This is a genomic window from Methylosinus sp. H3A, assembly GCF_015709455.1.
GTDB lineage: Bacteria > Pseudomonadota > Alphaproteobacteria > Rhizobiales > Beijerinckiaceae > Methylosinus.
The window spans coordinates 1-53,951 of record NZ_JADNQW010000005.1 but is presented as its reverse complement, the minus strand read 5'-3'; the positions used below and the strand labels follow the sequence as shown (position 1 = coordinate 53,951).

Below are 53,951 nucleotides of genomic sequence, written 5' to 3'. Positions count from 1 at the left end.
GATCCCGACCGGCAGATCGACGTCGCCAAATCCCCTCAGGCGCAGTTGCCCCAGCAAATGGTAAGTCACGCTGAGGTCCTTCTCGGAGTCCTCGGGATAGGCGAAACCTTTCCATTCGATGTTCGACAGCGCGGCGATCTCCTTGTCCCGCTTGCCCTGCGCGAAGGCGAAGAGCAACGTTTCGAGTGGGCTGCTCGCAGCGAGCGCCTCAATTGAGGCGCCGGTCGCCAACGCGATAAGGGCGAAAAAAATAGCGAACCGGGTGGAGATTTTATAAGTCATGCAAGTGTCGACCATCTCGTCGCGGCTCCTTCAACATCGCCAATGGAGAAAACACCAGACAATTCGCGTCGGCGCGACAGCGCAAGGTCATGAGGCAGGCGAGAATGAATCGTTTCATCCTTGCTCCAGTCACGGACGGCCGCTCGAGACTCTGATAGTGGTTCACTTCTTGGCCGGCTCGCTCACGCATTTTTCAATCGGGAAAAGCACGAAGCGCTTACCTCTCAGTGCGGCGGCTTTCTTCGGTTCGAGACCGTGTTCGCCGTAAGGATCGACCTCGAATGACGTCAAGGCATACTGTCCGGTATTCTCCTGGTAGCGCCATGACCCATTCTCGCCGGAGTCCTGATCGGCACCCCAAAGGTCGTAGCTCGTGATTTCCAAATTATTTGGATTGATTTTCCCGTTCGGAAGTCTGGTCGCGACTTCGTATCCCGTCGCTCTGGGCTTTTCCGCCAACTCGGAACTAATGTCGTCCCCCCAACGAAGCTCGTATACGGGCTTTGCGAATTGCATCAGCCGGTAGCCGTGGTAAGTCCGCCACTGAAGAAATACGCGGGTCCGGGCGGCGGAATATTCGCAATGGAGATCGTAGATGACAGTGGCGGTCTTTCCGCTGCGCCGCGCCACGAGCATTCGGTCATCCTTGATGAGGTTCACGTTATCGGTATCGTCACATCCGGCGTCGGTATGTGAAATTAGGAATCTGCGCGCCTCTTTCATCGTTGGAACATCCGGAGGCAATTCTGCGCCGCGCGCGGAGGTTTGCGCGAAAAGCGCCAGGACGAAGAGACGGGCGGCGACGCCCGCAGAGATTTTTAGGAAAGTAGCCATCCGGACAACGGCCTTCTGCAAAAGCGGAGCGCGGCGAACGCGATGAGATGAGGCATATGAGAATGCACGTATTCATTTTCGCTCTACTCAGGACTGGCGCTCGCGTGGTGATGACGCTCTCTCTAAACACTTCCCCTTGCCGGGGGAATGCTGGCGGCGCCTATGCTTCCTCCCGCTGCAAGGGAAGGGCCGGGGTGGGCCAGCCTTTCAAATTTGATGACGCGCGCCACTCGTCCCTCGAAAGCGCTCCCATCGTGATTCATTTTCCACGTTTGCTGACGCAGTTGCTCAACCACTTTCGCGCCGTAGAGCCGCTGTGCCACTTGCCGTGGATAACTTCCTGCCCGTGCAGTTCCACAGAATAATCCTGCATTTCCTCGATCGAGCTGAGCAGCGCCTGCGTGGAGGGGACGGCGAATATGACCATTCCGATCTTTGTGGACCAGGGCAAACTCGCATGAGACGCGTGAACCCTCTGGGTTTCCCCGGACTGGGTAAGACTGACCGTTTCGGTACGGATGTCCGCGGTCGGTGGGATCGCCCCGCCGAAATAGGCGAGGAGCGTGCCTTTGGCTTCGCCCGCCCAATCCATGATCAAGACACCGCCATTCAATTGGAGGAATGATGCGGTGCAGATCTGGCGGGGATCTTTCGGCTGCGAGCGTGAGAATTTCCATACGCCTTGCTTCAATTCGCGCAAGACAGGGTTGTTCTTCAACAGACGCTCTTCGTTTTCCTGCGCGACTTGTTTTTCCCATTGGAGAAGGGCGCGGAACTCATCGGCATTGAAGGGGGGCGGGCCAGAATCCCCACCTCTGCTCGGTCCCACGTTGCTATCGTCTACGTCGTAGGCATGGAGGCAACCCGTCCAGCCGGCATTTTCTTGTCCGGGCACCATAGCGCCGCCTGGGATAAATCCGGGTGGGCAGACGCCTTCGGCAGACGCACGATCAGCGCCAGGGAATGCAAACGCGAAGAGGGAAAATAGGAGGCCGGGCGAAAATCGTAAATGCCTTGTCATTTTCGTGCCTAGTCCCTTAGCATCGCGCCATGAGGCGCCGTCCGAAGGCGCCTCGTTGTCGAAGATCGGCAAAACTCCGGTCCGCATCCGCCATTGTGGAGATTGGACTGCCGCGCCAAGCTACGGGAAATGACCAAGCCGACCAAGGAATACGATGTACCGGTGCTTGCGAGCGGCGTCATTCCTGCAGTTCTCTTCCGCGTGTCCGACCCATCATGAGCCAGCGCCAGCGTACGGGTTCGCCGGGCTCTGGCCGAGGGTCATGGCCGCCTTCCTTTCAGCGGTCGCGGCGGCGCAGGGTCGATAGGATCTCGCGGATCGCGGTGACGACTGCCTCCGGCTTCTCGAGCGGAATGGCGTGACCGCTGTCGACCCACACTTGGCGGGCGCCGGGATTGAGGCGGAGAATGTCGATCCGCTTCGCGTTGCTGTCACGAGCGAGTTCGGAGCTCTCGCTCATGGGCTTGGCAGCGCTGAGGATCGTGACTGGCTTTCCGGTGAACGGCGGCAAGGCGACGAGCGCCGCGCCGGTCGCCGGCAGGGAGGCCAGCTCTTCCTGCGCGACTCCGGGAGACGCCACGTCGATGGCGAGCTTGACCAAAACCGGCCATTTCTCGCGCGCGCCGGCGCCGCTCAACTGCTCCGGATGCGTCGAATCGACCAGCACGAGGCCGGCCACTTCGTTGGGATGACGGCGTGCATAGAGTTGGACGTAAAGACCGCCGATGGAATGGCCGACCAGCACATAGGGCGGTGCGATTCCTCTGGCCCGAAGCGTTGCGCGGAGTTCCTCGACGACGGTGACGCCGTCGCGCGGCGTCGTCGCCGGCGCACTCGCGCCGATGCCGGGACGATTGTAGGCGAAGACGGTGGTTTCCGTCGCGATGTCCGGCAGAACCTTCGACCACCACTCCAATCGACCGCCGAGCCCGTTTTCGAACACAACGGCCGGCATGCCCTTTCCTGTGACGACGTGCTCGACCTTTCTCTCGGCGAGGACCGACGTGGGGACGCCGTCCATCGAGGCGCAGCTGCCGAATGCGATTGCGAGGAGAAGTGTCGCGACGATACGGCCGGAGCGTCGAATGCGTGGTGTGTCTCGCACCGCTTTCTCTCGCTTGCGCTTATCCTCGACCGTCATCCTCAAACGTCCCGCGACATCGACGCCAAAACGTGACGATACGCGGGGATCATCGACTGCGGATCCGACGCCCGACGTGCTTTGATTTCGTTCTCGATCAGGGCATTGAAAAATGCCACGAAGTCGTGCTTTCCCGTATCGGAGGAAACGCTTCCATCGAAATCCCCGCCGGCGAACTGAATTTGAAACAGATCATCGAGCGTGATTTCGCCTTGCTCGAACTTGCTCTTACCCCACGCCACATATTCAGCCTTGGCTATGTTAGCAAAGTCCGGCTGGCCGACCCTCCATGCCCGTGATGCATTAACCTTGGCAGGCGTTACTTGCGCTTCTGCAAAGTACGACTCAAAGGAGCCAGCGCTCTGTGGTTTTTCGGCAACCCTCGGCGCGGCCGACTCCGGCGGGTGTGCGCGAAATGCCGGCGTGGAAATTTTCATCGCTCGTTCCTTATCGGGAAAGGCTTGGGAGACGTTGGTTTTTTGAACGCCCAGCTTCGGCCTGCCTCAGTAACACTTGCTTCGACGCTCGTGCCTAGATGCTCCGGAGCACCAGTACACTATGGCTCTCGTGCTAGATCAGAGCGGCCGACGAGGCGCTCGAAATCGCCGCACGCGCGGAACGATTCGACTCCACGATAGCGCTCGGTGACGCGCTGCAGACGGATCACAGGGCGCGACGTTCGATATGGCGGCGGGCCGATCTCGAAAAGCTCGCGCTGAGCGTTTTTGTCATCGCGCCGCGCGGCTTCCGCCACGTCGTACGCATATTCGCGCCTATGTTGTTCGGCGGGCGAGACGACCGGCGCGACGCAGACGACGCCGGCGACTTTCTCCGGGTGAGCCTCGGCGAACAGCATTCCCAGGGCTGCTCCCCAGGAATGGCCGACGAGGAGAATGCGATCATGGCGGTGTCGCGATTGCAAATGATCGACGATGCGGTCGAGGTCCGCGACATGGCGCGCGATGTCGAGCGAAGCCGCAGGCGTCGCTGGATCGAATGACCTGCCGGCGCCGCGCTGGTCATAATAAGCGACGAGGAGGCGGCGTTCGAGGCCGCCGTCGAAATAGCGGAGCAGGGGGCGTTCGGCACCTCCTGGGCCGCCGTGCAGCCAGATCATGAGAGGGGCGTTCGCGTGATCGCCACGCGCCTCGAGATAGAGGCGCGCGCCGTCATCCATCTCGACATTTTCAGAAACTGCAATTCCGTCCGTCGCGCCGCCCGCACGCGTGTCGTCCGACATCGGGCAGGACGCGCAAAGAGACGCCGCGAATGCGAGCGCGGCCGTCGCCTCGCGCGCCACGCGGGTTGGCGCGCTCGCGGCGCCATGAGGTCTCGCGAGCCGACGGCGGAGAGCCGACGTCCGGATTGCCATGCTCATCGCTCTGCTCATTCCTTTTCCAGGAGCGCGGCGACGCAACGCTTTATGGAAGGACGATCGACGAGCTTCAGACCATTCGCGGTGGCGGCCGAGAGCTCTCCCTCGAACTCGGCTTCGCCGACGTGACCGGCGGGTTCGGCGAGCAGAAGATCGGCGCCCTTCTTCATGGCCCTCGCCGTTTCGGCGAAGAAACGTTCGGCCGAAGGCGTCTCATGCACGACGGCGAAAGCGAAAGTGAAATCGACCGAGCTATCCAGGTCGTTCAGAGCCATCGAATCTGTCGGACAGACACGAGCGTCTATACGATCGAGCAGACCTGCTCTTTGCGCTCGGCGCCTCAATCCGTCGATCATCTTCGGTTGCGCGTCCACCGCGATGACATGGCCGGCGGGGCCGACCATGCGCGCGGCCTCGAGCGTGAAAAAACCCATTCCCGGACCGGGCTCGAGCACGGTCATTCCGGCGCGCACATAGGGCGCCAGGATGAGAGCGGGATCTTGAAGCAGCCTGCGAAGGGGGCTCGCGAGCAAATAGCCCACCCACCAGGGGCACACGGAATGTTCAGCCATCGGTCTTGCTCCAATGTCGTGAGCTTTGCGCGCCATCCGTCGGATCGGCGCGGGCCGGCTCGTCGAGCAGCGCCCGCAAATAGGCGACATGGGCCGAAAACGCGCGGCGCCCGACGCTCGTCGCGCGCACGCGGGTCTGCGGCTTCTTGCCGATGAATTTCTTTTCGACGGCCACATATCCTGCTTGCCCGAGCGTTTCGAGATGCGCGCCGAGATTCCCGTCTGTCGCGCCGACGATCGCGCGCAAACGGGTGAATTCGATCCACTCGCCCGGCCCGAGGACGTTGAGCGACGCCATGATCCGAAGGCGCATCGACTGGTGAATTATTTCGTTGGGCTTCATCGCTCGCCGACGCCGTGTCGATACAGCCAGAAGCCGCCGAGCACGAAGGCGACGACATATGTCGCGCATGCGTGCAGCCATGCTCCCGCGAACAGGAAAGCTGCGAAGCTCATCGCTGTTCCGACGAGTCCGAGAACGGCGAAAAGCGGTTCTTGCCAAAGGCCGGCGATGACATAGCCCAACATCATCAGCGTCGCCCAAAAGACCGCGAGGCGATCATGGCCGGCCGGTGCCAGAAGATATGACCATGCGACGCCATAGGCGCCCAGAACGAGAAAACCGACGATGGTCCGCCAGCCCGCGCGTCAAACGTCCCGATGCGGCGTCGATAGAGCGTGATTGCGGCGGTCCCGAGAAGACCGGCCGCGTCGACGCCGTACCAGATTGCCTCAGTTTGGTCCGGATGCGCCGGGGAGATTCCCGCTCCTACGGCGACCAACACGCCCCAGAGGATCAAGAACGCGCCAGCACGACGATACGCCAACGCCGCTCTGGTCCGCCGCTCGACAATGGCGATCTGGGCGAGCGAACCAGCGGCTCCGTCACGTGTGTCGCCCATGAGAGGCTCCGTGTTTGTAGAGGACTCTGTAGCACAGAGTAAATAACTTGCACAACACGGTCGAAGCGCCGAGGCGGCACTTTGATCGCTTATCGATCGAGCGCCGTCTTCATCGCGGCCATGCCCTCGTCATCAACGGTTCGATAATCGCCGCGGCGTCATCTGGTTGGAAATTCGCCGTCTATACGACCCTCGCGCGGTCGCCTCGATGGTCGCGACGTGACGAAGCGCTCCAGTTTGCCCAGAGTTTGCAGTCCCAGTTCCACAGCGCCGAAGGCCTTTGCCTCCCGAAACTCGGCAGCCGTGCTCAATACCATGCCCAGCGTAACCCTCGTCGCCCCGTCCTGATCCTCGAACGAGACCCAGGCGTCGGCATGCTTCGGCCCGTTCTCGCCCCATAGCAGCATATAACCAATCCTCTCCTCGGGCCGGACCTCGCCATAGAGATGGTGGTTCGGGAAGACCGTGCCGTCAGGCCCGATCATGTCGAACACCCATTCGCCGCCCGTTCGCAGGTCGATCCTCGTCGTTCGGCAGGAGAACCCGTCCGGCCCCCACCATTGCGGCAGCGTCTCAGGGTTCATCCACGCGCTCCAGACAATGGTTCGCGGCGCCTGTATCACTCGCTGCAGCACCATGGTCCGCTCGGCCACGCCCGTGAGATTGTCCAGTCCAGCGCCGAAACCCTGTCGGTAGCCCGCCTCCATATCCCCGGCCAGCGATGAAAGCTGCACCGTCACGATCAGCCGGCTGCGCTCGCCCGCGTCTGAGATGTCCGCCGTCACCAGCGCTACCGATTGCGTCACGCCCCCGGACGAGACCACCTCGTAGTTCACGCTGCATACCGCCGGCTGCAACTCCAGCCAGCCGTTCTCGCAGCGGATGTCCGGCTCGCCCTCGACCTTGCACAGCGAGACCTCGCGTCCGCCCACCCTGGTGTCGGCCTCCAAGAACTCCACCGTGACCGAGGGCGTGGGGGCGGCCCAGATCGCCCGCGCGGCCGGCGCCGTCCAAACCTGCCACAGCGCCGAGGAGGGCGCGGCCACGTCGCGCTCGAAGGTCAGTGTCGCAAAACGGCGCCTCCTGTCATCGGGTCCCACAGGTGTCGGGGTGCTCGGATCCGAGTTCAATGTCATTTCGCGCGCTCCTTCATCACGTTCGTCACAAATGCGTCCAAGCGGTCGAGCCGAGCTTCCCAGATCGTTCGCTGTTCATCGAGCCATGTCCGCGCCGGATCCAGGGCCTCGGGCACGATGGCGCAGGTGCGTATCCGCCCGTCCTTGGACGTGGTGATCAACCCTGCCTCCTCCAGCACGGAAATGTGCCGCATCACCGTGGGCAGACGCAGGCCCGTGGGGCCTGCCAAGTCCGTCACCCGCGCGGGCCTTTCGGCGAGTCGAGTCAGGATCGATCGACGGGTCGGATCGGCCAGAGCGTGGAAGAGCAGCGAGAGATCTGGATCATGCTTAGCCATGCAACTAACTATCATGCGGTTTATCGGCGACGCAAGAGACACTTCGCCATATCGCTAAGTGTTTGCTCCCCGGCTCGTCGCGCCCTTGGAACAATCTGCTTCTGTTGCGCTCGCGCTCCGGAGTGGGGGTGAGTTGGTCATTGAAGCACAAAAATAGGGTTGCGCTTGACAGCAATACGTCCGTACGTATTATACGGTCATGGCAAAAGCATCCCACCGCGACCGCATTCTGGACGCCGGCCTCAAGGTCATGTTCCGTAAAGGCTATAACGGCTCCGGCGTGCGCGACATCGTCGCCGAGGCCTCGGCGCCCCAAGGCTCGTTCACCAATCATTTCCGGTCGAAGGAAGCTTTCGCTCTCGAGGTGCTCGATCGATATTTCGACCACGTCAAACGACTCGTCGGGCAAGCGCTCGACGACACGCGCCTGTCTCCACGCGAGCGTCTGAAGCGCTATCTCGACATCATTTCCGACCGGCTCGCCGCCGACGGTTTTTCTCGCGGCTGCCTTATCGGAGACTTCAGCCTCGAAGCCGCTCCGCAGAGCGATCTCTTGCGAGAGCGGCTCGGCCTCATCTTCGCCGAATGGCGCGCGCCATTCGCCGCCTGCATCGCCGAGGCTCAGAAGGCGGGCGAGATCGGCGCCGCCTTCGATCCCGACGACCTCGCCGAATTTCTGCTCGCGTCCTGGGAGGGCGCGATCCTGCGCATGAAGGTGGAGCGCGGCCCCGAGCCGCTCGAACGATTCAAGCGCATCGCCTTCGCAACGGTTTTCAAGGAGCCATGACTATGAACAACGACGTTACGCTTCCGCGGCTTTCCGTGCTCGATTCGACGATCGCATATCGTGAAGCGGGCTCCGCCGAGGCGCCGGTCACGCTATTTCTGCACGGCAATCCGACCTCGTCGTACATTTGGCGCAACATCATTCCGCATGTCGCGCCTGTCGCTCGCTGTATCGCCCCTGATCTGATCGGCTTCGGTCAGTCTGGGAAGCCGGACATCGCCTATCGATTCGCGGATCACGTTCGCTATCTCGACACGTTTCTCGAAGCGGCAGGCCTGACATCGGCTTATCTAGTTGCGCAGGATTGGGGAACCGCGCTCGCTTTTCATCTGGCGGCGCGCAGACCCGATTTTGTTCGCGGCCTCGCCTTCATGGAATTCATCCGCCCCATGCCGACGTGGGACGACTTCCATCAACTTCCCGCGGCGCGCGAAATTTTCTGCACGTTCAGAACACCCGGCGAAGGCGAGACGCTGATTCTCGAAGATAATGTCTTTATCGAGCGAGTGCTCCCCGGCTCCGTCGTCAGGAAGCTGAGCGATGAGGAAATGGCCGCATACCGCGCGCCTTTCCCGACACCGCAATCGCGACGACCGATCTGGCGATTTCCTAACGAGTTGCCGATCGCAGGCCGCCCCGCCGACGTCGTCGCCGCCTTGGAGCAGGCGCATGCGGCTTTGGCGTCGTCCCATTATCCCAAGCTGCTCTTCGTGGGCGATCCAGGCGCGCTCGTCTCTCCCGCCTTCGCAGACTGCTTCGCTCGGACCTTGCATGATTGCCGCGTCGTCCGCCTCGGCGCCGGCACCCACTATCTGCAGGAAGATCATCCCGAAGCGATCGGGCGAACGCTCGCAGGCTGGATTGCGGCGACAAGCCGTGAAGGCCGTGACGCGGCGTGAACGGCGAGAGGATGATGTCGCAGCGAACCAGCAACCCCATCCATCATCACTTCATCTGGAAGATCAATCAATGATATCGACGAGCCACTCCATCGATTCCGCTACGCTCGAATGGATTCCGCTGCGAGACGGACTATTTTTTCGCCCTTTGCAATTTACCGAGGATGGCTATTCCCTTCAATTGCGTCTCGAGCCGGGGGCGACGATCACCCGGCACAGACACACTGGTGAAGTGCATGCCTACAACCTTTTCGGCAAGCGAGAGCTCATCGAGACGGGTGAGATCGTGGGGCCAGGGACCTATGTCTTCGAGCCTGCCGGCAACGTCGACAGCTGGCGATGCGTCGGGGACGAGCCTTGCATCGTCCAAATCTCTTTGAAAGGCCGGGTCGAGTATCTAGATGCCGATGGCGTCGTCACTGGCATCGACGATGCATTCAGCACGCGCGACGCCTATCAAAAATGGTGCGACGTTCGAGGCGTCATCCCCAACCTCGCGCTCATTCCCGATCACGACTCGACGAGCGCATTTCAGGCGAGGCGCCGAGAAGGGCGGCAATAGCCGCCCAGCCTCCACTCCTCCTGCGCTGCAGGCTTCCTGTTCGACAGGGACTTACATCGCGCATCGACGGCCTCGACGGGCCGTCGTGTGGGACTACCCCAGTCAGAATCGAGCGGCGACCCCATGGATACAGCGATCAGTTCGAACCCACGCACGTTTCTGGAAGGCCTCGCCTCGAAAGGGCCTGCCGCCGAATATGCCGATCAGCTCATGCTGTACGGGCAGTTCGTGGGCGATTGGCTCGCGGAGGCGACCGAGTTCGCAGCCGACGGAACAGTCACACATTCACACTGGGATATTCGTTTCGACTGGGTGCTCGAGGGACGTGCGATCCAGGATCTATGGATCACGCCGCCGCGGGAAGGCAAAGAAGTGAGTTGGTCGCAAGTCGGGATCGATATTCGACGACCATCCGCGTCTACGACCCTGAGATCGACGCCTGGCACATCATCTGGATCAATCCGCCCAATGGAAACATCACCCGCCAGCTCGCGCGACGAGCGGTCGATGAAATCATTCAACTGTCCGGCGTCGACGCCGCTGGGTCGATGACTCGATGGGTCTATCGGGACATGACGAGGGACAGCTTTCGCTGGTGCAATGAACGATCCGCCGATCATGGAAAGACTTGGCGATTGGTGCAGGAAATGCGGGCAAAGCGTCAATCTTCCAGGAGCGGCTCGCGCGTTTTTCCGCGCTGAGATTCATCAGTCGACCGGCGCACAATCCAGCGAAAGGCCGCGACGAGCGCGCCACCACGCCACCACATCGACCCCTGTGCGGCACCTCTCCACAGCATTGCGACAATGAGAGGAGCGCGGCGCGAATGAAGGATTCGATATGATTCAACTCTATTATGCGGCGACGCCGAACGGTCTCAAGGTTCGCATTTTCCTTGAGGAGGCGGGCCTTCCCTACCACATCGTCCCGGTAAATCTCTCTATAGGAGACCAATCCCGGCCTGAGTTCGTCGCGATCGCGCCGAACGGGCGAATCCCCGCCATTGTCGATCATTCGCCCGCCATGCGCGACCAGCCGCTATCGATATTCGAGTCGGGCGCGATCCTCCTCTATCTCGCCGATAAAGCCGGGATGTTCATGCCCGAGGAGCCGAGCCGGCGTCTGGAGGTGCTTCAGTGGCTGTTCTGCCAAATGGCAGGATTGGGACCCATGGCTGGCCAGATCGGCCACTTCAATGTCTATGCGACCGAAACGCTCCCCTATGCGATCGAGCGTTACAGAGTCGAAACCGCGGGGCTCTATGGCGTGCTGGACAAGCGCCTTGCAGACCGGCCCTTCATTGTCGAGGATTATTCAATCGCCGACATGGCTTGCTTTCCATGGATCGTCCCGCACATGGCGCACGGCCAGAACCTTCGGGAGTTCCCCAACCTGCATCGATGGTTCGAAGAGATCCGTGTCCGTCCTGCGGTCATAAGAACGTACGGCGACAGCAAGGATGTCTACACCGGCCGGACATTGCAATCGGCAGATTGCGCCACGCTCGGTTCGCAGTCGGAGGGCTAGATTCATGGCGTCCGCTGACGGCGAACCGATATTCGTTTCGACTTTTCGCGATGACAATCAGCTTGCCGGCCTCTACTCGGCGGCGAAGCTCGGAGAGCGGCCCGCGCACGCAATAGTGGAAGCTTTCCGGAACAGTCGGTACCGGGTCTTTGCGCTCGAGGGCGAAAGACTCGTCGGCGCCGGTCGCGCGTTCGGCGATGAAGTCGACTGCGCCGTGATCTGCGATTTGGCCGTTCATCCGGAATTCCAGGGGAGGGGCTATGGCGGCTTCATTCTCGAGGCGCTGAAGCGAGAGGTGCGACATCACAAGCGGGTCATTCTCTACGCTCGGCGCGGCAAGGAGGGTTTCTATTCGAAGCGCGGTTTCAGCCCGATGAAGACGGCCATGCTGTGGTCGTTCGCAGTGTCGGTCGAGCGCAATCGGGAAGACGGGATCATTGAATGATCGCGCTGCAGCGTCCCCAATAACGCAACGCCACGAACCATGTCGTCCAGTATTCGAGATGAAAGCCGAAACCATGAACGACGTCACGATCACCTATTGCAAGCCATGTGGCTATGAAAAGCGGGCAAAGGAGGCTGCCGATGCGCTAAAGGGCAATCTGTCGGTCGCCGCGCGCCTCGTAGCGGGGAAGGGCGGCGTATTCGAAGTGCGTGTCAATGCGGAAATCGTCGCCAGGCGCGTCAAGGGCCATTTTCCGGATATCGATGAAATTGTCGAGTCGGTCTCCAAGGCGGTGAAATAGCAAGGCCGCTGCGACTCGACGCCATCGTGCGCCTCGCGAGGGGCGAAGGCGCCGGAATGGCCACTGGGGCGGCGGCTGCAACAATTCGAAATCGACACGCAACGTTTGCGTTATGGACCTCGAGCACCCTCCAGAGCTCCAGAACGCCATCATGCGAGGACCGCTCGGGAACACGCTCGACTCCTTTCGCTGGATGATCCGGCAAACGAGCAAATATCTCTTTTGGTGTGGGATCACGACATGGTTCAGTCGACGACGATCGCCGTGGTGGAGGACGATCCGGAGATTCGCTCCCTCGTGAAGGGCTTGCTTGATCGCAAAGGCTTCGACGCCGCCGCCTGCGGCGACGGGCGCGACCTCGACCGTTTGATGGCGCGGCGCCGGATCGATCTCGTCGTCCTCGATCTCAGATGCTCCTACGGCCGTGAAATGCCGGTTCGAAAATGACTGAAAGCGGCCTACCGCTGGTGCAAAGCTTCCGCGGACTTCGAACAGAAACGCGATCATATTACGGATTGTTAACCATGTCTCCCAATAGTGGCGCTCACGCTACTGGGGGTTTTGATTATGAAACGAATTCTTGCTTCGACGGCGCTCGTCCTTTTGTCCGAAAGCGCCGCGATGGCGGGCTCACCTGTCCGCTACAATGAACCCCCGGCTCCTTCTCAGCTTCCCACCTATCCCGTTGGCGAACAGTTGCGCGAGCGCGGGCGCAATGACGACGTGACCGGCTCTATCGGCGCGCGATCGTATCGCGGCCGAACCTACGCGCCAATCGTCAGCAAAGACGGCTACGTGCCATCGCGCCCCGTCGCCCCTCCGCCGAGCTGGACAGGATTTTATGTCGGTGCGACGCTCGGAACCGGGTGGGCGAAATTCCGGTTCTCTGATAAGTGGTCGAACTTCGATGGCGTCGGCATGTTCGGCGCGAGCGTCGGCGCGACGGCCGGCTTCGATTATCAGTTCTCGCCGTCGATCGTGGCGGGTATCGCCGTCGACGGAAATGTGAACTCCACTGCGGCGAAGGCGAACTCCTCTGGCGAAACGACGTTCAGAGAGGCGGCCTCTTGGGCGTTGCGCGGGAGGCTCGGAACTCTCACGTCAGACGACACGCTCGTTTACGTGACTGCCGGCGTCTCGGAAGTGTTCACCAGTTTGAGCCTCCCGAACAATGCGCCGGGCGGAGGCGGTGCGCGATACGTCGGCGGCGTGTTCGGAGCGGGCGTCGAGACCCGACTGACGAGCAATCTCTATGGCCGTGTCGAATATCTTCACGGCGTCTACGGCAAGCGAAGCTTCCACGGAGGCCTCTATGACGCTCGGCCAGACACTGGAGTCGCCCGCGTCGGTCTTATCTTCAGACCGTCCGAGTCGGACGGCCGAGACACGCCATTCGCCCCTACTGGCGCGAGGACGCCACTGTTGCGCGAGAGCTGGACGGGCGCGCATATCGGCGCTCATGGTGGCGTCGCGTGGGGTAGCACGAAGCTTTCCGATTCGAATGGTTCGGCCGATGGCGTCGGCGGCGCGGGCGGCAGCGGGGGCGTGCTGCTCGGCTATGACTATCAGTATGGCCGGTCGGTTTTCGGCGTCGAAATCGACGGCAGCGTCGGCGGCGCGAAATCGACCGCGAGCGGCGCGCTTCCTCTGTTCTCGACCAGCGCGCAAATCACTTACGATTGGGATTATTCCATCCGAGCGCGTGCTGGCCACCTATTTGGCGACACGCTCTTGTTCGGAACGGCAGGATGGACGCAAACCTATGGGCGCCTCACGACAGCCGGCCTTTTCGGTATAAGCGCGTCGCACGCCTTCACCGGCGTTCAGCTCGGCGGCGGCATGGAAACGATGCTGACCGAGCATGTCGGCGCTCGTCTCGAATATCTGCATAGCTTCTATGACAAATACGCCGCCGTGCTCGGATCGGCGATCGATGCGCGACCGACAACGGGAAAGGCGCGCGCGGCCGTGCTCTACAAATTCTGACGAAGCGCGACACAACAGCCGGCGTTGCATGTCGCTTCGGCTGCTCGCCACGACAGCCTCCAGAATGGCTTCGCCAGCAAAATAGGCAATGATTGCACTGCAATCAAGTTTGGCGTTGCCGGATGGATCGCGCGACGTGAATTTCGCCGGACGCGCCACGTGGGCTTTTTCCGGCCTCGCCAGCAAGGGGAATGAAGCAGAAGCTCCGGCCGCCCAACGATCCTTGATAGGGAGCGTTGCGGCTTTGGCGGAATAGTCGAAATTGCACGGATGTGTTCGGCGCCGCCAGCGTCAAAGAGGTATCGTCGGCGGCGTTGAGGTCGTCCCAATCGATTCTGCCGGATGTGTGGGCGAGGCTGCCCGTCACGACGACGCGCGAGCCGAGCGTCGCGACGAGCTTGGGCAGAAGCAGCGAAGTGAAGGCGAAGCAGCCGAGATGGTTGACGCCGAACTGAAGCTCGAAGATCTGTTTCGTCCGCATGAGCGGGGGAACCATCACGCCGGCATTGTTGACCAGCGTAACCGTCCGGCGAGACCCGCGGATCAGGCTGGAGGCGGTTTCTTTGCGGCGGGTTTTCGGGACCAGCTTTTGGCGAGGGCGGCGACTTCCGCTTCGAGTGGTTCGGGATCGAAGGCTTTTGGATCGAACTCTTCTCCGAGCCACTCTCGGATTTGAGCATGTCGCTCGTGCTTTTTGTCGCCGATCGCCTCCAGTATTTCGGCATAGCCCCAGGGGCCGCCGACGTCTTCGGGCGGACAGCGCCCGCTCGCCTCGATCAACCTCGGGTAAAGGGCGGCGGGTTCTGCATCGACGAGGCGTTCGATCTTGATCGTGTGCTCCCAGCCGTCGCCGAAGTCGTAGAGATAGCGGAGCGTCTTGACGCCCGCGTCCTCGAGAATGTCGATGAGCTTCGCCTTGCGTGCGTCGAGCGGTCCGTCGGGCCAGTTTGGATCGGGCAAGCCCCATCCGGCGCCGCCGGCTCGGATCTCGTAGAGATGACTGTTGGTCCAGCCGAGCGCGGCTTGCAAGACAAGATGCAAGCGATCGAGCTTTATGCCGAGCGGAACCTCGATGCGCCGCAGGACTTTTGGGTCCACGTCATCGAGGGTGATTTTGAGACGGGCGATGGCGGTCATGCCGCCAGTTTACGGCTTTCCCGCGCTTGCGCCCACCGCCAAGGCAGCAGCGCGGCGAGATCGGTGATCTTGTGATCGTTGATGCGCGCCAGCACGTCGGCGAGCCAGTCCTGCGGGTCGACGCCGTTGAGCTTTGCGGTCGCGATGAGCGTATATATTGCCGCCGCCCGCTCGCCGCCGCGATCGGACCCCGCGAAGAGCCAGGATTTTCTGCCCAGCGCGACGCCGCGCAGGCTGCGCTCGGCGCAATTGTTGGTCAGGCAGACGCGCCCATCGTCGAGGAAGCGCGCGAAGGCGTCCCAGCGCTCGAGCATGTAGTCCATCGCCTTGGCGACATCGGCATGACGCGACAGCCGCGCCCGCTCGGCCCGCATCCAGGCTTCGAGATCGCAGACCAGAGGCGCAACGCGCTCGCGGCGCACGGCCAAGCGCTCGTGGGCGGCAAACCCGTTGATCTCGCGCTCGATGTCGAAGATCGCGTCGATGCGCTTGACCGCTTCCAAGGCGAGCGGCGCGATCGCCGTCTGCTTGCCAAGCGCCTTGTTCCGCGCATGAGCGGCGATGTCCGCGAGCACGAAGAACTTGCGCCTGCTATGGCTCCAGCATGCCGCCTCGACGATTGATCTCGGCGACCTGCCCGGCGCGTAAAGCCGATTAAACCCGGCATAGGCGTCGGCTTGCAGGATGCCGGCAAAGCGCGCCAAGTGGCGCTCGGGATGCTCAACGGTGTGATCGCGCGAATAGAAGAACATCGCCGCCGGCGGATCGGCGCCGCCGAACGGATGATCGTCGCGCACATAGGCCACAGCCGCCCGGTGCGCGTCTTGCCCTTGGCCAGCACCGGCACGGTCGTGTCGTCGCCATGCACTCTGGCGCCGGCGAAGACGTGGTCGCGGATGAGGTCGCAGAGCGGACGCAGCGCCTTGATGACGCGCGCAAGCGCGTGAGCCTCGACATCCGCGCCGACCACGATCTTCTCGTCAGAGAGAAGCATGATCTCCATGCGTCCCTGCGCCTCCGGCGGCGCCGGAAGCGCTGGCTGTTCGGACGGAACGATCGTGACGGGCAAGATCGCCGGCTCAGAAGGCGCCGACGCAAACTGCCGCCGCCAAGCGGCGATAGTGTCCATTATCGATAATGGACACTATCACGGATGGCCAAAGGGCCACAGCGCAAGACTACTCCGCACGAAATCCTCAGCGCCAGGCGGCCGCCGGCGGAGGGTTACGCGAAAGCATCCGCCTCGGCCAATACTTTCGACGCGCTCGCCGATAAGTGCTCGACAAGAAGCGGCGGGTAAATCTCGACGCCTGCATCCAATGCGGGCTCTACGTGCGCGGATGCCTGGAAATCCAGGTCAATGACGTGATCGGCGTCACTTATCGCAATCGTCATTCGAAGATAGTCTTCGATTTCGACGATCCGATGGGCGGTCGACCTGCGTCGCGCAGATGCCGGCGGCGCTGATTGACGAAGGCGCGGTGACATACTCCGGTGGGCGCGCCGGATCAACCGTGCAATGAGATCATTTTTGCGGCCGGCTTTCCGACGGCGAGCGGGCGCGGCAAGATCGTGCCGGCGAGCATCTCGCCGCCGGATGTGTTGCTCGTTGATCGAGCGGGTGCGCCACGGAGTAGCCGCACCCGGGCGTGCTGAAGGGGTGCTTCGAATGGCTTTCGTTACATTCGTCGGCCACTGCGTGGCACGACGAGATGATGGGCTTACAGCGAAGGCGCGAGCAAAGCCTCTCTACTCGATGAGTTTGTAGATGCGTCTGCAGCGACTGCAAGATCGATGTTTAGGCGCGAGCCAAAAAGCGAAGCAATCCTCTCGGCAATGATCGCCCAATCGAATTGCTCTTTTGCTATTGCGCGCGCCCTCGAGCGGATCGCCTCGCTTCGATCGTCTTCCCAAATGCGAGAGCGCAAGAAGGCGACCAACTCGCTTTCGCTCTGCGTCGATATGTGCCATCCATTCGCAGAGACGCCGCGCGCGCCGAATTCATTGGCTACGATGAGACATCCGGCCGCCATATAGTCGAAGAGCTTCAAATTGGTGCCGCCGCCCGAAAACAATAATTGTAGAGCGAAGTCTGCCGAGCTCAGTAGCGCGATCTTGAGATCTTCTTCGACAAAATCGAACCATAGCTCGTCGAAAGCGACCTCAGGCCAGCCGGTGCGGTCCGCCTGCGCGATCGAACCAATCAGCGCGACAGCGCCGTCGAACCCCGCTCGCGCCAATAATTCACGCGATTTGAAGTAGGATTCGACATTCGGCCCATAGCCGCTACCCAAGAAAACCGCCAATGTCTTATCGCCAATCTGCAACTTGCTGCGAAGCTCGGCGCGACGGGCCCTGTTCCAGGCCGGATACTTCGAACAATCGACCCCATTGGGCGCGACAGTGACGAGACTGGGCTGCACATCGTACAACTGGATCAGACGCTCGGCGTCTGCCGCGCTTACCGCCGTGATGAAGTTGGCCTCGCGACAGGCCATTCTCTCTCCGTGAAACACAGTGTCCATGAAGGAAGCGATCTGCGCCGTGCCCAAGCCGCCTCGGAAATGCTGTTCCTTTATATCGTATTCGACATTGTATGATTCGTAGATTTTGATCGCGTTCTGCTTGGCGAATCCAAAACCCAGCAACGCGAGATAGGGGTGAGAGGCGATGACGACATCCGCCGCCCCTACGACCTGTCGCGCCTCGCACGCGAACTCGTCCGAGAATTGATATTCCCGAATGCATAGAACGTCGTGAGCAAGACGTCTCGTCTTCTCCAGAATGTGCCAGTAGTGGTGGAGGTCTCCCGTCGAGGCGGGGAAGACGATCACGTCGAAGCGGTCGGCGAGCTTATAGCGTCTGATGTGATCGCTTTGCCGAAAATCATAGGCGAGCAGCGTTACGTCGTGTTCCTTGGCGATGTTCTTGTAGACCGAGAGATAGCGCGTTTGTCCACCGTCCCGAACCGGCGTAATGTCGAATGTGGAAAGGACTACGATTTTCATCGGCGCGCTCCCTTCAAAACGTCGAGGAGCGTTCCGGCGACGCGATCCCAGTCGAAGCGCGAGGCGGCGTCATTCGCCTTCATGGCGAGGCGAGAACGCAGCTCCGAATTGGTCGTGAGCTCCAGAAGCCCATTTGCGATCGAGCTCACCGACAAAGGATCCACGAGAATGGCGGCGTCCTGTGCAATGTCCTGCATGCTGGTTTCCTGAGAGGTCAAGACCGGGACGCCGCACGCCAGCGCCTCCAGCACCGGCATGCCAAATCCTTCATAGATGCTGGGATAGGCGACGAACATCGCCCCCGAGTAGAGCGCCGATAGATCTTCGTTGTCGACGCCGCTCAGCACTTTCACATGTTCCGAAAGCCCGCGGCTCGTGATCAACCCCATCAATTCGTTATATCCCCAACCGTGAGAACCGACGATCACCAGCGCCGGTGGGTTTTGGACGCTGAGCCGAAATTCGTCGTAAGCCATCACGAGGCGAACGTGATTCTTGCGTGGCTCGAGCGTTCCCACGTTGAGAATGTAATCTCTCGGCAGAGCGAATTTCGCGAGCGCTGCGTCGACCGCGGAAGGTGGGCGCCGCGTGATCGCGCCGGGCCCGATCCAGGTGGTCGTCAGACGCTCTGCGTCGATGCCGACATTGTCGATGATGTCATTGCGGGTCGTATCGGAAATACAGAAAATGTGATCGGCTCTCTTGAACACATCGAGGACGTTTGCGAAATTTTCGATCGCGTCCTTGCCGAAGAAGTTCGGGAACATGACGGGGATCACGTCGAACGCCCAACTCGCCAGAGCGAGCCCGGGAATTGCGATTGGGATGAAATGGCTCGCAATATAAACGGTTGCGCCCATATCTTGGAGCTCTCGGCCCAGCTTCTTCAAATTATAGGTTCGCCGCTGCTCGATCGCGGCCTGCACGGCGCCGTTATAGCGACGGTCGAAGCGTCCGTCCGCGAGGCGATAGCGAAGCTTGTTTCGGATATGCACTCCGACGCGCACCTTGTCTACGCGGGAGAAAAACTCGACCGGGATATCCGCACATCCGTTCGTCCAGCGCCAAGCGAACTCAGGATCATGGTAGCCCGTTACGAGCCGGGCGTCCCCGAAGGAATATTCGTGTGATCCCTTCTCCGACTCGATGACGATCTTATCTACCGCCACTCCGAGAGTGCGCGAGTCGGGGACATTCAGCGTGTCGCAGGGACGTGACGCCCGGCTGCGCAAATACATCGCCTGTCGAGGGGGAGCGCCCTCATAGTGGAACCATAATCCGTTCGGCGACGGCGTTTCCATTGCCGGCGTGACCACGCCATCCACATCGAACCGTGCGAAGGGATTGTCGGTGAGAAGCGAAAAGGATCCGGCGGGCTTCAGGACATCGCGATAGATCACATGGGGCTTGAACGATAGCGCCGCCATCGCATCCGGTCGCACCTCGCCGAAATAAGGATCGGCGACAAAAATAAATTCGATATCTGGAGCAATTTTGACTGCGGCGTTCAGAAAACCGACGGACGTGTTGAATATTCCACCGCTGATCGATTGCTGAAAGGCGCCGGCGTCATATGCGATGATCATGAGTTCAACCCCGCGGAGATGTCGACGAACCCTCCCAAGAATGAGAGCCACTTTCTCGCAGTCGCTTCGGAGTAGAAATCTGTCACGCGATCCGCCTGCTCGCGGACGATTTCGTTGCGCAAGGTCTTGTCACGACGCAAGAGCTCTAAATATCCCGCGGGGATCGCCGGATCGAGCGTATCGAATTTGATCCCGGCCGTTCCCATTGTCTCGCCCACGGCCGTGCTCGAATACGCCAACACCGGACAACCGACGCTGAACGCCTCGAGCACCGGCACCATAAAGCCTTCATGTTCGCTCATTGAAATGAAAGCGTCGGACGCTGCGAAAAGGGTTTTGACTGCGAGCCCGCTTGCATTCTGATAAATCTTGACGTTCGACAATACGCCTCCCTGCACCGCCCGCCCGAGCAGGGCGTGAAAATATTCATTGTCCCAAATTTTCCCCGCGAGATGCAGCGACGCCGAGCGCCCGAAGAGCCTCTTATAGGCCGCCAGAATATCAATCAGAAGATCGTGCCGCTTGTTAGGCACGAAGCGTCCGACAAATACGATATTGACCTCTGATGAGGCCTTTATATCGAAGTATAATTCATTGTCGAGCTCGCGCGACGTGAAGAACGCGTCGTTGAAGAACACAGGGATAGTTTCCGGGTTCCGAAATCCAAACTCTCGCAACTCGGCCGAATTATAGTCCGAATCGCCGACGGCCGATTCGAAGGCGCTCGCGAAACGCCGCATTTGCCCGCGTGCGTGGTCACACAAATCTCCGAGAAAACTCATCGATCGATGACTGCGGAAAAAATGGCCCGGCGTTACATTGTGATAGATTAAAATCTTCCTGACAGGTAGATCAATAAGACTTTCGAGCTCGTCATTGAAAAACGAATAATGCAGCAAAAGCAGATCCGTGTCTCGCCAAGCCATGCGCTTCAACATGGAGGTCGAGAGCGTCGCATAATCGCTATTCACGATGTTGGAATCGGAACATGCGACATAGGACGCCACACCAAGTTCTCGAAGCGCCTGATGCAGGGAGGAAATCGAGGCTCCGATGGCGTCGGCGCTAATTACCGAGGGATGATATTGAACAACACGTGACATTCATCCTCACCAGGCAGATATTTCGATATCGAGACGCCGGGATCCGGAGATGGCGGCCGCCCAAAATCCCCGCCCGCACGATCGAGCCGAAGTATGTTGCTTCTTTTCCGTCGTCTCGGAGAAACGACGTATCAACCGCCAGAAGCTTTCCTCTCCGCCGAAGAGTCGGAGCGGGTCAGAGGCTCGAAGACCTTCATGTGCTGCTCCAATTGCTGCGTGACGCCGACGACGACGGCTTCGGCGACGTCGCTCACCTCCTGTTTCGCTTCCTCCAGGGCCTGCTGAAGCGTCGTTCTCTCGCGCCGCAAACCATCCACTTCTCCGGCGACCTTGGCGATTTCCGTAGACAGGCGGTCGATGGTCGAAGAGAGCGTCGTGACCTGTGCGGAAATCTGCGCCGAGAATTTGAGGAGGTAATTTCGTTGTTCGGTCAAATGAAGCAACAACGAATCCATCGTCGAAACGCTGCCCGTGAACGAAAGGGGCGGCAACTCGCTCGACGTCTCACTCTCGGCTTGCGCCCTCGCGCGCGTGACGAGCGCATGCGCAAATTCAGACAGTCGACGTTTCTCCGTCACCGATATCACTTTATTCATGGGAGCATTCCATTTTCATTGCTCTTACCGGGGGATGTATAATGAGCGCAATCGAGATGTCAATGAGCGCCCCCCGATTGTCGAACGCAGAAGACACCTCTATCGGGGGAGGGGGAAATGTCGCTTTCGAGGCTGGGCGGCGGAGTGTCATCGGAGGTTCGGATCGCCGGGCTGTGGGGCGATGTCGACGGTGATGGGGCCGGCGGAGGCATTTCCCCTGTTCGACGCCCGTGAGGCGGACGAACCGATCGACGCTCCTGTGCTCGAGAGAAATTCAAAAACTGGGATGGGCGACAGTCAAATTGGTTCGCGGGGGGCGTCCCCCTGTTGCGGGTCATTTGCGCAGAGCCCTTTCGGTGGTTTCGATTTCGGAGCCGAGATCGCCCGGAACGGCAAAGTGCCTGCGATGGTCGGTCTTGGCTTCCCCCTGCGTCATACAACAGGCGATCAAATCGACCCGCTGAAAAAACGCGTCGGAATGGCTCCGGATTTTGTTTGCTCTCGCCCGGGATGCGAGCGCGCTGATTGTCTTACGGATTGGTCCAGGAGCCTACCACAGATCCCGTGTGTCGTAATAAATGAACTGCCTCATATCGGATTTTTCTTGCTGAAACTCCTGTTGCGTTCGAAACCGAGATGCGGCGTCGTGATCTTCCCCTCGACGATCGTGCGAGCGGAAGCCGCAAATGCACTGATCCCCAGGACGAACGCCGCCGAATTTCTTCGAAGATGTGGCGCTCGGGCGCAAGGAGGTCTCTCGCGCAACCATGGGCCGTGTAGGCCCGTCGAGGGGATGACGTAATGCTCATTACTCGCGCATTGGGCGAGTTTTACGTCAACAACGCCGTGAGTGTAACCGAATGTGTAGAAAAATAAACAGATCAGGGCTCGTGCATACGAAAGCGACCTTTCAATCGTAGATTAGATAGTCGCTCATATCGTATTTGCGGCTCTTCGATGATTCATTTTCCGCGATGCGAGATAGCGATGGCGCAGCGCCGGGGCCCGCCTACTTTGCGCGCGTGAATCCTCACCCTACCCGACCGCGCCGAATTAACCCTTAAGTAAGTTAACGCATTGTTAACCATGCCAGCGTGAAATGACGACGCAGCTGGAGCGAGTCCACCGTTGACCCAACCTTCGACTCACATTCGTTTTCGTGGCCGATCCTTTCCGGTCCTCGCCCTCGAGCCGGACGCGCCGATCGCCGGATGGATCGAGCGGCTCGACGCCTGTCTCGAACATTCTCCGTCTTTCTTCTCCCGCAAGGCGATCGTCGTCGACGTGTCCAAGCTCGGCCTCGATCGCGACAGCGTGGCGGAACTCGTCGATCTGCTATCCGGGCGGAGCGTTCGCATCATGGGGTTGACCGGCGTCGATCCCTCCTGGGCTTGCGACGACCTGCCGCCGATTCTCACCAACGGCCACTCGATCGCCACCAGTGACGCTCTCGGGGAGGGCGGCGAGCCTATCGCGACGCTGACACCGAACGAGCGTGCGGCCTTCGAGGCGATCGCGCAGACTCTCGGCGGCGGAGAGCCCGCCGCGTCGGCGTCGAGCGTCGATCCCGAGCCGGAGAGAAACATCGCTCCGCTCGTCGTCGAAACGCCGGTGCGCTCGGGTCAATCGATTTTCCATCCGGAGGGCGACGTGATCGTGATCGGCTCGGTCTCTTCCGGCGCAGATGTGATCGCCGGCGGCTCTGTCCACGTATATGGAACCGTGCGCGGACGCATCATGGCCGGCGCCTATGGCGAATCGCGCGCGCGCATCTTCTGCCGCCGCCTCGAGGCGGAGCTTCTCGCGGTCGGCGGTTTCTATATGACGGCCGATGAAATTCGAGACGATGTGCGCGGACGAGCGGTCCATGCTCGGCTCGAGGACGAAACGATCAAAATCACCAAACTCGATTGAGAGGGACGGTAAAAAAATGCCCAAGATATTGGTCGTCACTTCCGGCAAAGGTGGGGTCGGCAAGACGACGTCGACCGCCGCGCTCGGCGCAGCGCTCGCTCAGTCGAATCAAAAGGTCGCCGTCGTGGACTTCGACGTCGGCCTGCGCAATCTCGATCTCGTCATGGGGGCCGAGCGGCGGGTCGTGTACGATCTCATCAATGTCGCGCAGGGCGACGCCAAGCTCCATCAGGCGCTCATTCGCGACAAGCGGCTCGACAATCTCTATCTTCTCCCGGCTTCCCAGACCAGGGACAAAGACGCTCTGACGGAAGAGGGTGTGCGCCGCGTCATCGACGAATTGCGCGAGCGTTTCGACTGGATCGTCTGCGACAGCCCTGCTGGAATAGAGCGCGGCGCGACGCTCGCCATGCGCTTCGCCGACGTGGCCGTCGTCGTCGCCAATCCTGAAGTCTCATCGGTGCGCGATTCCGACCGCATCATCGGTCTCCTCGACGCCAAGACCGAGATCGCCGAGAAGGGAGGGCGCATGGAGAAGCATCTGCTGCTGACGCGCTATGATGCGGGCCGCGCGGCGCGCGGTGAAATGTTGAATGTCGACGATGTGCTGGAAATTTTGTCCATCCCGCTGCTCGGCATCATTCCTGAGAGCGACGATGTTCTGCGCGCATCGAATGTCGGGACGCCCGTCACCCTTCACAGCGGGACGAGCGCGCCGTCGCGCGCTTATGCCGACGCCGCGAGGCGTCTGTGCGGCGCGGAAGTGCCGATGGACATACCGTCCGACAAGAAGGGACTTCTCGTCAGGCTCTTTGGCCGGAGGGCTGCATGAAACTGTTCGATTTCTTCAATCGCCGCGCATCGGCGCCGGTCGCGCGCGAGCGTCTGCAAATTCTACTCGCGCATGAGCGCGCGTCTGTGTCCAATTCCAATCTGGTCGCTCTCTTGCACAGGGAGGTGCTCGCCGCCGTCTCGAAGCATATCGAGATCGACCCGGACAAAGTGGAGATCAAGCTGCGCGAAGGCGATCAAGTGTCGCTGCTCGAGATCGACATAGAGATTTCGGCGACCGCGCCGATGCGTGACGCGCTTTCAGAAGCGGCTGCGTGACGCCGCGCCTATCCCTCGAAGCGAGCGGCGATATGCCGCTCGCAAGTCCTCGCCGCTCGAGGTCAGCGCAACGCCAGCAGATGGCCTCTAGTCATACGTTCGAGCAGGAGGCTCATGACAATCGCTCCGAGCGCGAACTCCAAGACGTAAGCGCGGTCCAGAAAGCCGACTCCCACTCCGTCGTAATAGGCGAATCGTAGCCATTCGATCGACTGTGCAATCGGATTATAGGATTGCATCGTGCGATAGGGCTCCGGCAGATTATCCGGCAGAAAAACAGTCCCAGAGCCCAGCCACAGCAAAATGCGGAACAGAGCGAAAATCATCGCCCATATCGGCACGGCAAGCGCCAGCGTGCCATTGAAGAAGCCCATGCCAACGCCGAGAAGTATCGAGGCGCCATAGGCGCAGGCCGCTTGTTCGATATCTCGCGGCATCAGATTCTCGCCGGCCGCCCATCCGATGACGATGAGGATCAGAACGACAGTGCAGGAGGAGAGAATCTCCAGCACGATGCTCGCGAGCAGCGCATCGAGCACTTTGACCTCCGGAAAGGCGAAGAGGGGCCGGTTCAAGAGCACGGATGTCATCATGAATGTGGACAGATAGGCCTGCACCTGAAACGGCACGGCTCCGGTCGCCACGAAAAGCACCATGCTTTCCCCGACGGGCGCCATGCGGTTGTTGGCGCCCATCAGAATGATGACCATCAGAGTGTGCAGGAGCGGCCAGGCGATGGCGATCAGATAGCCGAGGCCGTGACCGAAAAATCGCGTGCGGATGTTGCGCAGCATCAAAGCGAGCAACACCTGCCGCTGGCGCCGAAAGGCCTCGCGGAACTCCGATGTTTCACTCTGCGCGGCGTACATAGGCTACCTCCACTCGGTTTCGGCGATGTCCGAGTCGACGATCGGATCGCTTGCGCGGTTCAGGTGGCGAAGGGCTCCGCCTCGGATAGGTCTCGAATGTGGCGCTGATGCGGCGTGGGTGTCGTCGAGCCGACACCCGGACTCCGCCGTCTCGAAGGAGACGCGATCGAGCGTCATTCGCGTGTCGTTGGCTTCGATCGCGCCCTGGGACGCCGTTGTGGCGGCGAGCTTTCGCGGGCAAAAGTCACCTGATCGATTGTCGCATTCTAGCTGATTGATTCAATATCGTAATAACTCTACGCAGGCAAGATCGGCCTCGGCCACCGAAGTGGTCCGGCCGGCGCCGGGAGTCCGAGCTGGTAGCGAGGCGGTAAGTCGTTTCTTGATCCGGCGGCGGCTTTCTCTTAAAGATTTGAACGGTGCCAGCGTGTTCTTCCTGGCGGAATGTCGGCGAAGCGGGCCGTTTCGATGCGCAAAATCCAGAGTGTGATTTCGATCTGCGCGATCCTGTTCGGCGCTCCCGGCCTCGCGGCGCCGTCGGGCGTCAGCGTCGAGCCAGAGGCGCTCGCGCATTATTCCTATTGCGTCAACGAAGCGAAGGATCGCAGCTTCGTCTTCGTCCTTTCGCGGCAGATTCTCTACCGCTGCCACGGGGATGTCGCGATCTCCTATTTCAATTACCTCGGCCATCATCGCGTGCCGGATCGGCGCATCGAGGATGAGACCGGCGTCTATCTCTTTCGGACGATCAGTGGCGTCGGGCGATGCTGGAACAAGATTTTCGACCAAGCGGGTCTACCCATCTCCGACTTCGGTTGCGAGATTTTCGTCGATATCTGAGTGTTTCGGCGCGCCGCCGCGCGTCGCTCGGCGAAACCGGCGCCGCGATATTGACCGCGCGAGGGGAGGGCGGCGCGCTGGCGCATGTCGCCTGGACAGCCCTCGCAGGGCTCGCCTTCGTCTTTCTCGATTCTGGGCAACTCGGTTGGTGGGCGGCGCCGACGCTCGTCTTGTTCGGCGCGCTGGCGCTCGCCGCTGTGTTCGACGCGCGCTATCTCGTGATTCCCGATGGTCCGCTGATCATTCTGTTGCTGCTCGGCCTAGCGATCCTGCCGCCGGATGTTCACGACGCCGCGCTGCGCCTCGCGGCGGCGGGCTGCGGCTATGGGGCGTTGCGCGCGATCGATGCAGCCTATCGGCTGCTGCGGGGGCGCGCCGGCCTCGGCCTCGCCGACGCCCATCTGCTGGGAATCGCGGGCCTGTGGCTGGGGCCCGCGGCTTTGCCCGGCTGTCTGCTCATCGCGGTCGTCTCGGCGTTCGCTTCGGCGCTTTTGGCGGCGCGTGACGGCGCGCTCGGCAATGTGGCTCAGCCCATACCCTTCGGTCCCCATCTCGCGCTCGGCTTCTGGCTGTGTTGGAGCCTCGGGCCGCTCGAGGTGGGATGAAACGCGTCATAGGGGATTTTGCCGAATGCGAACGACGAAGGAGGAGTCGATGAGCTTGCCGTTGCGCTTCGCCGTCAGCCGCACCGACACGAGCTTCGGCGCCGTCATGCGCTCCACCCAATTCTTCGTCCAGACGGGGGCCGCGTTCGGCTCCGGCGCGCCGAAATAGGCGAGCTCGAAAGCAGCGAGGCCGCGCAGCGCGGTCGCGGAGCGCGTCGGTCCGCCGGCTCCGCGGCTCCACGCCTCCGGCCGCAGCACGCCGGAGCGTACGTCGAGATCGTCGCCTGAAGCGGCGATCTCCGTCAGCGCGGGGCCACCCCAATCCGCGCCGCCGTCGCTCGTCGTCACGAGGCGAATACGATCCGGGCGGCCCTCTATGGCGACTGTCGGCGCGCCATCCCTCTTATCGAGGAGAATGGGAAAAGCGCGGGACAAAATGGCCTCGAGCGCGCCGGCGGCCTCCTCGACCTCCTGGACGCCCTCATAATCACGACCTGTCTCCCAGACGCGCTTGCCGAGACGAAAGCCCCCGGCGATCGTCCCGACAATGAGCGACATCAGCGCGATCGAGAGCAGCGCTTCGATCAGGGTGAAGCCGCGGGCGCGGCGTGGGAGCTTCATCGCTGCGGCCTGCTCGCGTCGATCTTGACCGTGCGAAGCGTCAGAATGTCGCCCGGCGCGACATCGCCCGGCCGGCGTATGGTGAGCCCCACGAAACAGCCGATCGTTTCGCCGAGGCCGCCGAGGTCGGGGGCCGACCGGCAGGGGCCGATCGCGAGCGACCAGAGCAGCCCGTCCGCATAGCGTCCCGAGGTCTCGCCGACGATGAGCGGCGCCGCGACGCCCAGCGCTTCCAACTGCGAGCGTCCCTGTCGCGTGGCGCGCAGCAGAAAATCGCCACGGCTCTCGTTGCGCGCGCCGCCGCCGACTCCCTGGAGCAGGCTGCCCAGCACCAGCGTGAGGATCAAAAAGGCGGCGAGCGCCTCGATCAGCGCGAAGCCGCTGCGCCGGGCTTTCGAGAGGCGCGCGACGCACGCTGGAGAGCCCTTCGATCCAGTGCGATCGGATGGCGCTCCAGCTTTCATTCGGTGGAGCGAAGTCTGATCGATCGAACGACTCCGTTCGCTCGGAAAGCGCTCTAATGGAAGGCGCATCTCGTCGCTCCGGTGAGCCAATTCACGGCGATTTCGGCGCGTGCGCCGGAAAGGGCGATCGTCAGTCCGCCTCCCGAAGAGCCGCCGTGGGGAAAAAAGACGATAGCCGCGCGCGAGGGCTCCGCTCGCTGGCGCTCGGAAACGGCGAGTTCGATCGCGGCGTCTTCCGGCAGCGCCGTCGCGGCGACGGCCATCGAGAAGAAGGCTCTGCGACGCAGGTCTATCGTCAGCGCCTGCTCGCTGGCGGTGGCGATCGCCCGCAAACGCGTCGCCCGCAGCCCGGAGCAGAGCGCCCGCGTCGCGCTCTCGACGCGCAGGCGCGGCGAGGGCCGGCGGGTGAATTGACTGGCCATTCCGCCGAGCAGCGCCACGATCGCCAGCACGGCGAGCATCTCCAGCAAGGAGAAGCCGCTCCTGCGTGCGGCGCCGCGGGCGAAAGGGGGCCTCATCGCAAGGCGAGATCATTGATGCCGAGAACGGCGTCCATCATCGTCATCACCAGGCCGCCGACGACGGCCGCGATGAGAATGGTGAGGGTCGGCGTGACGAGACCGACCGCGCGCTCGAGGCTTCGCTGCGTCTGCCGTTCGAACATGGAGGCGAGGCGCAGCAGCATGTCGTCGAGCCGGCCGGCCTCTTCGCCGATGCGCGTCATCGTCGCCGTCGTCGGCGGAAGCCGTTCGACGCGCTCCAGCGCCGCGCTCAGCGCGCCGCCGCCGCGCACCGTCTCGATGACTTTCGCGAGCTCCGCGGAGAAATAGCGGTCCGAAAGCACGGCGCGTGCGCTCTCGAGTCCCTGCAGCAGCGGCACGCCGGCTTTCAGCGAGGAGCCGAGCGTATAGGCGAAGCGCGCGGTCTGCAATTTGGCGCTCAGCGGGCCGGCGTAGGGCAGAGCGAGCAGAGCGCGATCGAAGCGCACGCCGAAATCTGGGCTCGCCGCGGCGTATCTCCGCAGCGTGACGGCGAGAGCGGTGAGGAGCGCGATGGCGCCGACGCCCCATCGCCAATTCGCCGAGACGTCGATGACGAATTGCAGGCCGGCCGGCATGGGTTGACCGCTGTCGACGAAGATCGGCGCAATATTGGGGACGAGCGTGCCGAGCACGACGGACGTCGAGACGATCGCCAGCACGATGAGCAACGCCGGATAGACGAGTCCGCTCTGAATGCGGGCGCGCATCTCGAGGCGGCGCTCCAGAATATCGGCCATGTCGGCGAGCGCCTGCGCCGCCTTGCCCATGGTTTCGCCGGCGCGCACGATGCTGATGTAATCGGGCCCGAAGAGATCGGTCCGTGTCGCCAGAGCGTCGGACAGCGATGCGCCGTCGACGACGCGCCGCAAGATTTCGTCCGCCAGCGCGCGCAGCGCCGGCGTGGCGCTCTGCGTCGCCAGCAGCCGCAGGCTGTGGTCGAGTGGAACGTCGGCCTGCTCCAGCGTCGCGAATTCCCGCGTGAAGGAGGCGATATCGGCCGGCGAAGGCTTGCGGGCGCCCAATTGCAACGTCAGCAGCGATCCCTTGCCGCCGGCGCGCGTCTCGCGCAGCGAGAGGGGCGTGAGCCCGCGCCGCCACAATGCGTCCTCGGCGTCCTCGCTGGAGCGCGCCTCTATGTCGCCCTCGATGAGGTCGCCGGTCGACGAATAGGCGCGGTAGCGAAAAATGGACATGTCAATCGATCTGCGTCACGCGCAGCACTTCGTCGACGCTGGTCTCGCCGCGCCAGGCCTTGCCCATGCCGCATTGATACATCGTCGTCATGCCGGCCTCGCGCGCCGCCGCCGTCATCGTCGCCTCGGGAGCGGCCTCGCAGACGAGCCGCCGCATGGGCTCGTTCATGATGAGCATTTCTGCGATCGTCGAGCGCCCGGCGTAGCCGGTCTGCCGGCAGGAGGGACAGCCGACCGGCGCGCCGAGCCGCTCCGGCTCGCGCGCGAAGCCTTCGCCGGCGAGCCGGCTGCGCCAAGTCGCGCGCTCGGGCAGCGGGCGGCTGCAGGAGCGGCACAAGCGCCGCACCAGACGCTGCGCCATGATCGCCTTGACCGTCGAGGCGATGAGATAGGGCTCGACGCCCATGTCGATGAGGCGCGTGATCGAGCCGACGGCGCTATTGGTGTGCAGCGTCGAGAAGACGAGATGACCCGTCAATGACGCTTGTATGGCGATCTTCGCCGTCTCGGCGTCGCGGATCTCGCCGATCATGATGATGTCCGGGTCTTGGCGCAGCATGGCGCGCAGGCTCGATGGAAAATCGAGGCCGATCGCCGGCTGCACCTGCACCTGATTGACGCCGGCGAGCTGATATTCGATGGGGTCTTCGACGGTGAACACCTTCACCTCCGGATTGGCGAGCTCCTTGAGCGCAGTGTACAGCGTCGTCGTCTTGCCGCTGCCGGTCGGGCCGGTGACGAGCACGATGCCATTGGGGCTGCGCATCACCTTGCGCAGCGAGGCGATGACGCCTGGCTCGAAGCCGAGCGCGTCGAAGTCGAGCGCGACCTGGCTGCGGTCGAGAATGCGAAGCACGATGCTCTCGCCATGCGCCGTCGGAATGGTCGAGACGCGAAAATCGATATCGACGCCGCGCACCGCGAGCTTGATGCGGCCGTCCTGCGGCAGCCGCCGCTCGGCGATGTCGAGCCGCGCCATGATTTTTATGCGCGAGGTGATGGCGGCTTTGAGGCCCGGCGGCAGCGTGTCGACCGTGCGCAGCGCGCCGTCGATGCGATAGCGCACTTGCACCGCGTCGAGCCCGGGCTCGATATGAATGTCGGAGGCGCGCGCCTCGATCGCTCCGCCGACGATCTGATTGACGCGGCGAATGACCGGCGCCTCATTGGCGATGTCGCGCAACCGTTGCAGATCGAAGTCGCTGGCGTCGTCGGCCCTTATGTCGGCCTCGACGAGGGTGGAGCCGTCGGAGCGATCGCCATAGAGGCTGGCCCAGGCCTTTTCGAACAAAGCCGGCGTCGCGATGCGCAGATCGAGCGCGAGGCCCGTGGAATAGGCGAGCGCCTCCATGGGGCCGTTGTCCAGCGGATCGGTCACCGCCAGGGTGAGCCGCTCGCCGGTCGCCGCGAGCGGGAGAATGCCGTTGGCGCGGATGAATTTTTTCGGAATTCGCGCCTCGAGCACCGGCTCGCCCGGCGTCTCCTCCGCGGACATCACGGGAATCTGCAGGAAATTGCCGAGATGAATGCAGAGATCGTTTTCCGAGACGAGGCCGAGCTTCGTCAACACATGGTCGAAACGTTCGCCGCTCTGGCGCGCCGCCCTTTGCGAGCGTTGCAGGGCCAGCTCGTCGACGACGCTCTCACGAAGCAGATAGGCGCCGAACTCCTCCAGCAGCGCGCCGCTCTGGGCGCTCGGCCGGGGCGGCGTCTCGCGTGAAAATACGCCATCGGTCATCGAAAGAACTCGCTCGAAAAGCTCCGTCGTCTCGGGCGCTCCGCCGCGGGACTGGACGGAGCGCTGGCGCTGCGTGGGATCGGATGGTAGCCTCGCGAGGTTCCGGGCGCAATCGCGCCGCGTAGCGAACGAGTGATCGTGCATGTCGTCGGCGTCGGTCGAGCCGGGGCGCCTGTCTGGGAGAGCCCGGCGCATACTTTATGTCTCATGTATTTGCGCGGCGATCTCGCCGTTGCTGCTCGTCGCGCCTCGTGCAAGGGCCGCATCGTCATTCCTGTTCGACTCGCCGAAGGCTTGCGCCGCTTCGGGACGCTTCTCGCGGCAAAGTTGCGCGAATGCTTTCGCCAATTCGCTCGTCGAATTGCGCGAGCGCATTCCGAATTTCCCTACACGATGGAAATGTCAGTTGAAATACCGGCTCTGCGAGAAGGACTCCGGCGCCGAGGAGGCCTATCGGCCGTCATTGCTCGGCGTCGAGATCGTGACCCGCGGCGGCGAGCCCGTCGTGACGCCAATTCTCGCGATCGAGACGCCGCCCCGCGCCTTCGCGGCGCAGCCGATCTCGCGATTGGTCGAGCGGGATTTCTCCGCGGGCTTCGCGCCGATCCTGCCGGCGGGGCGTTTCCAGGCGAAAGGGAAGGGCCCGGAGGACGCGCCGGACAATTCCTTCGACACGACGGTCGATGTCGACGAGCCGCCGCTTCGCGAGGAGGCGGCGTCGGCGACGCGCGAGTCTTCGGCCGCGCGGCGTCAGCGCCTGCGCGCGGCGCCTTTCGTCCAATGATTTTGTCATCAGGCGGTGAAAGTCGCTCGGTATTGGCGGCTAGACCTCGACCGTGCTAAGGACCGCTGCGTATATCGATCTCACTTGAATATGAACCAGTTTGGGGAGGAATTATGAAAATCATCGAGAAACTGACGCTCGCCGGAGCTTTGATCGCGCTGTCGGCGACGACCGCCTCGGCTCATGACCGTCGCAACTCTTGCTCGAATCTGCCGTCGTGGTCGCAGTTGCGTTCGGCCCTGACCGGCGCGCGCGGCGTGACCGGCAATAATGGGCTCGGCTTGCACATGTGGGCGACGATCGTCGCCAATGATGGAACGGTCTGCGCCGTCGCCTTCACCGGCGGCGACTATAAGAGCCAATGGCTCGCGAGCCGCGTGATCTCGGCGCAAAAGGCCAACACAGCCAACGGCCTCAGCCTGAGCAAAGGCGTGACGCCGAGCGGCAGCGCCGTGGGATTGGCCGGCCTCGCGCTCTCGACCGCCAATCTCTATTCGGCGGTGCAGCCGGGCGGCAGCCTGTTCGGCCTGCAGTTCAGCAATCCGGTCGATCCGGACGCGGCCTATGAGCAGAAGAACGGCCGGCCGGCCGATCCGGCGACCTTCGGCCAGCAGAATGATCCGATGGTCGGCGACGCGATCGGCGGCGTCAACGTCTTCGGCGGCGGCCTTGCGCTCTATGCGCCGAATGGCGTCAAAATCGGAGCCATCGGCGTGAGCGGCGACACGTCCTGCACGGACCATGCGGTCGCGTGGAGAGCGCGTCACAGCCTCAATCTGGATTATCTGTCCGGCGTCGGCGGCGTGAGCGGCGATGCGACGAAGCCCGACAATATCGTTTTCGATATCACGGCCGGGGTCAGCACTAGCGGTTGGGGTCATCCCAATTGCGCCGGCGTGGGCAATGGCACGCCGGTTCTCAGCACTCTGCCCGCGGTCCAATGAGCGCAGGCTGACCAAATTCGGCGGGGAGCGCGACGCTGCTCCCCGTTTCATGTGGTGTGTGTCTCGCGTTGGAGTCTCGATGTCGTCGCCATCGTCCATCTGGCGCAAGGAGTTTTTCGAGGGCTCGCTCGCGAGCTCGGCGAGTCGCGCGTGGAATTGGTATCGCGCCGAATTTTTCGCGCTCTTCTCTCCCCCCACGCTCGCCTGGCTGCTCGATCGCGGCGAGCGCCGCCTGCTTCTGCGCGTCGGACGACAGCGCGAGCCGCTGCAATTGCTCTCCGCGGACGGACATGCGCTCGCCGATCCGGTCTCGGCGGAGGAGCTCTCGGCCTCTTCGATCGACGAAGCGCTGGAGCGTCGCGGCGCGACGCGCGCTGCGACGAAGATCGTCGTGGAAATTCCGCGCGAGGCGTTCTTCGTTCGGCGTTTCGACGCGCCGCTCGCCGCGCAGCCCGATCTGCCGCGCCTGCTCGCGTCGGAGGTCGAGCGCAAGACGCCGTTCCTCCTCGCGGATATTCTGCACGGGCATGTCGCGGAGCCCCATCCGCAATCGCCGAGCAAGCTCGTCGTCGAACAATGGATTTTACGGCGCGACCTGCTGCCCGGTCTGCTCGATGGCTCCGGTCTGTCTGTCGATGATCTCGACTTGGCGCAGCCTGCGCCCGCGGGCGAGGCCGCGACTAGTGTTCCCGCTCTCACCGTCGGCCGAGCCGTCGAGGCGCCGCATTGGGAGCGCAAAGCCGCATTGGCCCTGGCTGTCGTCGCAATCGCATTCTTCGTCCTCGGCGTCGCCGTCACAGTTTGGCGACAGGAGCGTGACGCCGCTGCGCTCGACGTCGAAATCGCCGAAATGTCGCGCCGCGCGGCCGATGCGCGCAAGCTCGCCGAGCAGGCCGCGTCCGAGAGCCGCCTGCTCGCCACGCTTCGCGAAGAGCGCGCGAAATATCCGGCCTTCGTCGATCTTTGGGAGGAAGTCTCGCGCATCCTGCCCGACGGCGCCTTCGTCTCCGATCTGCGTCTCGCGGAAGCGCGCGAGGGCGAGCGCTCCATCGAGATCGTCGGCCTCGCCGATTCCGCCGCGAGCCTTCCCGCCTTGTTCGATCGTTCTTCGCTCTTCGTCGACGCGAAGTTGACCGCGCCGATCACGCCTGATCCGATCGAGAAGCGCGAGAGCTTTTCGCTGCAAGTGACAGTGCGACGGCGCCAATGATTCGGATCGGTCCATGCCGCTGAGCTCGCGAGCCCTCTCGCATCCGCAATGGTCGCGGCGCGCCCTGTTCTTCGGCGTCAACGCCGTGGCGGCGCTGCTGCTGTTCTTCGTCTTCGTCGAGCCTTTGCACGGCTTTCTCGCGGAGCGCGCCGAAAGCGTCGTCGACCGGCGCGCGACGCTCGCGCGTTACGAGGCCGTCGCCACGCAGGAGAAGGCGGTGCGGCTCTATGCGCAGCAGGTGGCCGAGAGCAATGCGCAGGGCGAATTGCTCTCCGGCGCGACGGAAGGCGTCGTCAACGCCAATCTGCAGGCGCTGCTGAAAGCGGCGGCCGATCGATCCGGCGCGACGGTGAACTCGATTCGCATGTTGCCGTCCAAGACGGTGAATGGCGCGTCGCTGGTCGGCGCGCGACTCGATGTCAGCGGCTCGATCGAGGCGCTGCATGCGCTGCTGCGTTCGCTCGAGAGCGAGACGCCGCTGCTTCTGGTGCTGACGGCTTCGTTACGCCGTCAAATGGCCGTATGGGGCGCGCAGGGCGGCGCGAACGACGGATTTCTCGCCGCGCAATTCGACGTCTTCGGCGGCGCGTCGCCGAAGGAGCGCTCATGATGGGAGCGCTCGCCGCGCGCTTTCGCGCTCTGGCGCGTGAACTGCGTCTGTCGCCGCTCGCCGCTTTGCTTCTCGCATCGCTGGCGGCGTTGGACCTCGCCGCTTCCGCCTTCGCCCTTCTTTCTCTGATCGGTCCCGACGAAGCGGCGTCGCCGCCGAAGACGGACTGGCGCCCGCCGAGCTTCGTGTCGCCGGCCTCCGGTCGCGCGGCGGCGGCGAGCGACGACACTCAGACCTTGTCGCGCCCGATCTTCTGGAAGACACGACGTCCGCGCCCCACTGCCGCCAAGCCCGATCGAGGCGAAGGTTTCGCAGGAATCCCCTCGGCGCCCGCCGGCCTGTCACTCGCCGCGATCGTGAGATCCGGCGCATCCGTGCGCGCTTTCGTCGTGTCGGGTGAAGATCCGGAAGGCCGCTGGCTCGTTCCCGGCGAATCCGTGCAGGGCTGGACGATCGCAGAGGTCGGAGAGGTGGAGTTGAAACTCGTCAATGGCGCACAATCTGCGCGCCTGCAACTCTATCCCGAGCAATAGGAATTCAGGCCCGATCGATGTTCTGCGTCTCGTCGCGGGGCGACGCGAGTGGCGCATGACGGACAATCATGTTAGGTGGCGTGAGCGTGTGTATTCGACGGCGTTCAGGGGCGAATGTGCGGGTGCGTTTTTTACATTCGAGTCTAGTCGCCCTCGTGGCGGTCGCGGCCTCTGCTTGCCAGAGCACGAACGATCCTCCTGTCGCAGAATGGAGCCGCGAGGCGCTCGACGGCGGCTCCGCCTCCCCGGGCCGAGTGACGAGCGGCCGCGCCGCCGCGCGCGGGGGACGCGTCGCCGCAGAGTCGATCGTCGGCAGTGGGCGCTTCATCGGCGAGGCCGTGTCGCGCCAGAAAGACGACGTCCGGGACGAGAAAGACGGCGTCACCCTCAATCTCGCCAATCTGCCGATCGCTCAGGCGGCGAAAGTCGTGCTCGGCGATATCGTCGGCGTCGATTATGTCGTCGATCCGCGGATCGACGGCAAAGTGACGGTGCATACGGCGCGGCCGGTCAAAAGAGCCGTCGCGATCGAATTGTTTCAATCGGCTCTGCGCGTCTCCGGCGCCGCAATCATCGAAAGCGGCGGCGTCTACAAAATCGTGCCGCTCGACCAGGCCGCCGCCGGCGCCTCGATCTCCGTCGCGCCGCAGGCTCTCGACACGGAGCGCCTGGGCAGTGGCGCGCGCGTCGTGCGTTTGCGTTATGTCTCCGCCTCCGAGCTCAAACGCGTTCTTGAGCCGATCACGCGGCAGGGCGCCGTCGTGCGCGCCGACGATCAGCGCCGCACGCTGACTTTGACAGGAAGCGCGCAGGAGATCGCCGCGCTCGAAGATACGATCGCGCTGTTCGACGTCGACACGATGCGCGGCATGTCCTTCGCCGTCGTGCCGGTGACGAGCGCCGACCCGGACGCCCTCGCCGAGGATTTGCGCAAGGTCTTCGGCTCCGAGCGCGAGGGGCCGATGAACGGTATGATTCAGTTCATCGGCAACAAGCATTTGTCGGCGATTTTGGCGATCACCCCGCAGCCCGGTTATCTGGCGCGGGCGCGCGCCTGGATCGAACGTCTGGACGCGCGGGCGCAGGGCGTTCAAAAGCAGTTTTTCAGCTATCGGGTGCAGAACCGGCCGGCCAAAGAACTCGTGCAGGTCGTCGGCTCCATGTTCGGGCGCGACGCCGGCGTCGCCAAGACCAATGACGTCTCGCCGCGTTTCGGATCGTCTGTCCTCTCGTCGGGAGGGTTGTCGACGAACTCCGCCGGCTCGTCCGGGCTCGGTTCGTCCGGCCTCGGCTCCTCCTCGGGACAGCTCGGGGCGCTCTCGACGACGAGCTCGAACAGCGGGAGCGGCGGCCTCGGCGGTTTCGGCGGATCGTCGAACGGCGGCGGCGGAGCGGGGTTCGGAGCTTCGAACGGCGCCTCGAATTCGAATGGCGCGCAGGATCAGACGTCGACGGCCTCGGGGCTCGGCGAGGACAGCCGTTTCAAAATCGCCGTCGACGAGGCCAAGAACGCCATTGTGGTGATGGCGACGCCGGAGGATTACAAGCGCCTTCTGCGCGTCATCGAGAAGCTCGACGTTCTGCCCAATCAAGTGTTCATCGAAGCGACGATCGCCGAGGTCTCGCTCAATGACGATCTGCATTTCGGCGTGCGCTGGTTCCTACAGAAAAAATCCTCGATGAGCGGCTTCTCCACCGGCGACGGCAACACGCCGGCGGCGAATGACGCGCTCGGCAATAATCTGCTCGGCACGGCGGTTGACGCGGTGTTTCCCGGCTTCGCCTACGCCTTTCGCGCCGCCAATGCGCAAGTCACGCTCAACGCCCTCAATCAGATCACCAACGTCAACATCATTTCGACGCCCTCGCTCACCGTTCTCGACAATCGTCAGGCGGTTCTCCAGGTCGGCGATCAGGTTCCCGTCACCACGCTCTCGGGCGCGACGGCGCAGGGCGGCATCACGACATTCAACTCCGTCAACTATCGCGACACGGGCGTCATTCTCGCCATCACGCCGCACATCAACGAGAGTGGCCGCGTGATGCTGGAGTTGGAGCAGGAAGTCTCCAATGTCGCGCCGGGCGCGAGCTCGTCGTCGACGACGCCGACGATTCAGCAACGGCGCGTGAAGACGCAGGTGGTCGTCAACGACGCGGAATCGTTGATGCTCGGCGGACTCATTCAGGACTCGCGCACGCGCGGCTCCAGTCAGGTGCCGGTGCTCGGCGACGTGCCGTTCTTCGGAAACGCCTTCAAGGACAAGACCGACTCCGCCGGCAAGACCGAGCTGCTCATCATGATCACGCCGCATGTGGTGCGCTCGCTCGGCGAGGCGCGCGACATCACCGACGAATATAAGCGAAAGCTGCTGCAGATCGCCACAAAGGCGAAGGTCCGTCCCCGCAGCATCGAAGGGACGGCGCGGCGCGTGCTGCTCGACCAGTAGAGAGCGACGAAAGCGGAAACCCTGTTCCGTCAGCAGGGAGGCGCCGAGGCGCCGGCGCCGAGCAGACGATCGCGGTTGCGCGCGAGCGCTCTTCTGGTTTCGAGAATGGTGAAAGGAAGACGCTCGTTCGGCCGCAGCGCGATGATCGTCTCCTCGACGCCGATCGCTCCGCTCGAGAGAGCGGCCTCCGCATGAATTGAAAACGTTCCGCCGGCGACGCCATTCTGACGATATTCCGCTGGAAATCGCGGGTCGCGGCGATCGAGCCCGTTCGGAAAAGGCTTCGCGGCGAGCGCGAGCGTTTCCGCTGCGGGATAGCGCGCGAGCGCGGCGAAGAGCGCCGGCGGCGCGGATCGCGCGTCGACGCCGACGCTGTGCGAATGGACGGTGACGACCGGCAGCAGAGCGCGCAGCAGCTGCGGGTCCATTCCGTCGATCTGATCGAGCTCCAAAGCAGTCTGGAACGGCGCATGCTTGGGCGCGAAGGGCCGCTTCGATGACGGCGGCGGCGCGGAAAGACGCGCGAACTCCGAAATTTGCGTTTCGCGAAAAGCGATGATCGCACGCGCGAGGCCGTTGGCGTCGTCGGCTCCGAAGCCGCGCAACGCAGCCTCGATCAGCGGAGAGGAGGCTGCGTTGAGATCGAGCTTGCCGCTCTCGTCTTCGATCGAGATCGCCACCGCCGCGCCGGCGAGCGTGCAAAAGCGCGGCGCGCCGTCGTGAACGGCCGTTTCCGCCTGCAGAGGATTGCCGGCCTTCTGCTCGCCAAGCAGTCCGATGATCGCCAGATTGACGGCGCCTTCGGCAAGGAGATGCGCCTTTATCGCCGCGGAATTGTCGACCGCGCCGCGCAGGCGCAGCCGCGCCGTCGCCATGAATGAGGTCATCAGCAAAATGATGACGCCGAGACCCCAGATCACGACGAGGAGTGCGAAGCCTTTTCGATTCTCTTTGCCTCGGCGGCCCGCGGACATGTGAGCGAGGAGATCGTCAACGCGCCGCCGTGTCGCGACTGCGCGAAATCGATCCCGCGCCGCCTTCGCGGCCCTCGGGACCGAGCGAGCCTATGTCGAAGGGGCCGTTCTGGCCGGGAGCGCGATAGAGATAGTCATGGCCCCAGGGGTCTTTCGGAACATTGGCGGATTTCAAATAGGGGCCGTTCCAGACCGTCGCGCCGGCGGGCCGGCGGGCGAGCGCGGAGAGTCCTTCTTCCGACGACGGATAGCGGCCGACGTCGAGATAGAACAGATCGAGCGCGCTCGAAATATTCTCCATCTGAATCTGCGCGGTCTTGACCTTCGACTCGGAGAGATAATTCAGCACGCGCGGACCGACGAGGCCGACGATCGATCCGATGATCGCGAGCACGACCAGCATTTCGACCAGCGTATAGCCGGCGCGCGCGGATCGGTTCGCGCGGCGAAGCGGACGATGTGAGTGGATCGAGGCTTTGAGCAAAGGTGAGGATCGCATCGGACTCGGCTTCTGGAGGTGCGCGCTGCACATGCGGAAAAATGCGTCGCCAGACTAGGCAGAGCCGGCCGACGAGTCCAGCCGCCGGCCGGCTTTCGCATCGACGGATTTCGCGCGCGACGTCATCGCATCGACACGAAGACATGTCTTGCCTGCGAGCGCTCGCCACGGCGAGCAGAATAATGGCGCGAAGCTTTCCTCGTCCGTCGCGGGGCGAATCCGGCCGTGGTCTCGAAGGACGGGGAAAGCTGCATTTCGCCGTGCTTGACACCTCTTCGCCCATGGCGATCAACTCCCCGTCATGCGCAGACGAATCGCTCGATCTCACTCGGCCGCGAGGCCATTCTCCTTCGGCCGTCCATGAAAGTCGTCGGCCTGTTCGCCGGGATCGGCGGCCTCGAGCTCGGGCTCTCCCGCGCCGGGCACGAGCGCCTGATGTTTTCTGAAGTTTGGCCGCTCGCCGCGCAGGTGCTCGCCGCGCATTTCCCCGAGACGCCCAATGTCGGCGACGTCGCCGCATTGCGCGGACTGCCCGGCGAGACCGAGCTCGTCGCCGCCGGCTTCCCCTGTCAGGACTTGAGCCAGGCCGGCCGCACGCAGGGCATAGAGGGGCGCAAATCCTCGCTCGTCGAACATGTGTTCCGTCTGCTCGACGAGACGCCCGCGCCCTATGCGCTGCTCGAGAATGTCTCCTTCATGCTGAGCCTCGATCGCGGGCGGGCCATGGCGCGGCTCGTCGCGGCATTCGAGGAGCGCGGCTATCTGTGGGCTTACCGGGTCGTCAACACTCTGGCCTTTCTGCCGCAGCGGCGCGAGCGCGTGCTGTTTCTCGCCTCCCGCGCCGCCGACCCCGCCGATATTCTGCTCGTCGACGAGGCGGCGCCCTGCCCGCGCGCGACGTCGCTGCCCACCCACGCGCATGGCTTCTATTGGACGGAGGGGGTGCGCGGCCTCGGCTGGGCGCCCGATTGCGTGCCGACGCTGAAAAACGGCTCGACGCTGGGCATCGCCTCGCCGCCGGCGATTCTGCTGCCGGGCGGCGAAGTGGTGACGCCGGACATTCGCGACGCCGAGCGCCTGCAGGGATTTCCGGCGGACTGGACCGCGCCGGCCGAGGCGCTGGGGCGCGCCAACTGGCGCTGGTCTCTCGTCGGCAACGCGGTGAGCGCCCCGGTGGCCGAATGGGTCGGCGGCCGGCTCGAAGCGCCCGGAGACTATGACCCGGCCCGCGACGGCGCGCCTCTGGAGGAGGGCGCCCGCTGGCCCCGCGCGGCGCGCTATGACGGAGACAGGCGCTTCGGCGTCGAGATTTCCGCCTTTCCCGTCTGGCGGGAGCGCGAGCCGCTGCATCTTTTTCTGCAACATCCGGGCAAGCCGCTCTCGGCGCGCGCCGCCGCCGGCTTCCTCGCCCGCACGCAGCGGGCGAAGCTCCGATTCGAGCCCGGCTTCCGGGAGTCGGTCGCCGCCCATCTCGAGGCGATGCTCGCCGCCCGATCCCTTGTCGCCGCCGAATGAAGACGCCGCCCGCCAGCGATCCGGCGCGCTCGGCGCTGATGAAACGGGTGCGGCGGTCCCGCACCGGGGCGGAGGAGGCGGTCGCGCTGGCGCTGAGGCGGGCGGGCCTCCACTATCGGCGCAATGTCGAGGGCTTGCCGGGCGCGCCGGATTTCGCCAATCGCAGCCGGCGCTGGGCCCTCTTCGTCAATGGCTGCTACTGGCATCACCACAAGAATTGCCGCCGCGGCACGATCCCGAAACAGAATCGGGCCTTCTGGCTGGAAAAATTCGCCGCCAATCGCGCTCGCGACGCCCGCAAAGCCAAGTCTTTGAGAGCGCAGGGCTTTCATGTTGCGATCCTGTGGGAGTGCGAGGCGTTGGACCGGAGCAGGCTGGACGAGCGCGTCCGCCGGCTCGCGCGCCGCTACCGGAGCGCAGAGCAGCCGAGAGAATTGGACTAGGCGCGGCAAAGGGCGGTTCACGCCGATTGCCCACGCTTCTGGCCATGCGCCCGCCGAATTGCTACAAGCCACGGAGAGCGGTCTATATTCCGTTCCAGCCCCTCGAGACCGCTTCGGCTCTCGAGACCACCGCGAGCCCGTCGAGCCATGCGCAGCGCCAAATACGAGCGCGACACGAAAGAGACCCGTATCGCCGTCGCCGTCGACCTCGACGGCGAGGGCAAATCCGACATTTCGACCGGGATCGGCTTCTTCGACCATATGCTCGACCAGATCGCCCGCCATGCCCCGCTCGACCTCACCGTCGCCGCCAAGGGCGATCTCCATATCGATGGCCACCATACGGTGGAGGATGTGGGAATCGCGCTCGGCAAGGCGGTGGACGAGGCGCTCGGCGACCGCAAGGGCATCGCCCGCTACGGCGACGCCCATGTGCCGCTGGACGAGGCGCTCGCCCGCGTCGTCGTCGACATCTCCGGCCGGCCCTTCCTCGTCTTCGACGTCGCCTTTCCTGCGGCCAAGATCGGCGAGTTCGACACCGAGCTGGTGCGCGAGTTCTTCCAGGCTTTCGCCATGAATGCGCGCATCGGCCTGCATGTCGAGGCGCTGCGCGGCGTCAATTCGCATCATATCGCGGAAAGCTGCTTCAAGGGTTTCGCCCGCGCCTTCGGCAAGGCGGCGGCGCCCGATCCGCGCCGCGGCGGCGTCGTCCCCTCGACCAAAGGCACGCTCACCGGCTGAAAGGGAGGCGGGCCCATGGCCGTCTACACCGTCCTGATTCCCCCGGCCCCGCCGGGCGAGGCTCCGTCGCCGGAGCGAATCGTCTTTCTGCGCGACGGCTTCTCGACGCCGGCCTTTTTGTTCGGCCCGCTGTGGCTGCTGTGGCGGCGGGCGTGGCTGCCGGCCGTCCTATGGACGGCCGCGCTCGCGCTGATCTTCGGCGCCGGCGTGGCTTTCGGGATCGATCCCGAGGCGGCCTCGGTCTTGCAGCTGGCGCTCGGCGCGCTGCTCGGCCTCGAGGGGCCGCGGCTCGTGGCCTGGTCGCTCGAGCGCAAGGGTTATACGGAGAGCGCCGTCATGGTCGCGGATAACATCGACGAGGCCGAGGACGTGTTCTTCGCCAATTGGCGCCCGTCCGGCGTCGTCAAGACGACGGTTCCGACGACGACCGGCGGTCGGGCGGCGATGCGGCCCATCATCGGCGGCCTGTTCGAGGAGCCGCGCGCGTGACGACGGCGATCATCGATTACGGATCGGGCAATCTGCACTCTGCCGCCAAAGCCTTCGAGCGCGCCGCCCGGGAAGGGAACGGCGCCGAGATCACCGTCACCAATGATCCGGATGTGGTGCGCCGCGCGGAGCGCGTCTGCCTGCCGGGCGTCGGCGCTTTCCGCGACTGCCGCAGCGGCCTCTCGGCGCTCGCCGGGCTGGACGAGGCGCTGCGCGAGGCGGTCATCGAGCGCGGCCGGCCGTTCCTCGGCATATGCGTCGGCATGCAGCTGATGGCGACGCGCGGCCTCGAGCATGGCGAGGCCGCGGGCCTCGGCTGGATCGCCGGCGACGTCGCCGTCATAGAGCCCGCGGACAAGAGCCTCAAAATCCCCCATATGGGCTGGAACACGCTGCAGCTCGCGCGCCCGCACGCGCTCTTCGCGGACATCCCCACGGGGGAGAGCGGCCTGCACGCCTATTTCGTGCATTCCTACCAATTCCTGCCGGCTTCGCCCGATCACGTCGTCGCGACGACGGATTATGGCGCGCCGCTGACCGCCGTCGTGGCGCGAGACAATCTCGTCGGCACGCAATTCCATCCCGAGAAGAGCCAGAGGCTCGGCCTCGCTCTCATCGCGAATTTTCTGAGGTGGCGTCCGTGATCCTGTTTCCCGCGATCGATCTCAAAGAGGGTCAATGCGTGCGCCTCGTCGAAGGCGAAATGTCCTCGGCGACGGTGTTCAACGACGATCCGACCGCGCAGGCGCAGGCCTTCGAGCGTCAGGGCTTCGACTATCTGCATGTCGTCGATCTCGACGGCGCCTTCGCCGGCGCGCCGATGAACGCGCTCGCGGTCGAGGGCATTCTCGCCAATATCAAAATCCCCGTGCAGCTCGGCGGCGGCATTCGCGAGATGCGCACCATATCGCGCTGGCTGGACAAGGGGATTTCGCGCGTCATCATCGGCACGGCGGCTGTGCGCGATCCGGCGCTGGTGCGCGAGGCGGCGCGGCTCTATCCGGGCCGCATAGCGGTGGGCATAGACGCCAAGGACGGCTTCGTCGCCGTCGAGGGCTGGGCGCGCCGCACCCATGTCTCGGCGCAGGATCTCGGCCGCAGCTTCGAGGACGCCGGCGTCTCGGCCATCGTCTACACCGACATCTCCCGCGACGGCGTGTTGAAGGGCCTCAACATAGAGGCGACGCTGGCGCTCGCCGATGCGCTGAGCATCCCGGTCATCGCCTCCGGCGGCCTCGCCTCGCTCGCCGACATAGAGCGGCTGCTGCAGCCCGACTGCAAGAAGCTGGCGGGCGCGATCACCGGCCGCGCGCTCTATGACGGACGGCTCGATCCGGCGGAAGCGCTGGCGCTGATCCGGGCGGCGACGGAGGCGGCATGAGGCCGGAAGACGTCATCGCCCGCTTGACGTCCCGCGCCGGAGTGGTGCGCGTGAGAAACGTCATGAACCATGTCTTGTGGTTCATGACGGTGGGGACGCTCGCCTTTCTGACGGCGGCCTACGAATTCCAAGCCGACCCAGTGTTGAAGTATGTATTCGTCTTCTTTGCCGCCGTTCCGAGCGTCGTCTTTGTCATTACGCATTTCTACTTTATGTTGAAAAGCCCAGATCGCCTTCAGTCCGAAGAGTTTGTGGTGCGGCAGCACGAGCTTTGGATCGAGTCCCGAAGCAAGAGCGGTCTTCCGCAGAAAATCGAAGGAGAAGGCTTGGAGCTTCCCAATGTGATCGAGGTGGATCCGAGCGAAGGAGAGCAACCGTGAACGCTTTTCTCCTAGTTTACGATAGTTCGAGGATGTCGCGCGACCTCGTGTCCCGGCGCCTGGACAAGATTGCGGAGATCACGAACTGGTACGCCGTCTTCGACAATACTTTCTGCATCTCGTCCGAGCGCGACGCGCGGTGGCTCGCAGCGCAGATCAGGGAAGAGGTGATCCCTGACGTTCGATTCATCGTCACGGAAATCGAGACGAAGAAGAAGGGCGGCTGGCTCCCGAGAATCATCTGGGACTTCATCAATCGCCCGCAGTCTCCGGAATCATCGGCCGCCTGATGCTCAAATCCCGCGTCATTCCCTGCCTCGACGTCAAAGAGGGCCGCGTCGTCAAAGGCGTCAATTTCGTCGATCTGCGTGACGCCGGCGATCCGGTCGAATGCGCCATCGCCTATGACGCCGCCGGCGCCGACGAGCTCTGCTTTCTCGATATCACCGCCAGCCACGAGAATCGCGGCATCATGCTCGATGTCGTGCGGCGCACGGCGGAGGCCTGCTTCATGCCGCTCACCGTCGGCGGCGGCGTGCGCAACGAGGACGACATTCGCAATCTCTTGCTCGCCGGCGCCGACAAGGCCTCGATCAATTCCGCCGCCGTCGCCGATCGGCAATTCGTGCGCGAGGCTGCGGAAAAATTCGGCGCGCAATGCATCGTCGTCGCCATAGACGCCAAGCGCGTCGGCGACCATTGGGAGATCTTCACCCATGGCGGCCGCCGCCCGACGGGCATAGATGCGGTCGAATACGCCAAAGAGGTCACGAGCCTCGGCGCGGGCGAAATTCTGCTCACCTCCATGGACCGCGACGGCGCCAAAATCGGCTTCGACATCGGGCTGACACGCGCCGTGGCCGACGCCGTCGATGTGCCGGTCATCGCCTCGGGCGGCGTCGGAACGCTGGATCATCTCGTCGAGGGCGTGCGCGAGGGCCATGCTTCCGCCGTTCTCGCCGCGTCTATTTTCCACTTCGGCGAGTTCACCATCCCGCAGGCGAAGCGATATATGGCGAAAGCGGGCATACCGATGCGCCTCGACGGCCTGGAGCCTTCATGAGCGATTTCACCCTCGCCGATCTCGCAGAGATCATCGCATCGAAGCGAGGCGCCGACGCCGCGCAATCCTACACCAAGAGCTTGTTCGAAGCCGGCACGCCCCGCATCGCCAAGAAATTCGGCGAGGAGGCTGTGGAGACGGTCATCGCCGCAATGGAAGGCGACCGCAAGCATCTGACGAGCGAGGCCGCCGACACGCTCTATCATCTGCTCGTGCTGCTGGCGGCGGGCGGCGTCACGCTCGAGGAGGTGCTCGCCGAGTTGGAGACGCGCACGGCGCAGTCCGGCCATGCGGAAAAAGCGTCGCGCGGAGAGCGGAAATGAACGCCGAAGCCTATCTGGGAGCCGGCGCGGTTCTGTCGCCCTATCGGCGCTTCACACGCGCCGAATGGGCGAGCCTGCGCGCCGACACGCCGCTGACGCTGACGCTCGACGATCTCACGCGGCTCAAATCGCTCGATGATCCGATCTCGCTGGAAGAGGTCATCGAGATTTATCTGCCGCTCTCGCGCCTGCTCGCGCTTTATGTCGCGGCGACGCAAGGCCTGTTCAAGGCGACGCAGCGATTCCTGGGCGCCGAGGACGGCAAGATGCCCTACATCATCGGCGTCGCCGGCTCGGTCGCCGTGGGCAAATCGACGACGGCGCGCATCCTCAAGGCGCTGCTGTCGCGCTGGCCCAACACGCCGAAGGTCGAGCTCGTCACCACCGACGGCTTTCTGCATCCCAACGCCGTGCTCGAGCGTGACGGCCTCATGGACAAGAAGGGCTTTCCGGAGAGCTACGACAATCGCGCGCTGCTGCGCTTTCTCTCCGATGTGAAGGCCGGCCAGCGCAATGTCGCCGCGCCGGTCTATTCGCATCTGACCTATGACGTCGTGCCGGGCGAATATTTCTACGTCGACAAGCCCGACATTCTCATCGTCGAGGGCGTGAATGTTCTGCTCGCCAGCCGCCCGCGCGGCGACGGGCGCGAAATTCCCTTCGTCTCGGATTTCTTCGACTTCTCGGTCTATCTTCACGCTGAGGAGGATGTGCTCGAGCAATGGTATGTGGACCGTTTCCGCCGCCTGCGCGAGACGGCCTTCCGTGATCCGCTCTCCTATTTCAAGAAATACGCCGATCTCGACGACGAGGAGACGGTGCGCGTCGCCAAGGATATTTGGACGCGCATCAATCTCGAGAATCTGCGCCGCAACATCTCGCCGACGCGCCCGCGCGCCAGCCTGGTGCTGACCAAAGGCGCGGACCATCGCATAGAGGAAGTCGCGCTGCGCAAATTGTGACGCGCGTCAGCCGGCTCGCGTGAATTCGAGCAGCCGTCGGCAGTCCTCCGCGAGGCGCGCCTCGCGAATATTGGCGACGCCGAGCAGCAGGCCGCGCGGCCGCGGCTCTTCCGCATACCAGGGCGACAGGGGGGCGGGCGCCGATCCGGCGGCGATGGCGCGCGCGGCGATGGCGAGATCGTCGGCGTCCTCCGGCAGATCGAGCTTCAATGAGAGGGCGCAGGCGGAAATTTCCGCGTCTTCGCCCGCCGCTTCCCGTAGCGCGACCGTCAGCGCCTTTCGCCGCGCGGCATAGAGGCGTTTCATGCGCCGCAAATGGCGCAGGAAATGGCCCTCGGCGATGAAGGCGGCGACCGCGCGCTGCGTCGCAGGGGCCGGCGCCGGCGCGAGGCAGGCGGCGATCTGCGCGAAGCGGGCGGCGAGCGCCGGCGGCGCGACGAGGAAGCCGAGCCGCAGCGCGGGGCTCATCGTCTTGCTGAATGTGCCGGCGTAGACGACGCGGCCGTCGCGGTCGAGCGAGGCGAGCGCCGGCGCAGCGCGGCCGTCGAGCTGCAATTCGCCGAGATAATCATCCTCGATCACATGAGCGCCCGTCTCGCTCGCCCAGCGCAGCAGCGCGAGCCGACGCGGAAGCGACATGGCCATGCCGAGCGGCGCCTGTTGGCTCGGCGTCACCGCGGCGAGAGCGGCGCGCGGCGCTCGTCGGACGGCCTCCGCGACGTCGAGGCCCTGCGCATCGACCCGGATGGGGACGCTCTCCAATCCGGCGAAGCGCAGCGCTTCGCGCGTGACGGGAAAGGCCGGATCCTCGAGCCAGACCTCGCGCCCTGCGAGCGGCAGAGCGCGCAGCGCGAGGCCGAGCGCGCCGAAATAGCCCGTCGTCACGATCACCTGCTCCGGCGCGCAATGGAGTCCGCGCGCCACGGAGAGATAGGCGCAGATCGTGCGGCGCAGCGCGATCTCGCCGCGCGGGTCGGGATAGGCGAGCGGCGCGGCGGCGGCGGCGCGGGCGGCCTGCGCCGAGAGCCGCGACCATAGCGCATGTGGAAAGGCGTCATGCGCGGGAAGGCAGGGCCGGAAGAGCAACGGCGCGCGCGCGTAATCGTGAAACGGCCCCGACAGGGCCGGCGCCGCAGGCGTTTCGGCCCGCCTCGGGACGAGAGGCGGGCGCTCGGCGACGCGGGTGCCGCGCGCGCCGTCGGCCGCCGCCAATTGCTCGTCGACAAGCCGCTCATAGGCCGCCCGCGTCGTGCCGCGCGCAACGCCGAGCTGGGCGGAAAGATCGGTCCAGGAGGGCAGGCGCGCGCCAGCGGCGAGCCGCCGCTCGACGATGGCCGCGCGAATGGCGGCGTAAATCTGCTCGGAGAGAGGCGTCTTCGCCTCGCGGTCTATGTCGATCGGCAGCGGCTGCATGGACGAATGGTACAAGAGTTCGCGCAAGTCTCGATGCTTTTTTCTGGTTCGAACGGCGCGCATGGTCCTCTCGCCCCGAACGAAGGAGCCTCGCCATGCGGCATGTCGCGTTTTTTCTCTTCGGTCTGCTCGCCCTCGCGCCGCCCGCCGCGGCGCATGACGCCTCCGGTCCGCAGGTCACACTGCTGTCGCGCGCGGAAATTCCCAATCTCCCCGGCAAGAGCCTCGTCAGCGTGCTGGTCTCCTATCCGCCGGGCGGCAAATCGCCGCCGCATCGCCACGCCGCGTCGGGTTTCATCTACGCCTATGTGCTTTCGGGCGCGATGCGCAGCGCCACGGACGCCGGCGCGGCGGAACTTTTCCGCGCCGGGCAGAGTTGGTTCGAGCCGCCGGGCGCGCGCCATGTGGTGAGCGAGAACGCCAGCGACACGGAGCCGGCGCGATTGCTCGCTATCTTCGTCGTCGATTCGAGAGAGACGCTTTTGACCCTTCCCGATGCAGGAGAGAGAGAATGACCAGCCGCCTCGATTACAATCACGCCGCGCCCGAGGGCATGAAGGCGCTCGGCGCCGTGCATACCTATGTCGGCGCGAGCCTCGGCATGGCGCTCGCCGAGCTCGTCTATCTGCGCGTCTCGCAGATCAACGGCTGCGCCTATTGCCTCGATCTGCACACGCGCCGGCTCGTGGCCGAGGGCTTCACCGTGGAAAAGCTCGCGCTCGTCTCCGTCTGGCGCGAGGCGGAGGCGCTATTCTCCGAGCGCGAGCGGGCGGCGCTCGCTTGGGCGGAGACGGTGACGAAGGTCGCCGAGACCGCCGTTCCAGATGTGGAATTCGCGGCGGTCTCGGCGCAATTTTCTGGAAAGGAGCTCGCCGATCTCACTTTGGCGATCAGCCTGATGAACGCCTACAACCGCATGGCCATCGCTTTTCGGGCGACGCCCGCCGCCGTGAAGCGCGCGGCGCAGGGGTGACGGAGCGGCTGACGTCCGCTCTGGCTCGGAACGGAGGAACGCGCTAAGCCCGGCGAGGCGTTCCGCTCCAGCCTTGCGACATCATGCTCGATTCAGGCGACAAAAAAAGCTCGTCCTTCGCCTCTGCGCTCGTCGCGGTGGCGCTCGTCTTCTTCGGCGCGCTGGCGGCCGCCGCGGGCGTGACGCTGCTCGCTCGGCTCGCCATGCTGTTCTTCGCGGCGGCGCCCGATGGCGCGCATGTCGCCGCCGTCATCGTCTTCGCGGCGACCTATTTCGTCATCGCGCTCGGCGAGGCGCCGGGCTTGCGGCTCGATCGCGCCGGCGCGGCTCTGCTCGGCGCGAGCCTGATGGTGGGGCTCGGCGTGCTGCCGTTGGACGAGGCCTATCGCGCCATCGATTTCGACACGATCACTCTGCTGCTCGGCATGATGATCGTCGTCGCCAATCTGCGGCTCTCCGGCTTTTTTCGCCTCGCCAGCAATTTCGTCGTCACGCGCGCGAAGAGCCCCCTCGCTCTTCTCGCGGCCATCGTGCTGGTGACAGGCGCCTTCTCGGCTTTTCTCGTCAATGACGCCATCTGTCTCGTGATGACGCCGCTCGCCCTCGAGCTGACCAAGCGGCTGAAGCGCGATCCGCTGCCTTATCTGCTGGCCGTGCCCATGGCCTCCAATGTCGGCAGCGTGGCGACGATCACCGGCAATCCGCAGAACATGATCATCGGCGGCCTGTCGCATATTCCCTATGGCGCCTTCGCCGCGGCGTTGTGGCCGGTCGCCGCCTTCGGCCTTCTCGTCACTTTCGCGCTTCTCGCGCTGTTCTACCCCCGCGAGTTTCTCTCGCGCGAGCGATTGCCCGAGGCCGCGCCGCCGCCGGCGCGGGCGCGCGGATTTCTCGTCTTCAAATCCGTGTCGGTGACGCTCGCCATGATGGGCCTCTTCTTCGCTGGCCAGCCGGTGGCGAAGGTCGCCATCGTCGGCGGCGCGCTGCTGCTGGTCACGCGCCATGTGAAGGCGGAGAAGGTCTATCGCGAGATCGACTGGCCGCTCCTGCTGATGTTCGTCGGCCTGTTCATCGTCGTCCAAGGGCTCGAGGCGACAGTGCTGACGCCGCAGGCGGTGGCGTCGATCGGCAATTTCGATCTCTCCGACGCAGGCGTGCTGGCGATCGTTTCCGCCATTCTCTCCAATCTCGTCAGCAATGTGCCGGCGGTGCTGGCGCTGAAGCCTTTCGTCGCCGGCGCCGCCGATCCGCAGCGCGCCTGGCTCGTCGTCGCCATGGCCTCGACTCTCGCCGGCAATCTGACGCTCATCGGCTCCGTCGCCAATCTCATCGTCGCCGAGCGCGCCCGCGCCGCGGGCGTCTCCATCGGCTTCTGGGCCTATTTCAAGATCGGCGCGCCGCTCACGCTCGTTACTATAGCCTTCGGCGCGTGGCTTTTGTCATAGCCGGCAACTTTTTGGTTCGCAGAGCGTTTTTATCGTATCGGAGGGCCGGGGGCTCACGAGGGGAGGTCGATATGGCGACCGCAATCCCGAATCTACACATGATCTCGAGCGAGCATATCGTCGGCGCGAAGGTCTTCGATCAGGGCGGCAAGGAGATCGGCGAGATCGATCATCTGATGATCGATCCTGCGACCGGCCAGGCGCGCTACGCCGTCGTGAATTTCTGCGGCTTCATGTGCCTGCGCAAGGGCCATCACGCCGTGCCCTGGAATGCGCTCTGCTACGACATGGATCGGCGCCGCTATGTGACGTCGGTGACCGAGCATCTGCTCGAGGACGCGCCCGAATATGACGATGCGAGCTGGGCCGATCGCGACTGGGAGACGCGCATCCACGCCCATTATGGCGCGGCGCCTTATTGGGAGGGCGCGGCGCGGTAGGCGGCGAGTGTCTCGACATTTTTGGTCAGGCTTGGCCGAGGCAAATGGCCAGACGTCTTCGCCGACCAAAGAAAATGCTTTCGACCGAGCTTCGCGAACGCTTCCCCGATCGTCGCTTCTTCATATTGGATGGAGCGGCGGGGGACGCGTTTGTTTCGGCGCTCGACTCGCCACCGTGACGGCATCCGCGAATGGAGCGTTTATTCCACGAGCGCTCTGTTTTCGACGCCAAAGGCTGAGCGCCATCAAATATGAATCGCCCTTCCATAGGCGTCGAGCGCGCTCTCGTGCATCGTCTCGGAGAGCGTCGGATGCGGGAAGATCGTCTCGATCAGCTCCGCCTCGGTCGTCTCCAGATTCATCGCTATGACGAAGCCCTGGATCAGCTCCGTCACCTCCGCGCCGATGAGATGCGCGCCGAGCAGGCGGCCGCTCTTGGCGTCGAAGATCGTCTTCACGAGGCCCTCGGCTTCGCCCATGGCGATGGCCTTGCCGTTGCCCATATAGGGAAAGCGCCCGACCTTCAGCTCGTAACCCGCTTCTTTCGCCGCCGCTTCGGTGAGGCCGACGGAGGCGATCTGCGGATGGCAATAGGTGCAGGCGGGAATGCGCGTGCGCTCGATGGCGTGCGGCGAGAGGCCGGCGATCGCCTCCACGCAGACGACGCCCTCATGCTCCGCCTTATGGGCGAGCATGGGCGGGCCGGCCACGTCGCCGATCGCATGGACGCCCGCGACATTGGTGCGGCCGAGCCCGTCGGTGAGGATGACGCCGCGCTCCATCTTCACGCCCAGCGTCTCGAGGCCCAGGCCCTCGCTATTGGGAACGACGCCGACGGCCGAGATCACGCGCTCGGCTTCGACGATTCTCTCGCCGCCCTCCGCGGCGATCGTCGCGGCGACGCTGTTCTCTCGTCTGTCGAGCCGCGCCACTTTCGCATTGGTGACGATCTTTATGCCCTGCTTCTCGAAGGATTTACGCGCCAGCGCGGCGATCTCCGCGTCTTCTGCGGGAAGAATCTGCGGCAGCGCCTCGATCAGCGTCACCTGCGAGCCGAAGGTCGAATAGAAGGAGGCGAATTCGACGCCGATCGCGCCGCCGCCGACGACGAGCAGCGACTTCGGAATGGACGGCGGCAGCAGCGCCTCGAAATAGGTCCAGACGAGTCTCCCGTCCGGCTCGAGGCCGGGCAGGGCGCGCGGCCGCGCCCCTGTCGCGACGATCACATGCGCGGCCGTATAGACGCCCTCGCCGAGGCTATTCTTCGGTCGCGGAAGCTGCGGCCTGTCGCCGAAGCTCCCCGGCGCCGCGACGCGGACCTCACCGGGCGCGGCGAGCGCGGCCTCGCCCCAGATCACGTCGATCTTGTTTTTCTTGCATAGAAACTCGACGCCGGCGTTGAGCCGTGCGGCCACCGCGCGCGAGCGCTTCACCAGCGCTTCCGCGTCGAAGGAGACTTCGCCCTCGATGCGCAGTCCGAAATCCTTCGCATGTCTCGCATAGCGGAAGACATCGGCCGAGCGCAGCAGCGCCTTGGTGGGAATGCACCCCCAATTGAGGCAAATGCCGCCCAAATGCTCGCGCTCGACGACGGCGGTCCTCAGCCCGAGCTGGGCGGCGCGGATCGCGGCGACATAGCCGCCCGGCCCGCCGCCGATGACGATGAGATCATAAGAATTGGCCATGGACGCCCTCGCGACTCGCTCAGGCTCATATTTGGCCATGAAAGGGCCGGGCGCCATAGGCGTCGGGTTCAGCCGGTCGGCGGCGCGAGCTGTCGGCGTCGTTCGGCGCGTCCACGCCGCTCGAAATGCGCGCGGGCCGAGGCGTAGCGGCCGCGCGCGATCAGAAAGGCGACATCCGGATTACGCGCGAGATAGGCTTCGCCGTCGAAATTCTCCGGCGTTGCGACAATGTCCCGCGGGATCATCTGCACCCGCCCCTCATAGCGGCCATAGCGCGAAAAATGCGCCCGGCCGGAGACGATGCGGCCGCGCCGCACCGATTCGGCGACATCGGGATTGGCGTAGAGATAAGAGCGTTCGTCGAAATTCTCGAGCGTCGCGACTTCGGCCGAGCTCGCTTCGCTCGGCAGCGTCGGCGGGGCCGCCGCCTCACGCGTCGCCAGCGGGCGCAGCTCGCGCAGAGCGGTGAATGCGCGGCGCACAGCCCGGCCGCCCGAGGCCACGGCCGCCTCGAGCCGCAGGGGCGCGAGCGCCGCGGCGCCGATGCGCTCGCCGCGCCGGCATGCGCCCGCGGCCATGTCGTAGAAGCGCAGAAAATGCGCAAAGCCCTGCGGGTCGCGTCGATAGAGAAGCCCCAAGAGATCGTCGCCCGGCGGCGCCGTCGCGAAGAGGCGCGCGTCCTCCGCCTTGGGGCCGTGGAAATGCACGATCGCCGCATCCCATTCGACGCCCCAATAGGGCTTCCAATGCATGTGGATCGGCAGATGGTCCCAGCGCCCTTCGAAATGCTCGTTGAGCGCTTCCTGGTCGTAATGATGCGGGCGGCCGAGCGAATTGCGCGCGCGCCGCATCAGCGCGTCATATTCGGCGCGCATGGCCGGGACGTCGAGCAGCAGCACGCCCGAGCATAATTGCGACCATTCATGCGGCTCGTGCATGGGCGCGGCGGCGAAATAACGCGGCCGCAACGGCGACAGCTCGACGCGCCGCGCGAACAGCACGTCGCAATCCGTGTAGAGGACGAATTCGTCCCTGGTCTCGATGAGCGGAATATCGAGCCGCAGCAGCGCGCCTGCGGCGACGGCGCGGCTCCAGCCCGGCGTCTCGGGCGTCGCCTCTATGGCCTCGATGAGGCCGGAGCGCCGGCGATGAATATGGACGGCTTCGTCATGGCCGAGGAGGGCGCGGAGCCGGTCCTCCTCGCCGTCGAAGACGATATGCGGCTCCAGCCCCGCAATATCGATCGCCGTGCGGACGGCGACG

The 53,951-nt window shown here is 63.9% G+C and carries 63 protein-coding genes and 3 pseudogenes (1 of these 66 running past the window's edge); 36 read left to right on the top strand and 30 right to left on the bottom strand.

Translation table 11 applies throughout. The annotated features are described in order from the left end of the window. The 12 genes from IY145_RS03100 to IY145_RS03045 all read right to left on the bottom strand — a co-directional run. Nucleotides 1–282, bottom strand: the 5' end (the start) of a protein-coding gene (locus tag IY145_RS03100; protein WP_196406873.1) for a hypothetical protein. Its footprint begins 399 nt before the window's first position; only the first 282 of its 681 coding nucleotides appear in the window; it begins with the start codon at nt 280–282; its stop codon lies beyond the left edge, outside the window. 162 nt (nt 283–444) lie between these two features. Beyond that, nucleotides 445–1,116: a hypothetical protein gene (locus IY145_RS03095; protein ID WP_196406872.1), complete on the bottom strand. Its 672-nt coding sequence runs from the start codon at nt 1,114–1,116 to the stop codon at nt 445–447. A 259-nt stretch (nt 1,117–1,375) separates the two neighbouring features. Further along, a complete protein-coding gene (locus IY145_RS03090; protein WP_196406871.1) occupies nt 1,376–2,209 on the bottom strand; it encodes a hypothetical protein in 834 nt (277 codons plus the stop codon). A 205-nt stretch (nt 2,210–2,414) separates the two neighbouring features. Then, complete coding sequence (locus IY145_RS03085) at nt 2,415–3,092, bottom strand: alpha/beta fold hydrolase (RefSeq protein WP_210332612.1); 678 nt, start codon at nt 3,090–3,092, stop codon at nt 2,415–2,417. Nucleotides 3,093–3,280: 188 nt separating this feature from the next. Further along, nucleotides 3,281–3,715, bottom strand: a complete 435-nt coding sequence (locus tag IY145_RS03080; RefSeq protein WP_196406870.1) for a hypothetical protein — start codon at nt 3,713–3,715, stop codon at nt 3,281–3,283. Between the two features lie 119 nt (nt 3,716–3,834). After that, nucleotides 3,835–4,518 (bottom strand): alpha/beta fold hydrolase, encoded by a 684-nt coding sequence (locus IY145_RS03075; RefSeq protein WP_196406869.1) that lies wholly within the window; start codon nt 4,516–4,518, stop codon nt 3,835–3,837. Between the two features lie 146 nt (nt 4,519–4,664). Then, nucleotides 4,665–5,225 (bottom strand): class I SAM-dependent methyltransferase, encoded by a 561-nt coding sequence (locus IY145_RS03070; RefSeq protein ID WP_196406868.1) that lies wholly within the window; start codon nt 5,223–5,225, stop codon nt 4,665–4,667. Beyond that, entirely contained in the window at nt 5,218–5,568 is a 351-nt protein-coding gene (locus IY145_RS03065; RefSeq protein ID WP_196406867.1) for a winged helix-turn-helix domain-containing protein, read from the bottom strand. Before IY145_RS03065 ends, IY145_RS03070 begins: the two co-directional genes overlap by 8 nt. Next, nucleotides 5,565–5,756 (bottom strand): hypothetical protein, encoded by a 192-nt coding sequence (locus IY145_RS03060; RefSeq protein ID WP_196406866.1) that lies wholly within the window; start codon nt 5,754–5,756, stop codon nt 5,565–5,567. Before IY145_RS03060 ends, IY145_RS03065 begins: the two co-directional genes overlap by 4 nt. After that, nucleotides 5,756–6,127: a hypothetical protein gene (locus tag IY145_RS03055; RefSeq protein ID WP_196406865.1), complete on the bottom strand. Its 372-nt coding sequence runs from the start codon at nt 6,125–6,127 to the stop codon at nt 5,756–5,758. Before IY145_RS03055 ends, IY145_RS03060 begins: the two co-directional genes overlap by 1 nt. Before the next feature lie 158 nt (nt 6,128–6,285). Next, nucleotides 6,286–7,263: an SRPBCC family protein gene (locus IY145_RS03050; protein WP_196406864.1), complete on the bottom strand. Its 978-nt coding sequence runs from the start codon at nt 7,261–7,263 to the stop codon at nt 6,286–6,288. Continuing rightward, complete coding sequence (locus IY145_RS03045) at nt 7,260–7,601, bottom strand: helix-turn-helix transcriptional regulator (RefSeq protein WP_196406863.1); 342 nt, start codon at nt 7,599–7,601, stop codon at nt 7,260–7,262. The genes IY145_RS03050 and IY145_RS03045 overlap by 4 nt, the downstream gene beginning before the upstream one ends. A gap of 199 nt (nt 7,602–7,800) precedes the next feature. Between IY145_RS03045 and IY145_RS03040 the strand changes: the two genes are divergently transcribed. The 9 genes from IY145_RS03040 to IY145_RS03000 all read left to right on the top strand — a co-directional run bounded on the left by IY145_RS03040 (nt 7,801) and on the right by IY145_RS03000 (nt 14,108). Next, the gene (locus IY145_RS03040; RefSeq protein ID WP_196406862.1) at nt 7,801–8,388 is read left to right on the top strand and encodes a TetR/AcrR family transcriptional regulator; all 588 of its coding nucleotides are present in this window, start codon (nt 7,801–7,803) and stop codon (nt 8,386–8,388) included. Beyond that, nucleotides 8,385–9,287, top strand: coding sequence for a haloalkane dehalogenase (locus tag IY145_RS03035; RefSeq protein WP_196406861.1), 903 nt, complete (start codon nt 8,385–8,387; stop codon nt 9,285–9,287). The genes IY145_RS03040 and IY145_RS03035 overlap by 4 nt, the downstream gene beginning before the upstream one ends. Then, nucleotides 9,265–9,849 (top strand): cupin domain-containing protein, encoded by a 585-nt coding sequence (locus IY145_RS03030; RefSeq protein WP_210332611.1) that lies wholly within the window; start codon nt 9,265–9,267, stop codon nt 9,847–9,849. Before IY145_RS03035 ends, IY145_RS03030 begins: the two co-directional genes overlap by 23 nt. Before the next feature lie 123 nt (nt 9,850–9,972). Next, complete coding sequence (locus IY145_RS03025) at nt 9,973–10,401, top strand: hypothetical protein (protein ID WP_196406860.1); 429 nt, start codon at nt 9,973–9,975, stop codon at nt 10,399–10,401. 288 nt (nt 10,402–10,689) lie between these two features. Beyond that, nucleotides 10,690–11,376, top strand: a complete 687-nt coding sequence (locus IY145_RS03020; protein ID WP_196406859.1) for a glutathione S-transferase N-terminal domain-containing protein — start codon at nt 10,690–10,692, stop codon at nt 11,374–11,376. A 4-nt stretch (nt 11,377–11,380) separates the two neighbouring features. Further along, nucleotides 11,381–11,821 carry a GNAT family N-acetyltransferase gene (locus IY145_RS03015; RefSeq protein WP_196406858.1) on the top strand — a complete coding sequence of 147 codons (441 nt, stop codon included), beginning with the start codon at nt 11,381–11,383 and terminating at the stop codon, nt 11,819–11,821. A 73-nt stretch (nt 11,822–11,894) separates the two neighbouring features. Further along, on the top strand, nt 11,895–12,122 hold the full coding sequence (locus IY145_RS03010) for a SelT/SelW/SelH family protein (protein ID WP_196406857.1): 228 nt from the start codon (nt 11,895–11,897) through the stop codon (nt 12,120–12,122). 240 nt (nt 12,123–12,362) lie between these two features. Then, nucleotides 12,363–12,569: a response regulator gene (locus IY145_RS03005; protein WP_196406856.1), complete on the top strand. Its 207-nt coding sequence runs from the start codon at nt 12,363–12,365 to the stop codon at nt 12,567–12,569. Between the two features lie 120 nt (nt 12,570–12,689). Next, nucleotides 12,690–14,108 (top strand): outer membrane protein, encoded by a 1,419-nt coding sequence (locus tag IY145_RS03000; RefSeq protein WP_196406855.1) that lies wholly within the window; start codon nt 12,690–12,692, stop codon nt 14,106–14,108. Between the two features lie 310 nt (nt 14,109–14,418). Here the strand turns inward: IY145_RS03000 and IY145_RS02995 are convergent. From IY145_RS02995 to tnpC, 3 genes and pseudogenes are all read right to left on the bottom strand, one after another. After that, nucleotides 14,419–14,628 (bottom strand): annotated as a pseudogene (locus IY145_RS02995) (oxidoreductase); the annotation flags it as partial. A gap of 23 nt (nt 14,629–14,651) precedes the next feature. Beyond that, nucleotides 14,652–15,245, bottom strand: coding sequence for a plasmid pRiA4b ORF-3 family protein (locus IY145_RS02990; protein ID WP_196406854.1), 594 nt, complete (start codon nt 15,243–15,245; stop codon nt 14,652–14,654). Beyond that, nucleotides 15,242–16,224: pseudogene (tnpC, locus tag IY145_RS02985) on the bottom strand (IS66 family transposase); the annotation flags it as partial. The pseudogene tnpC and the gene IY145_RS02990, both read right to left, overlap by 4 nt. 296 nt (nt 16,225–16,520) lie before the next feature. Between tnpC and IY145_RS02980 the strand changes: the two are divergent. Further along, nucleotides 16,521–16,712, top strand: a complete 192-nt coding sequence (locus IY145_RS02980) for a hypothetical protein (RefSeq protein ID WP_196410694.1) — start codon at nt 16,521–16,523, stop codon at nt 16,710–16,712. 254 nt (nt 16,713–16,966) lie between these two features. Here IY145_RS02980 and IY145_RS02975 read toward each other — a convergent pair whose 3' ends face one another. The 4 genes from IY145_RS02975 to IY145_RS02960 form a co-directional block, all read right to left on the bottom strand. Continuing rightward, nucleotides 16,967–18,253, bottom strand: coding sequence for a glycosyltransferase family 4 protein (locus tag IY145_RS02975; RefSeq protein WP_196406853.1), 1,287 nt, complete (start codon nt 18,251–18,253; stop codon nt 16,967–16,969). Beyond that, nucleotides 18,250–19,839: a glycosyltransferase family 1 protein gene (locus IY145_RS02970; RefSeq protein ID WP_196406852.1), complete on the bottom strand. Its 1,590-nt coding sequence runs from the start codon at nt 19,837–19,839 to the stop codon at nt 18,250–18,252. The genes IY145_RS02975 and IY145_RS02970 overlap by 4 nt, the downstream gene beginning before the upstream one ends. Next, nucleotides 19,836–20,942, bottom strand: a complete 1,107-nt coding sequence (locus IY145_RS02965; RefSeq protein ID WP_196406851.1) for a glycosyltransferase family 4 protein — start codon at nt 20,940–20,942, stop codon at nt 19,836–19,838. Before IY145_RS02965 ends, IY145_RS02970 begins: the two co-directional genes overlap by 4 nt. Before the next feature lie 131 nt (nt 20,943–21,073). Next, on the bottom strand, nt 21,074–21,538 hold the full coding sequence (locus tag IY145_RS02960) for a hypothetical protein (RefSeq protein ID WP_196406850.1): 465 nt from the start codon (nt 21,536–21,538) through the stop codon (nt 21,074–21,076). Between the two features lie 1,128 nt (nt 21,539–22,666). Here IY145_RS02960 and minC point away from each other — a divergent pair. From minC to minE, 3 genes are read left to right on the top strand one after another with little or no spacing between them, the layout of a single operon-like run. Continuing rightward, nucleotides 22,667–23,452 carry a septum site-determining protein MinC gene (gene minC / locus IY145_RS02955; RefSeq protein WP_196406849.1) on the top strand — a complete coding sequence of 262 codons (786 nt, stop codon included), beginning with the start codon at nt 22,667–22,669 and terminating at the stop codon, nt 23,450–23,452. Nucleotides 23,453–23,468: 16 nt separating this feature from the next. Continuing rightward, complete coding sequence (minD, locus tag IY145_RS02950; protein WP_196406848.1) at nt 23,469–24,284, top strand: septum site-determining protein MinD; 816 nt, start codon at nt 23,469–23,471, stop codon at nt 24,282–24,284. Beyond that, the gene (gene minE / locus IY145_RS02945) at nt 24,281–24,562 is read left to right on the top strand and encodes a cell division topological specificity factor MinE (protein ID WP_196406847.1); all 282 of its coding nucleotides are present in this window, start codon (nt 24,281–24,283) and stop codon (nt 24,560–24,562) included. Before minD ends, minE begins: the two co-directional genes overlap by 4 nt. 62 nt (nt 24,563–24,624) lie before the next feature. Here the strand turns inward: minE and IY145_RS02940 are convergent, their stop codons facing one another. After that, nucleotides 24,625–25,431, bottom strand: a complete 807-nt coding sequence (locus IY145_RS02940) for an ABC transporter permease (protein WP_196406846.1) — start codon at nt 25,429–25,431, stop codon at nt 24,625–24,627. Between the two features lie 468 nt (nt 25,432–25,899). Here IY145_RS02940 and IY145_RS02935 point away from each other — a divergent pair, with 468 nt between their 5' ends. Both IY145_RS02935 and IY145_RS02930 read left to right on the top strand, forming a co-directional pair. Beyond that, entirely contained in the window at nt 25,900–26,271 is a 372-nt protein-coding gene (locus IY145_RS02935) for a hypothetical protein (protein WP_196406845.1), read from the top strand. A gap of 50 nt (nt 26,272–26,321) precedes the next feature. Next, nucleotides 26,322–26,876 (top strand): A24 family peptidase, encoded by a 555-nt coding sequence (locus IY145_RS02930; RefSeq protein WP_246721741.1) that lies wholly within the window; start codon nt 26,322–26,324, stop codon nt 26,874–26,876. Between the two features lie 6 nt (nt 26,877–26,882). Here the strand turns inward: IY145_RS02930 and IY145_RS02925 are convergent, their stop codons facing one another. From IY145_RS02925 to IY145_RS02905, 5 genes are read right to left on the bottom strand one after another with little or no spacing between them, the layout of a single operon-like run. After that, on the bottom strand, nt 26,883–27,497 hold the full coding sequence (locus IY145_RS02925; protein ID WP_196406844.1) for a type II secretion system protein J: 615 nt from the start codon (nt 27,495–27,497) through the stop codon (nt 26,883–26,885). Then, nucleotides 27,494–27,961 (bottom strand): type II secretion system protein, encoded by a 468-nt coding sequence (locus tag IY145_RS02920; RefSeq protein WP_196406843.1) that lies wholly within the window; start codon nt 27,959–27,961, stop codon nt 27,494–27,496. The genes IY145_RS02925 and IY145_RS02920 overlap by 4 nt, the downstream gene beginning before the upstream one ends. A gap of 53 nt (nt 27,962–28,014) precedes the next feature. Then, nucleotides 28,015–28,479 carry a prepilin-type N-terminal cleavage/methylation domain-containing protein gene (locus IY145_RS02915; RefSeq protein WP_196406842.1) on the bottom strand — a complete coding sequence of 155 codons (465 nt, stop codon included), beginning with the start codon at nt 28,477–28,479 and terminating at the stop codon, nt 28,015–28,017. Then, nucleotides 28,476–29,696 carry a type II secretion system F family protein gene (locus IY145_RS02910; protein ID WP_196406841.1) on the bottom strand — a complete coding sequence of 407 codons (1,221 nt, stop codon included), beginning with the start codon at nt 29,694–29,696 and terminating at the stop codon, nt 28,476–28,478. Before IY145_RS02910 ends, IY145_RS02915 begins: the two co-directional genes overlap by 4 nt. A 1-nt stretch (nt 29,697) precedes the next feature. After that, nucleotides 29,698–31,434, bottom strand: a complete 1,737-nt coding sequence (locus IY145_RS02905; RefSeq protein WP_196406840.1) for a GspE/PulE family protein — start codon at nt 31,432–31,434, stop codon at nt 29,698–29,700. A 142-nt stretch (nt 31,435–31,576) separates the two neighbouring features. Here IY145_RS02905 and IY145_RS02900 point away from each other — a divergent pair, with 142 nt between their 5' ends. From IY145_RS02900 to gspD, 6 genes are all read left to right on the top strand, one after another. Further along, nucleotides 31,577–32,218: a DUF1190 domain-containing protein gene (locus IY145_RS02900; protein ID WP_246721739.1), complete on the top strand. Its 642-nt coding sequence runs from the start codon at nt 31,577–31,579 to the stop codon at nt 32,216–32,218. Between the two features lie 113 nt (nt 32,219–32,331). Beyond that, nucleotides 32,332–33,162, top strand: coding sequence for a heme-binding protein (locus tag IY145_RS02895; protein WP_196406838.1), 831 nt, complete (start codon nt 32,332–32,334; stop codon nt 33,160–33,162). Between the two features lie 79 nt (nt 33,163–33,241). Further along, nucleotides 33,242–34,372, top strand: coding sequence for a PilN domain-containing protein (locus tag IY145_RS02890; RefSeq protein ID WP_196406837.1), 1,131 nt, complete (start codon nt 33,242–33,244; stop codon nt 34,370–34,372). 13 nt (nt 34,373–34,385) lie between these two features. Next, complete coding sequence (gene gspM / locus IY145_RS02885) at nt 34,386–34,982, top strand: type II secretion system protein GspM (protein WP_196406836.1); 597 nt, start codon at nt 34,386–34,388, stop codon at nt 34,980–34,982. After that, nucleotides 34,979–35,515: a hypothetical protein gene (locus IY145_RS02880; protein WP_196406835.1), complete on the top strand. Its 537-nt coding sequence runs from the start codon at nt 34,979–34,981 to the stop codon at nt 35,513–35,515. The genes gspM and IY145_RS02880 overlap by 4 nt, the downstream gene beginning before the upstream one ends. A gap of 155 nt (nt 35,516–35,670) precedes the next feature. Next, complete coding sequence (gspD, locus tag IY145_RS02875) at nt 35,671–37,962, top strand: type II secretion system secretin GspD (RefSeq protein ID WP_312030551.1); 2,292 nt, start codon at nt 35,671–35,673, stop codon at nt 37,960–37,962. A gap of 29 nt (nt 37,963–37,991) precedes the next feature. Here the strand turns inward: gspD and IY145_RS02870 are convergent, their stop codons facing one another. Together IY145_RS02870 and gspG are read right to left on the bottom strand one after the other, a co-directional pair. Beyond that, a complete protein-coding gene (locus tag IY145_RS02870; RefSeq protein WP_210332609.1) occupies nt 37,992–38,882 on the bottom strand; it encodes a type II secretion system protein GspK in 891 nt (296 codons plus the stop codon). Nucleotides 38,883–38,952: 70 nt separating this feature from the next. Then, entirely contained in the window at nt 38,953–39,435 is a 483-nt protein-coding gene (gene gspG, locus IY145_RS02865) for a type II secretion system major pseudopilin GspG (protein WP_210332608.1), read from the bottom strand. A gap of 360 nt (nt 39,436–39,795) precedes the next feature. On the opposite strand from gspG, the gene IY145_RS02860 reads away from it, so the two are divergent. The 11 genes from IY145_RS02860 to coaA all read left to right on the top strand — a co-directional run bounded on the left by IY145_RS02860 (nt 39,796) and on the right by coaA (nt 46,732). Next, nucleotides 39,796–40,950 (top strand): DNA cytosine methyltransferase, encoded by a 1,155-nt coding sequence (locus tag IY145_RS02860; protein WP_196406832.1) that lies wholly within the window; start codon nt 39,796–39,798, stop codon nt 40,948–40,950. Then, nucleotides 40,947–41,393 carry a very short patch repair endonuclease gene (locus tag IY145_RS02855; RefSeq protein ID WP_196406831.1) on the top strand — a complete coding sequence of 149 codons (447 nt, stop codon included), beginning with the start codon at nt 40,947–40,949 and terminating at the stop codon, nt 41,391–41,393. Before IY145_RS02860 ends, IY145_RS02855 begins: the two co-directional genes overlap by 4 nt. Nucleotides 41,394–41,540: 147 nt before the next feature. Continuing rightward, nucleotides 41,541–42,134 carry an imidazoleglycerol-phosphate dehydratase HisB gene (gene hisB, locus IY145_RS02850; protein ID WP_196406830.1) on the top strand — a complete coding sequence of 198 codons (594 nt, stop codon included), beginning with the start codon at nt 41,541–41,543 and terminating at the stop codon, nt 42,132–42,134. 15 nt (nt 42,135–42,149) lie between these two features. Then, nucleotides 42,150–42,623: a DUF2628 domain-containing protein gene (locus IY145_RS02845; RefSeq protein ID WP_196406829.1), complete on the top strand. Its 474-nt coding sequence runs from the start codon at nt 42,150–42,152 to the stop codon at nt 42,621–42,623. After that, nucleotides 42,620–43,267: an imidazole glycerol phosphate synthase subunit HisH gene (gene hisH, locus IY145_RS02840; protein WP_196406828.1), complete on the top strand. Its 648-nt coding sequence runs from the start codon at nt 42,620–42,622 to the stop codon at nt 43,265–43,267. Before IY145_RS02845 ends, hisH begins: the two co-directional genes overlap by 4 nt. Next, nucleotides 43,255–44,004 carry a 1-(5-phosphoribosyl)-5-[(5-phosphoribosylamino)methylideneamino]imidazole-4-carboxamide isomerase gene (hisA, locus tag IY145_RS02835; RefSeq protein WP_196406827.1) on the top strand — a complete coding sequence of 250 codons (750 nt, stop codon included), beginning with the start codon at nt 43,255–43,257 and terminating at the stop codon, nt 44,002–44,004. Before hisH ends, hisA begins: the two co-directional genes overlap by 13 nt. Then, a complete protein-coding gene (locus IY145_RS02830) occupies nt 44,001–44,384 on the top strand; it encodes a hypothetical protein (protein WP_024880710.1) in 384 nt (127 codons plus the stop codon). Before hisA ends, IY145_RS02830 begins: the two co-directional genes overlap by 4 nt. A 32-nt stretch (nt 44,385–44,416) precedes the next feature. Next, nucleotides 44,417–44,674 carry a hypothetical protein gene (locus IY145_RS02825; protein ID WP_036291827.1) on the top strand — a complete coding sequence of 86 codons (258 nt, stop codon included), beginning with the start codon at nt 44,417–44,419 and terminating at the stop codon, nt 44,672–44,674. Further along, a complete protein-coding gene (gene hisF, locus IY145_RS02820) occupies nt 44,674–45,447 on the top strand; it encodes an imidazole glycerol phosphate synthase subunit HisF (RefSeq protein ID WP_196406826.1) in 774 nt (257 codons plus the stop codon). Before IY145_RS02825 ends, hisF begins: the two co-directional genes overlap by 1 nt. After that, nucleotides 45,444–45,770: a phosphoribosyl-ATP diphosphatase gene (locus IY145_RS02815; protein WP_196406825.1), complete on the top strand. Its 327-nt coding sequence runs from the start codon at nt 45,444–45,446 to the stop codon at nt 45,768–45,770. Before hisF ends, IY145_RS02815 begins: the two co-directional genes overlap by 4 nt. Continuing rightward, the gene (gene coaA, locus IY145_RS02810) at nt 45,767–46,732 is read left to right on the top strand and encodes a type I pantothenate kinase (protein WP_196406824.1); all 966 of its coding nucleotides are present in this window, start codon (nt 45,767–45,769) and stop codon (nt 46,730–46,732) included. Before IY145_RS02815 ends, coaA begins: the two co-directional genes overlap by 4 nt. A 6-nt stretch (nt 46,733–46,738) precedes the next feature. Here the strand turns inward: coaA and IY145_RS02805 are convergent, their stop codons facing one another. Beyond that, nucleotides 46,739–48,145, bottom strand: a complete 1,407-nt coding sequence (locus tag IY145_RS02805) for a PLP-dependent aminotransferase family protein (RefSeq protein ID WP_196410380.1) — start codon at nt 48,143–48,145, stop codon at nt 46,739–46,741. Nucleotides 48,146–48,240: 95 nt separating this feature from the next. On the opposite strand from IY145_RS02805, the gene IY145_RS02800 reads away from it, so the two are divergent. The 4 genes from IY145_RS02800 to IY145_RS02785 all read left to right on the top strand — a co-directional run bounded on the left by IY145_RS02800 (nt 48,241) and on the right by IY145_RS02785 (nt 51,003). Beyond that, nucleotides 48,241–48,660, top strand: a complete 420-nt coding sequence (locus IY145_RS02800) for a cupin domain-containing protein (RefSeq protein ID WP_196406823.1) — start codon at nt 48,241–48,243, stop codon at nt 48,658–48,660. Continuing rightward, nucleotides 48,657–49,118, top strand: coding sequence for a carboxymuconolactone decarboxylase family protein (locus tag IY145_RS02795; RefSeq protein ID WP_196406822.1), 462 nt, complete (start codon nt 48,657–48,659; stop codon nt 49,116–49,118). Before IY145_RS02800 ends, IY145_RS02795 begins: the two co-directional genes overlap by 4 nt. A gap of 83 nt (nt 49,119–49,201) precedes the next feature. Further along, nucleotides 49,202–50,563, top strand: coding sequence for an anion transporter (locus IY145_RS02790; protein ID WP_196406821.1), 1,362 nt, complete (start codon nt 49,202–49,204; stop codon nt 50,561–50,563). Between the two features lie 71 nt (nt 50,564–50,634). Beyond that, nucleotides 50,635–51,003 carry a PRC-barrel domain-containing protein gene (locus IY145_RS02785; RefSeq protein ID WP_196406820.1) on the top strand — a complete coding sequence of 123 codons (369 nt, stop codon included), beginning with the start codon at nt 50,635–50,637 and terminating at the stop codon, nt 51,001–51,003. Between the two features lie 245 nt (nt 51,004–51,248). On the opposite strand, the gene lpdA is transcribed toward IY145_RS02785, so the two are convergent. Continuing rightward, complete coding sequence (gene lpdA, locus IY145_RS02780) at nt 51,249–52,688, bottom strand: dihydrolipoyl dehydrogenase (RefSeq protein WP_196406819.1); 1,440 nt, start codon at nt 52,686–52,688, stop codon at nt 51,249–51,251. A gap of 68 nt (nt 52,689–52,756) precedes the next feature. Further along, a pseudogene (locus IY145_RS02775) lies at nt 52,757–53,951 on the bottom strand (hypothetical protein); the annotation flags it as partial.

Bases quoted from the DNA above. Each gene is read 5' to 3' on its own strand.
- IY145_RS02935 (WP_196406845.1), top strand. From the start codon at position 25,900: ATGCGCAAAATCCAGAGTGTGATTTCGATCTGCGCGATCCTGTTCGGC.
- IY145_RS02895 (WP_196406838.1), top strand. From the start codon at position 32,332: ATGAAAATCATCGAGAAACTGACGCTCGCCGGAGCTTTGATCGCGCTG.
- IY145_RS02915 (WP_196406842.1), bottom strand. From the start codon at position 28,479: ATGAGGCCCCCTTTCGCCCGCGGCGCCGCACGCAGGAGCGGCTTCTCC.
- IY145_RS02925 (WP_196406844.1), bottom strand. From the start codon at position 27,497: ATGAAGCTCCCACGCCGCGCCCGCGGCTTCACCCTGATCGAAGCGCTG.
- IY145_RS02845 (WP_196406829.1), top strand. From the start codon at position 42,150: ATGGCCGTCTACACCGTCCTGATTCCCCCGGCCCCGCCGGGCGAGGCT.
- IY145_RS02990 (WP_196406854.1), bottom strand. From the start codon at position 15,245: ATGACCGCCATCGCCCGTCTCAAAATCACCCTCGATGACGTGGACCCA.
- IY145_RS02860 (WP_196406832.1), top strand. From the start codon at position 39,796: ATGAAAGTCGTCGGCCTGTTCGCCGGGATCGGCGGCCTCGAGCTCGGG.
- IY145_RS03080 (WP_196406870.1), bottom strand. From the start codon at position 3,715: ATGAAAATTTCCACGCCGGCATTTCGCGCACACCCGCCGGAGTCGGCC.
- IY145_RS03010 (WP_196406857.1), top strand. From the start codon at position 11,895: ATGAACGACGTCACGATCACCTATTGCAAGCCATGTGGCTATGAAAAG.
- IY145_RS03055 (WP_196406865.1), bottom strand. From the start codon at position 6,127: ATGGGCGACACACGTGACGGAGCCGCTGGTTCGCTCGCCCAGATCGCC.
- IY145_RS03095 (WP_196406872.1), bottom strand. From the start codon at position 1,116: ATGGCTACTTTCCTAAAAATCTCTGCGGGCGTCGCCGCCCGTCTCTTC.
- IY145_RS03035 (WP_196406861.1), top strand. From the start codon at position 8,385: ATGACTATGAACAACGACGTTACGCTTCCGCGGCTTTCCGTGCTCGAT.
- IY145_RS03020 (WP_196406859.1), top strand. From the start codon at position 10,690: ATGATTCAACTCTATTATGCGGCGACGCCGAACGGTCTCAAGGTTCGC.
- lpdA (WP_196406819.1), bottom strand. From the start codon at position 52,688: ATGGCCAATTCTTATGATCTCATCGTCATCGGCGGCGGGCCGGGCGGC.
- gspM (WP_196406836.1), top strand. From the start codon at position 34,386: ATGCCGCTGAGCTCGCGAGCCCTCTCGCATCCGCAATGGTCGCGGCGC.
- IY145_RS03045 (WP_196406863.1), bottom strand. From the start codon at position 7,601: ATGGCTAAGCATGATCCAGATCTCTCGCTGCTCTTCCACGCTCTGGCC.
- IY145_RS02830 (WP_024880710.1), top strand. From the start codon at position 44,001: ATGAGGCCGGAAGACGTCATCGCCCGCTTGACGTCCCGCGCCGGAGTG.
- IY145_RS02815 (WP_196406825.1), top strand. From the start codon at position 45,444: ATGAGCGATTTCACCCTCGCCGATCTCGCAGAGATCATCGCATCGAAG.
- IY145_RS02790 (WP_196406821.1), top strand. From the start codon at position 49,202: ATGCTCGATTCAGGCGACAAAAAAAGCTCGTCCTTCGCCTCTGCGCTC.
- IY145_RS02900 (WP_246721739.1), top strand. From the start codon at position 31,577: ATGTCGTCGGCGTCGGTCGAGCCGGGGCGCCTGTCTGGGAGAGCCCGG.
- IY145_RS02905 (WP_196406840.1), bottom strand. From the start codon at position 31,434: ATGACCGATGGCGTATTTTCACGCGAGACGCCGCCCCGGCCGAGCGCC.
- IY145_RS03075 (WP_196406869.1), bottom strand. From the start codon at position 4,518: ATGTCGGACGACACGCGTGCGGGCGGCGCGACGGACGGAATTGCAGTT.
- IY145_RS02890 (WP_196406837.1), top strand. From the start codon at position 33,242: ATGTCGTCGCCATCGTCCATCTGGCGCAAGGAGTTTTTCGAGGGCTCG.
- IY145_RS02920 (WP_196406843.1), bottom strand. From the start codon at position 27,961: ATGAAAGCTGGAGCGCCATCCGATCGCACTGGATCGAAGGGCTCTCCA.
- IY145_RS03060 (WP_196406866.1), bottom strand. From the start codon at position 5,756: ATGATGTTGGGCTATGTCATCGCCGGCCTTTGGCAAGAACCGCTTTTC.
- IY145_RS02880 (WP_196406835.1), top strand. From the start codon at position 34,979: ATGATGGGAGCGCTCGCCGCGCGCTTTCGCGCTCTGGCGCGTGAACTG.
- IY145_RS02800 (WP_196406823.1), top strand. From the start codon at position 48,241: ATGCGGCATGTCGCGTTTTTTCTCTTCGGTCTGCTCGCCCTCGCGCCG.
- IY145_RS03050 (WP_196406864.1), bottom strand. From the start codon at position 7,263: ATGACATTGAACTCGGATCCGAGCACCCCGACACCTGTGGGACCCGAT.
- IY145_RS02910 (WP_196406841.1), bottom strand. From the start codon at position 29,696: ATGTCCATTTTTCGCTACCGCGCCTATTCGTCGACCGGCGACCTCATC.
- IY145_RS03015 (WP_196406858.1), top strand. From the start codon at position 11,381: ATGGCGTCCGCTGACGGCGAACCGATATTCGTTTCGACTTTTCGCGAT.
- IY145_RS02960 (WP_196406850.1), bottom strand. From the start codon at position 21,538: ATGAATAAAGTGATATCGGTGACGGAGAAACGTCGACTGTCTGAATTT.
- IY145_RS03005 (WP_196406856.1), top strand. From the start codon at position 12,363: ATGGTTCAGTCGACGACGATCGCCGTGGTGGAGGACGATCCGGAGATT.
- IY145_RS02975 (WP_196406853.1), bottom strand. From the start codon at position 18,253: ATGAAAATCGTAGTCCTTTCCACATTCGACATTACGCCGGTTCGGGAC.
- IY145_RS02855 (WP_196406831.1), top strand. From the start codon at position 40,947: ATGAAGACGCCGCCCGCCAGCGATCCGGCGCGCTCGGCGCTGATGAAA.
- IY145_RS02970 (WP_196406852.1), bottom strand. From the start codon at position 19,839: ATGATCATCGCATATGACGCCGGCGCCTTTCAGCAATCGATCAGCGGT.
- IY145_RS03085 (WP_210332612.1), bottom strand. From the start codon at position 3,092: ATGCCGGCCGTTGTGTTCGAAAACGGGCTCGGCGGTCGATTGGAGTGG.
- IY145_RS03025 (WP_196406860.1), top strand. From the start codon at position 9,973: ATGGATACAGCGATCAGTTCGAACCCACGCACGTTTCTGGAAGGCCTC.
- hisF (WP_196406826.1), top strand. From the start codon at position 44,674: ATGCTCAAATCCCGCGTCATTCCCTGCCTCGACGTCAAAGAGGGCCGC.
- IY145_RS03065 (WP_196406867.1), bottom strand. From the start codon at position 5,568: ATGAAGCCCAACGAAATAATTCACCAGTCGATGCGCCTTCGGATCATG.
- IY145_RS02965 (WP_196406851.1), bottom strand. From the start codon at position 20,942: ATGTCACGTGTTGTTCAATATCATCCCTCGGTAATTAGCGCCGACGCC.
- IY145_RS02805 (WP_196410380.1), bottom strand. From the start codon at position 48,145: ATGCAGCCGCTGCCGATCGACATAGACCGCGAGGCGAAGACGCCTCTC.
- minE (WP_196406847.1), top strand. From the start codon at position 24,281: ATGAAACTGTTCGATTTCTTCAATCGCCGCGCATCGGCGCCGGTCGCG.
- gspG (WP_210332608.1), bottom strand. From the start codon at position 39,435: ATGCGATCCTCACCTTTGCTCAAAGCCTCGATCCACTCACATCGTCCG.
- hisB (WP_196406830.1), top strand. From the start codon at position 41,541: ATGCGCAGCGCCAAATACGAGCGCGACACGAAAGAGACCCGTATCGCC.
- minD (WP_196406848.1), top strand. From the start codon at position 23,469: ATGCCCAAGATATTGGTCGTCACTTCCGGCAAAGGTGGGGTCGGCAAG.
- coaA (WP_196406824.1), top strand. From the start codon at position 45,767: ATGAACGCCGAAGCCTATCTGGGAGCCGGCGCGGTTCTGTCGCCCTAT.
- IY145_RS02785 (WP_196406820.1), top strand. From the start codon at position 50,635: ATGGCGACCGCAATCCCGAATCTACACATGATCTCGAGCGAGCATATC.
- IY145_RS02795 (WP_196406822.1), top strand. From the start codon at position 48,657: ATGACCAGCCGCCTCGATTACAATCACGCCGCGCCCGAGGGCATGAAG.
- IY145_RS03070 (WP_196406868.1), bottom strand. From the start codon at position 5,225: ATGGCTGAACATTCCGTGTGCCCCTGGTGGGTGGGCTATTTGCTCGCG.
- IY145_RS03040 (WP_196406862.1), top strand. From the start codon at position 7,801: ATGGCAAAAGCATCCCACCGCGACCGCATTCTGGACGCCGGCCTCAAG.
- IY145_RS02825 (WP_036291827.1), top strand. From the start codon at position 44,417: ATGTCGCGCGACCTCGTGTCCCGGCGCCTGGACAAGATTGCGGAGATC.
- IY145_RS03000 (WP_196406855.1), top strand. From the start codon at position 12,690: ATGAAACGAATTCTTGCTTCGACGGCGCTCGTCCTTTTGTCCGAAAGC.
- IY145_RS02940 (WP_196406846.1), bottom strand. From the start codon at position 25,431: ATGTACGCCGCGCAGAGTGAAACATCGGAGTTCCGCGAGGCCTTTCGG.